Origin of the sequence: Pseudomonas sp. UBA5706 (assembly GCF_002419965.1) — a bacterium.
In the GTDB taxonomy this organism is placed as follows: domain Bacteria; phylum Pseudomonadota; class Gammaproteobacteria; order Pseudomonadales; family Pseudomonadaceae; genus Aquipseudomonas.
The window spans coordinates 1,060-57,384 of the sequence record NZ_DIHC01000030.1 but is presented as its reverse complement, the minus strand read 5'-3'; the positions used below and the strand labels follow the sequence as shown (position 1 = coordinate 57,384).

Below are 56,325 nucleotides of genomic sequence, written 5' to 3'. Positions count from 1 at the left end.
TAAGGACCGGCGTATCGATATCGCCATTAACGTACAGCAGGTGTTGAATGGCAGCTTCCGCCTGGCCCTCCGGGTCCTGATCGATCACCAGCGACAGCGACCCTTCGCGCAGCAACTCAGCGTGTTGCTGGCTGGCTTCGTGGGTGATCCAGACCGGGCTGACCCCATGCGCGGGCAGCGCCTGGCGAATCCCGGCGGAACCTGCGCCGGTGTTATAGATTGCCGTCAGGGGTGCCCCCGTCGCGCAGGCATCGCGTACGGCGCGCGCGGTCAGGACATCGTCGTCGTGGCATTGCACCGGGCCCTGGACCGTCATCCTCGGCGCACGCTCGCTCAAGACTTGCAGGAAGCCTTCGACGCGCTGCTGGTGAGCGTGATAAAGCAACGAGTTGGTGAGCAGCAGCACGCGCCCCGACGCCTGCCCCTGCCATTGACTGAGCAAGCGGCCCGCGCTGCGGCCAGCCACGCGGTTGTCGATGCCGATGTAGGTGGCACCGTCGAGCCCCGACAGCGCGCTGGTCAGTAACACCACCGGCACGCCTCGGGCGATCTGCGCCTTGAGCGCGGCGCGAATGGCAGGGCTGTCATGGGCTACCACGATCAGCCCTTGTCGCGACGTACGCGGCTGGTTGATGAACTCCAGCAGTTGCTCTGGATTCTGGTCGTTCCAGGTCTGGTGCTGCAGGACCAGGCGCGAGCGCAGCAGCCGCGCCTGATGGTCAAAGGCGAGGGTCAGGCGTCGATAGTGATCGGTGTGGCTCTCGACGATCAGCAGGTCAAAACGCAACAAACCGTGGACCGGGGAGGGCAGCAGCCGACGCAACCCCAACGCCTTGGCGGCGTTCAGCACTTTTCGTCGCTTGAGATCCGACACGCTGCCGCGTTCGTTGAGCACCCGGTCCACGGTGCTCAGGCTGACGCCCGCCAGCGCGGCGACTTCGAGCAGCCCTTTCTTTTTGTCGCTGTCCAACTTCATCTTCCGTACCGGACCGGAAGGCGTCCGGCGCGCTCGCATCAGGGAGGGGCCGACTGGTAGCATTCGCGGGGAATCTTGGGCGAACAGTCGGGAACACACACAGATAATGACGGGCAAGAAACCAGACAGCAACGGCCGAGGCAGTCGTGGCGTGACGTTAGGCGATGTTGCGAGGCTGGCGGGCGTGGCGCCGATGACCGTCTCGCGCTGCCTGAACCAGCCCGAAACCGTGCGCAGCGAAACCCGGCTCAAGGTGCAACGGGCCATCGACCAGACCGGGTACGTGCCCAACCGTCTGGCCGGCGCGCTGGCCTCCAGCCGCAGTCGTCTGGTGGCAGTGGTGCTGCCGATGGTGACCAATCCGATCTTCTCCGACACCTTCCAGGCCATCAACGAGCGTCTGACCAAAGCCGGGTACCAGGTGCTGCTCGGGGTGTCCGGTTATCAGACCGAGCACGAACAGCAGCTGCTTGAAGTCATTCTCAGCCGCCGCCCCGACGGCATCATCCTCACCGGCACCTTGCACACCCCGGCCAGCCGTCATCGTCTGCGCGCCTCGAACGTGCCGGTGGTGGAGACCTGGGACCTGAGCCGTGAGCCGATTGACATGCTGGTCGGTTTCTCTCACGAGAAAGTCGGCCGTGACGTGGCGCGGCACCTGCTGGGCAAAGGCTATCGCCGATTCGCCGTGCTGGCGGTCAACGACCCCCGAGGTTTGCGTCGGGCCGAAAGCTTCATCGGCACCTTGGCGGAGCAGGGCATCAGCGATGTTCCGCGCCAGGTATTTGAAGGCTTGCCCACGCTCGCCCACGGTCGTGCAGGCCTGACGGGGTTGATCGACCATGGCCAGATGTTGGGCGACAGTCCGCTGATGGTCGTCTGCACCTCCGACACCATCGCCCATGGTGTGCTCACCGAAGCCGCTGCCCGTGGCATTCGCGTGCCACAGGAACTGGCGGTGATCGGTTTTGGCGACATGAATTTCGCCGCACACACCTTCCCGGCGCTGTCGACCGTCCGCATCGATGGGCAGCTCATGGGCGACCGTGCCGCATCGATGCTATTGGACCGGATCACCGGCCATGACGACAGCGAGGGGGTCGAGGACATCGGCTTCACCGTGATCGAACGCGACAGCACTTCGACGCTGGTCTGAAACCTGCCATCCGATGCCGCAGGACGTCACGGTCATTCGCCTTGAGAGCGCTACCATGATGACGATTTGCAGTTGTCTGATAAGTGTCCCTTGTCCTTGAAAAAAAGCTGAGCTATATTTTTCACCATAAATGGTAGCGCTCTCATTTGCGCATCATCCGCTGCGGAAAATAACAATGTCCAAAATCACATGCGTAAGAACCCTGCGCCTGCCAGAACGCCCGAAGTTGATCTGGCTGGAAATCGAAACCGATGAAGGATTGATCGGCCTCGGCGAAACCTTTCGCGGTGCGGCCACGGTGGAGGCTGCCGTGCACGAACTGATCGCTCCCGGGCTCATCGGTCGTGATTCGCGGCAAATCGAAGCGATTTCCCTCGAGCTCACCACGCCCTACGTCGGCTACCACAGCGCCAGTGCCGAAATTCGCGCCGCCAGCGCCGTGGATATTGCGCTGTGGGACCTCAAAGGGCAGCGTCACGGCATTCCGATTCACGAAGCCCTTGGCGGTGCGTGCCGCGAGCGGATCCGGGTCTACAACACCTGTGCCGGCTACGAATTCAACACCCAGCAGGGCGCGCGTCGGGAAATCACCAGCGCCGACCGCGCCCAAGGCCCCTATGACGACCAGTTGGCCTTCAGCCGCGATGCCGGCGCCCTGGCCGTCAGCCTGGTGGAAGAGGGCTACACGGCCATGAAAATCTGGCCGTTCGACCGTTTCGCCCGGCAGGCAGGGGCCAACACCATCAGCCTGGCCGAGGTGAAACAGGGCGTCGAAGCCTTCCGCCAGATTCGCCAGGCGGTGGGCAACCGGATCGAAATCATGTGCGAATTGCACAGCCTGTGGGACAGCACCGCGGCGTTGCGCATTTGCCAGGCCCTCGAAGCGTTCGAGCCTTACTGGGTCGAAGATCCGCTGTGCAAGATGGACGACGCCCAGGCGCTGGCCGATCTGCGCACCCGCACCCGCGTGCCGATCTGTGCCAGTGAAACCCTCGGCGGCAGCGTGGCCTACCGCGACCTGCTGGCAGCCGGCGCCATGGACTACCTGATGCTTGATCTGGTGTGGTGCGGTGGCTTCACCGAGGCGCGCAAGATCGCCGCATTGGCCCAGGTCTACAACAAACCGCTTGCACCTCACGACTGCACCGGCCCGGTCGCGCTGTTCGCCGGCCTGCAGATCGGCGTGCATGCCCCGACCGCCGTGTTGCAGGAGGTGGTGCGGGCCTCGTTGTCGACCTGGTACGGCGATCTGGTCACCCATTTGCCGCAAATCGTCGAGGGTTACGCACTGGCGCCGACCCAGCCGGGGCTGGGCACCGCGTTACGCCCCGAAGTGCGCCAGCGTCGGGACGCCATCATCCGCGAGACGCGCCCGTGACCCTGCGTCTCTGGTGGGGGGGCCGCCGCTGGGGAGCTGCCTGATCGTTTCATGACTTTTGTTGTCCGCTATCGAGAACACAATGAAAAAAATAGATTCTCTGCGGCGTTTCATCGCCGAGCACCGCCGCTACGAAGTCATCGCGTTGCTGTTCATCATGATGATCATCAACCAGGGTGATCGCGCCACGCTGTCCGTCGCTGGCGCCAGCGTGTCTCAGGAGCTGGGGTTAAGCCACGCCGAAATGGGCTGGCTGTTTTCCGCGTTCGCCTGGGCCTACATGCTGCTGCAACTGCCGGGCGGCCTGGCCATTGACCGCTTCGGCAGCGTCAAGGTGCTGGGCCTGGCGATCATCGCCTGGTCGGCCTTTACCGCAATGATCGGCACCGTGGCGCTGATGCCGGTGGCCCTGGCCTTCTTTGCAGTCTTCGCCCTGCGGTTTTTGGTGGGCGCTGCCGAAGCGCCGTGTTTCCCCTCCAATAGCAAGATCGTCTCGATGTGGTTTCCCACCGCCGAGCGCGGTACGGCAACGGCGATCTTCAATGCCTCGCAGTATTTCGCGGCGGTGGTGTTCACCCCATTGCTGGCCTGGATTTCCACACGTTGGGGCTGGCCGTGGATCTTTTACGTGATGGGCGCCGCCGGGATTGTGATCGGCGTGGTGTTTTTCATCCGCATCAAGGCCCCCGTGGACCATGCCAGCCTGAGCGCCATTGAGCTACAAACCCTTCGTTTAGGTGGCGCTAATCTGCAGGAGCGTCCGGCGTGCGCTGGCGAGCGCCAGAGCTGGAGTCAAACCTGGGTCAGCGCGCGCGACTTGCTGGGCCAGCGGATGTTGCTCGGGATCTACCTGGCGCAATTCTGTATCAGCACCCTGACGTTCTTCTTCCTGACCTGGTTCCCGGTGTATCTGGTGCAGCAGCGAGGCCTGTCCATACTCAATGCCGGGCTGCTGGCGGCGGTACCGGCGATCTTCGGCTTCATTGGCGGCATCGGTGGCGGGATGGTCTCTGACTGGATGCTGCGCAAAGGCGTGTCGCTGACCCGTGCGCGCAAGGTGCCGATCTACATCGGCATGGCGCTGTCGATGAGCATGATCCTGTGCAATTACGTGCAGACCGACCTGCTGGTGGTGCTGTTCATGGCCCTGGCGTTCTTCGGCAAGGGCATGGGCGCGCTCGGCTGGGCGATCATCTCCGACGTCTCGCCCAAGCGCAGTGCCGGCATGAATGGCGCGATTTTCAATACCTTCGGCAGCGTCGCCGGCATCGTCACGCCGCTGGTGATCGGCTACATGGTGCAGTCCATGGGCTCGTTCAATGGCGCGCTGATTTACGTAGCGCTCAACGCCGCCGGGGCGTTCATCAGTTACATGTTCATCGTTGGCGAGCTTAAACGCCCGGATGACACGCCTGCCAATATGCCTACCCCTAACGTAGGTCAGCAGGCCTGCGCGGGCCATTGAGCGCCCAAGTCGCAGACGTGCTTGAGGGTTTCGCGTCAATCCGGCGCGGTTCTTCCTGCGTTTTTTTGAAATTTTTTTCTGCCTCGTCCGGTCATTTTTCCGGGTGGCATAACCCGCCTATGAGAGGTGCACTGGCTGTTGCACCGCCGTGAAAACAAAGAGAGGGAATTCGATGCTCGATAGACGTAACTTCTGCAAGGCCACCGCTTTGGCCTCTGGCGCCGCCGTTCTGGCTTCCAGCCAGCTTGCCCGTGCCGCTGCGCTGGTTCAGGCCGGACCGCCCCTGATCAAGGTCGCAAGCCTTGACTGGCTGTGCAATGCGGTTGGGCTGACCGCCGCAGGCCGGCTGTTCGTCGGTCTGCCACGCTGGCCCGGATTCGAGAAGACCCCCTCGATTGCCGAAGTGCTGCCCGACGGTTCCCTCAAGCCATTCCCCGGCGGCGAGTGGAACCAGTGGCAACCGGGCAAATCCGGCGCCAGATCGCTGGTCAAGATCAACACCATTCATATCTTCGATGACGACACCTTGTGGGCCATCGACCAGGGCGAGGATGCCGGCCCGCACGGCATCAATCCGCATCAGAAAGTCCTTCAGTTCGATACCCGCGACGGCACGCTGCTGCGCTCCATCAGCCTGCCGCCGAGCGTGCTGCCCGCCGGGGCCAATCTCAACGACCTGCGCCTGGACAGCGAACACGCTTACCTCACCGATTCGGGCCTGGGGGCGATCATCATCGTCAACCTCAAAACCGGCGTGGCCCTGCGTCGCCTGGCCGATCATCCCTCGACCAAAATGAACCCCGAACGCCGGCCGTTGGGCGAACACGCGCAGCCGCTGATGATGCCCGATGGCAGCGACCATCAAGTGCATTCCGACCCGCTGGAAATAAGCCCGGACGGTGCTTGGCTGTATTACCAGGCGCTCACCGGTCCGCTCTGGAAAGTACCGACGGCGGCTCTGCGCGATACCCAGGTGACCGAAAAGGCGCTGGGAGAGAAGGTCGAGTTCGTCTACGACACTGGCGCGCTGACCGGCACTGCCATCGACAGCGCAGGCAATTTATACCTGGGCGAGTATGACAAACCCCGCGTGACCGTGCTCTCACCTGACGGCAGCCTGCGCGTGGCGGTGGAAGATCAGCGGCTGTGGAATCCCGATGCGATGATCATTTCCAAACAGCGCGAGCTTTACATTCCGGTGCCGCAGAGTGCGCGCATGGCCTCCAACCGCGGACCGAACGGTGTGAACGGTCTGCAGCTGCCGTTCAAGGTCTACAAAATCCAGTTGCCGGCGAGCTTCGGTGGCCGCGAGACGGTTCCCGTCGTGGTCGGCCAGTCTCTGGCGTCCACGTCTTCCTGAAACCTGACGATCCCGAGCGAGGTTCGAATGCCGGACGACGCACGCCTGAACCGAAGAACACTGCTCAAGCTCGGCGCCACGGTCGGCGCCGGTTTGGCACTGCCCGCTGTCGGGGCCGCCGAGCTGGCCACGGATCAACCGCTGGCGAGCGGCCCTGCGCATCTGCTCATTCGCCATGCCACTGTGCTCAGCATGGAACTTGGCGCCGCGGTGATGAACGACACCGATGTACGGCTGCGCAACGGTCGTATCGTGGCCCTCGGCAAAGGCTTGCCGAGCGAGGGCGCAGAGGTGATCGACGCCACGGGGATGATCCTCATCCCCGGGCTGGTGGACAGCCATTGGCATCTGTGGAATAGCCTGTTGCGCAACAGCGCGCCGGCGCCAGGTGCTGAGGCTTTCTTTAAATCGCAACTGGCGGTCAGCAAACGCTTCACCCCAGAGATGTCGGCGCTGGGTGTTCGGCTCGGCCTGCTGGAAGCCATTAATGGCGGCATCACCACGGTGAACAACTGGGCGCATAATTTGCGCACTCCGGCATTCGCCCAGGCTGAATTGAGCGCGATGAGCCAGAGCGGCCTGCGAGGCCGGTTCTGGTATGGCTATGCCCAGGATCTGGACGCCACAGCGGCGATGGATGTTGCCGATATCCAGCGAGTGCACGCTCAGCTTCAATCGATGCCTGCCTCCCTTGTGGATCTGGGGATGGCGATTCGCGGGCCGGAGCGCACCCAGCCTGAGGTATGGGCGCCGGAATTCGCGTTTGCCAAAGCCAATGGCCTGCCGATTTCCACACACATTGCGGTGACGGCAAAAGCCCAGAAGGAAAAAGCCCTGCAGCAGTTGGCGGACAACGGGGTACTGGGGCCCTCCGTGCAACTGGTGCATGCCACTCATGTCGACGCACAGGACATCGCCACCATCGCTCAGTCAGGTGCCTCGGTGTGTCTCACGCCGCTGACTGAAATGCGCGTGGGCTATGGCCTGGCGCAGGTGGACGCGCTGCACCGAGCGAAAATCCCCATCACCCTGGGTATTGACACGCTGGTGCTGAGTGGCAACGCCAACCCGTTCATGGTGATGCAAACGCTGCTCAACCTGGCCGTCGGCATAAGTGGTAACGAGCAGGCCGTGACGGCCCGGGATGTGTTGTTCTGGGCCACCCAGGGCGGCGCGAATGCCATGGGTCTGGGTTCGCAGATTGGCTCGATCAGCCCCGGCAAACGTGCCGACCTGACCCTGATCGACGCTCGTGGAGTGGGGATGACGCCGGTCATCGACCCTTATGCCAGCGTGGTGCAGTCGGCGACGCCTGCGGATGTGGATACGGTGATCGTGGAGGGGCGCGTGCTCAAGCGCGGCGGCAGGTTGTTGGCCACTGACCATGCGGCTATTGCGCACGAGGTTGCCGGCCAGTTGGCTGCGCTCGGTTTGCGCTGAATGGTCTGCCACGCCAAGAGCGTGCAGCTCAGGCCCGCAAGGCTTTAGGGCTTACGCCCAGTCGCTGTTTGAAGGTGGTCGCCATGTGCGCCTGCGAAGCGAAGCCGCAGGCCTGGGCGATGTCCGCCAGCCCCTGCCGAGGGTTGCGCAGCAGGGTCCGGGCGCGGGCGATGCGGCGGTCGATCAGATAACTGTGCGGGCTTTTACCGGTGGCCTGGGCAAACGCGCGCATCAAATACCCTTCGGATAACCTCAGCAGGCTCGCCATGTCCTGCACGCTGATAGGCCCTGCCAGTTGCGCATCCATGTATTCATCAAGCAGCCGCAACCTGCGCGCGGTCAGCGAACTTCGCCCAGGGATCGACGAGGTCTGATCGTTCGCCATGCGCTCCACTAACGCCAGAGCCCAACCCTCCCAGTCATCGTCCGGCGAGGCCTTGAGCAGTGCATTACGCATGCGCCGGGCCAGGTGGATGGCTGGTAAATCAATCATGTTGTTGAACGCATGGGGGCCTGCCAGCGCGATGCCATCCTCGCGCAGCACGCGCAGGTACTCGCCACCGTTGCGGGACTGGGAGAACACGTCGCAGCCCGCAGGCACGAAGGCCAACCCGTTGGGAACGGCGTCGAACGGGCGAATCCGGTCGCTGCCGATCGCGTGCACACCGCGCTGGCTGTCGAAGGCGAAACCCACGGCCGATCGCTGCGCCACGTAGCGCGCTTCATAAGCACCGGCCGGCAGCAACTCGATCAGCCACGGGCCGGCCTCGGCTCGTCGGACCGGGTCGCTGCTGGCAGGAAATTCGGAATGATCGCTTGGGTTCATGCTGGCCATAGTACTCAGGGTTCGGAAGAAAGGTCAGGTCGGTTTTTTGAAAGCCGCCTCGCCTCACCGCCGCCTAGACTGGGCAAAAAACCGGAGGACACTATGTACAACCTGACCCGCGAACAGATCGAAGAGGCCGCACGCCATGTGTATCAAGTGATGCCAGCCACGCCACAGTATGCATGGCCGCTGCTTGCCCGGCGTCTGGACTGCACGGTTTGGGTCAAGCACGAAAACCATACGCCCACCGGCGCCTTCAAGGTTCGTGGCGGCATCACCTTCATGCGCTGGCTCAAGTGCGCCTATCCGGGCACGCAAGGCGTCATCGCGGCGACCCGCGGCAACCACGGGCAAAGTGTGGCCATGACCGCGCGGGCAGTGGGGATGCGCGCCGTGATCGTGGTGCCGGTGGGCAATTCCAGGGAGAAGAACATCGCCATGCGCGGTTTTGGCGGCGAGGTCATCGAGTTTGGCGAAGACTTCGACGAAGCCCGTGAGCAGGCGATGCGCCTGGCGAAAGTACAGGGTCTGTTTCTGGTGCCTGCCTTCCACCCGGAGCTGGTCAAGGGTGTGGCCACCTATGCGCTTGAGCTGTTCAACGCAGCGCCTGCGCTGGATACGGTGTATGTGCCCATCGGTTGCGGCTCGGGCATCTGCGCGGTGATTGCCGCGCGGGACGCGCTCGGCCTGAGCACCGATGTGGTCGGTGTGGTCTCCTCTGAAGCGGATGCGGCCAAACAGTCGGTCGAAACTGGCGAGCTGCGCGAAACGGACTCGGCCGACACGTTTGCCGATGGCCTGGCGGTGCGCAAACCGGTGCCTGAGGCTTTGCGCATCTATGCCGCGGGTGCGGCGCGCATCGTATCGGTGACAGACTCCGAGATTGCTGAGGCGATGCGGGTCTATTACACCGACACTCACAATCTGGCAGAGGGGGCAGGAGCGTCGGCCCTCGCCGCGTTGATGCAGGAACGTGAGGCGATGCGGGGCAAGCAGGTTGGCGTGATCCTGTCCGGTGGCAACGTCGATAAGGACGTGTATGTAAAGATTCTCGGCTAGGGCCGGGTAGGCGCAGGTACGCTCACGCTTGCGTTCAGGTGCCGCCCGGGCGGTACGGCCCCTGAATGCAAGATCAAGCCTGCAGGTAGACCACATGGGTGTGAGTGTATTCATACAGGCCGTGCTTGCCGTCTGCACCGCCAACACCGGATTTGCGAACGCCTGCATGAAAGCCTTGCATGGCTTCGAAGTTTTCCCGATTGATGTAGGTCTCGCCGAAATCGATCTGGCGAATGGCATGCATGGCCTTGCTCAAGTCGCGGGTGTACAGGGAGGACGTCAGCCCGTACTCGCAGTCATTGGCCAGGGCGATGGCTTCGTCCAGGTCATCGACGATCTGGATCGGCAACACCGGACCAAACACCTCCTTGCGCATGATGTCCATCTCGGCGGTGCATCCGGTCAGCACTGTCGGCTGAAAGTGAAAGCCTTGGCCGAGATCGGCGATCTGGCCGCCGGTGATCAGCGACGCGCCTTGCTCCTGGGCTTTTTTCACCTTGGCCGCGACGCTTTCCAGCCCTTGGCGGTTGATCAGCGGGCCCATCTCCACCGACGCATCGGCCAACGGATCGCCATAGCGCGTCGCTGCCATCGCGGCGCTGATCCGGTCGATGAATTGATCGGCCATCCGGCGTTCGACGTACACCCGTTCCGCGCAGTTGCACACCTGGCCGGTGTTGATGATCCGCGAGTCGCGGATGGCGTTGACTGCCAGATCCAGGTCCGCGTCGGCCAGCACGATGGCAGGCGCTTTGCCGCCCAACTCAAGGTTCAGCTTGGTGATGTTAGGCGCCGCAGCACTCATGATTCGCGCGCCGGTTTCCACGCTGCCGGTGAAACTGATCATGTCCACTTGCTGATGCGTCGTCAGTGCGGCTCCCACTCGGCCATCGCCGCTGACCACGTTGAATACGCCGGGTGGAAGATCCACTTGCGCGACTAGCCGCGCGAACTCGAAGCAGTTGTTGGGGGTTTCCTCGCTAGGCTTGATCACGATGGTGTTGCCGGTTACCAGCGCCGGAGCCATTTTCCGGGCGATCAGGAAGAACGGGAAATTCCACGGCAGAATCCCCGCGACCACGCCCAACGGTTTGCGGAACATGAAGATATTTTCGCCGGGACGGTCGCTGGTGATGATCTCGCCTTCGATGCGCCGGGCCCACTCGGCCATGTAGTCCAGATAGTCGGCGGTAAAGTTCACCTCGACCTCGGCCAGCCCATAGATCTTGCCCTGCTCCAGAGTGATGGTGCGGGCAAGGTGGGCGACGTTTTCCCGCAGCTTGCTGGCGATCTTGCGCAGGTAGCCTGCGCGGTCATTGGCCGGGCGGCGGCCCCATGCCGCTTGCGCCGAGCGTGCGGCGGCCAGGGCACGATCAACCTCGTCGGCGTTCGAAGCCGGAACCCGGGCTAGCAGGGCGCCGGTGGCCGGGTTGAGCACCTCGAAATGCTCGGCGCTCTGAACGAACTCGCCGTTGATGTAATTCTGGTAAACCGGTGCTGAGGTCATGGTCTGGCTCCTTTGCAATCAGTAAGTCTTCGATGCCGGGCGTTGTTCGGTGTCGCGATAGCGCGCCAGATTGCTCAGCGCGGCCTGGCGCATCAGGCTGATGTCGATCGCCACGGCGATGAACTGGCAGCCCCAGCGCTGATAGCGACGTGCGTCTTCTTCGGCAGGGGCCAGAATGCCGCTGACCTTGCCAGCGGCGAGGGTGGCATCGATGGCGTGGCGGATTTTTTCCTGTACCTGGGGATGGGACGGATTGCCGATGTGCCCCAGTCCGGTGGACAAATCCGCCGGACCGATGAACACCGCATCCACGCCCTCGACGGCGGCAATTTGCGCCACGTTGTCGACGCCGGTGCGTGACTCGACCTGCACGATCAGGCACAGCTCTTCATGCGCCGTATTGAGGTAGTCAGGTACAGCGTCCCAGCGGGTGGCGCGGGTCAGGCCGCCGCCGACACCGCGGATGCCATGGGGCGGATAGCGCGTGGCCTGCACCAGCGCCCGCGCCTGGTCTGCGGTCTCGACCATGGGAACCATCAGGCTCTGGGTGCCAATGTCCAGCAACTGCTTGATCAGCACCGGGTCGTGACCGACGGCGCGCACGATCGGTGCCGTGGGGTAGGGTGCGGCGGCCTGCAACTGGGCGAGAATCGACGGCACCGTGTTGGGCGCGTGCTCACCGTCGATGAGCATCCAGTCATAACCGAAGCTGGCCGTCATCTCCGCGCCATAACCGCTGGCCAAACCTGCCCAGATGCCATAGAGCGGTTGGTTTTTAGCCAGCGCGGCCTTGAACGTGTTGCGGGGCATTTTCATGGTGGGGTTCCTGTGCAATCGAAAGTAGCCAGTGTGCGCAACGCGGCGAACGCTGCGCGATCAATGCTGGTAAGGGCGATGCAGCTGACATTCCGGGTTAAGGGTCACGCCAAAGCCCGGTTGATCGAGTCTGGACAGGCGCATGCGACCATTCTCGGGCACTGGTTCGCCCAACAGCTGCGGGTGGAACATGGGCACGACCTCATCGGCCTTCGGCGCCATCATCAGAAATTCGGCGAACGGGCTGTTGGTGCGCGTGGCGACGAAGTGGTAGCTGTAGACCGATGAACCATGGGGTACGACCATCGCGCTGTGGGCGTCGGCCAGCGCCGAGATCTTGAGCAGTTCGGTGATGCCGCCGCACCAGCCGACGTCCGGCTGGATAATGTCGCAGCAGCCCATTTCCAGCAGCATGCGAAAGCCCCAGCGCGTGGCTTCATGCTCGCCGGTGGTGACCTGCATGCCAGTGGGAACGGCTTTCTTGAGCGCGGCGTAGCCCCAATAATCATCTGGCGACAATGCCTCCTCAATCCACTTGAGCCCGAACGCCTGCGCGCCGTGGGCCAGCCGGGTGGCGTAATTCAGGTCCAGGCTCATCCAGCAGTCGAGCATCAGCCAGAAATCCTTGGCCACCCGCTCGCGCATCACTGCCAGTTCTTCGAGGTTCTTGCGCAGGCCCTCTTCGCCTTCGGCGGGGCCGTGGTGCAGCGGCAGCTTGCCGCCGATGAAACCCATCTTTTGCGCCAGGTCGGGACGTGCGCCGGTGGCATAAAACTGCAGCTCATCGCGCACCGCGCCGCCGAGCAGCTGGTGCACCGGCTCTTTACGCACTTTGCCGAGCAAATCCCACAGCGCCAGGTCAATACCGGAAATGGTATTGATCACCAGGCCCTTGCGCCCGTAGTACTGGGACGCAAAGTACATCTGGTCCCAGATGCGCTCGATATCGGTAACCCTGGCGCCTTCGACGAAGCGCGCCAGGTGTTTCTCCACGATGTACGCCGCCGGCTCGCCGCCGGTGGTGACGGCAAAACCGACATTGCCTTCGCAGTCTTCAATCTCGACCACCAGCGTGCCCAGCACGTTGATGCCGAAGCTGCGACGGCTCTGGCGGTACTCGGCATATTTGCTCATGGGCGTGGCGATGTGGTCGTCGATCCAGTGGCCGTCGCCTTGATCGTGATAGTCAGCGCCACCACCGCGAAGAACGAAAGCACGCACGTGTTTGATGGTAGGAGTGGCCATGATTGATTCCTTTTGCTCAGAGCTGGAAGGTGGGTTGCGGGTGAGGCGTTGCCGCACGGGGAGGGCGAATGCCCATCACCAAGACAGCCGAGATCAGGGTCGTGATGGCCAGCAGGTAGAGGCCGGCCGCCGGGGAGTGAAAAGTCCCTTCGGCCCAGTTTTTCAGGATCGGCGCGATAAACCCGCCCAGGGCGCCAAAGGCGTTGATCAGGGCGATGGCGGCGGCTGCGGCGGAGCCCGCGAGAAAGCTGGCGGGGAAGGTCCAGAACACCGGTTGCACGGCGATGAACCCCGACGCCGCGAAGCACAGCGCCAGAATGCCCAGCAGCGCACTGGTGAATGTGACCGACGCGGCAATGCCCAGACCCGAGACCAGCAGCGTCAGGGCTGCTACTGCGCGGTGCCGGCCGGTGCGGTCGGCCAGGCTCGGGATCTTCCAGGCGGCCAGCAATGCACACAACCACGGCACGGCGCTTACCAGACCGACCGTCAGGCCGACCTTGGTCCCCAGTAACCCGGCGACCTGTGTCGGCAGATAGAACACCACCCCATACACGCTGGCCTGGATCAGCAGATAAATCAGGCACAGGTACAACACGGCAGGTTGTGACAGGACCTTGAGCAGGCTGCCGTGGGACTGCTTGTGGCTGTCCTCGGCATCAAGCACCGCTTGAAGTTGCGTACGCTGCGCGGGGGTCAGCCATTTGGCATCGGCAGGTCGGTTATCCAGATAGAAATAAGCCCAGATGCCGACAGCCGTGGCCATCAACCCTTCGACCGCAAACAGCCATTGCCAGCCGTGGGTGCCCAGCACGCCGTCCAGTTCCAGCAGCAAACCCGACAGCGGGCTGCCGCAGATAAAGGCCAGCGGCGCGCCGAAGTAGAAGAAGCCCATGGCTTTACCTCGGGCCGCGCCGGGAAACCAGTAGGTCAGGTAGAGGATCACGCCGGGGAAGAAACCGGCCTCAGCCACCCCCAGAAGGAAGCGCAATACATAGAAGCTGGTTTCGGTATGGGCGAAGACCATGGCCGCAGAGATCAGGCCCCAGGTCACCATGATCCGGCACATCCACAAGCGCGCGCCGACCTTGTGCATGATCAGATTGCTGGGGACTTCCAGCAAGGCGTAACCGGCGAAAAACACGCCAGCGCCGAAGGCGAACGCAGCGTCGCCAATGCCGGTATCGGCCTGAAACGCCTGCTTGGCAAAGCCGACGTTGGCCCGGTCCAGGAACGCCATGATGTACATCAGCAACAGGAACGGCAGCAGCCGCCAGGAAACCTTGCGCAGCAAGGACACAGGGAGAGGGTTCACGTCAGTTTCCTTTTTGGAATTATTCGACTGCGTATTTGCTGAAAAAGCGTAGGGGTTACAGGCGCCTCAACAAGAAGTGGGGACTGGGCGTCGAAAGGAACAACCGGGAGGCGTCGTAGGCGATGGCGACAGGCAAGCAGGGGAGAACGTCATGTCATGCACCTCGATGGGTGGGTTTTCTTGTGGGACAGACTCTACTGCGTGGCTTTGATGCCTGACTAATCGAATTAAGCTTATAGTTGATACCTTCAGGTTATCGATCAGGAGAGCAGCATGAGTGTCGAGCGATCCCCGCAGCAACTGTTCAGCCGTCTGCGTTACAAGCATCTGCAGATGCTGGTGGTGCTGGGCTCAAGCCTGAACATGCACCGTGCATCGTTGAGCATGAACATGTCGCAGCCGGCAGCGACCCGCATGTTGCAGGAAATCGAAGACATGTTCGGTTGCGAGCTGTTCGAGCGGCTGCCACGGGGCATGCGGCCCACGGCGCTGGGTCGCGAGCTGTTGCGCTTTGCCGAAGCCGCCCTCAGTGGTCTGGACCGTGCGGCCGCAGACCTTGCAGCACGCAAGCAAGGCGGGTACGGCTACCTTTCCATCGGCACGATCATGGGCGCCGCGCCTGACCTGGTGATGAAGGCCGTCGCCGAAATCAAGAGTCTCAACCCACAACTGCGGATTCGCATCATGGGCGACACCAGTGACCAGGTGGTTCAGCTGCTGGAGCAGGGGCGCGTGGACATCGCCGTCACCCGGCGCAACCCGGCCAATGATCGTGAGCATTATGAATTCGAGCCGCTGGGTAACGAACGCCTGATCGCCGTGGTGCACAGTGGCCACCCGTTGGCCAGACGACGCAAGCTGCAATGGCAGGAACTGGTCAGGGACTGGCCGTGGATTCTGCAACCGGAAACCAGCCCTGCGCGGATTGCGATCGAACAGGCGTTACAGCGTCTGGAACTGCCGATGCCAGCGGACATCATCGAATGCAGTTCGGTGTATTCGATGCAGCAACTGGTGCAATTGACCGACGCACTGATGGTGCTGTCCGAATCGGCAATGCGCGACTACCTGAAGATGGGCCTGGTCAAGGCGCTGCCCGTGGCACTGGATGCGCAGATGGCGCCTTTTGGTCTGCTGCGGCGCAAGGATGAACCGGTGAGCCGCGAGTTACAGCATTTCATCGACCTGCTGCGCAAGCGTGCGCGGGAGTCCTGTTGACCTGTCTTCACAGCCGCAGGCAATACCGTAAGGGTATCGTTGCTAACCCAAAATCGATTAGTCACGTATCGCAGCTGCCCCTACAGTCTGTTGCTAATAACAACAAATCTGGACGCAATCGAGCATGACTGCTGACCGTTACACCGGCCCGATCATCGATAGCCACATCCATCTCTTCGACGCGTCTCGGCCTGAGGGTATTCCTTGGCCTGAGCAGGGGCATCCACTGCACGGCGCAGCACTGCCGGACACCTACTGGCAGCTCGTTCAGTCCCACCCGATCATCGGCGCCATCGTGGTAGAAGCCAGTCCCTGGCGGCGGGATAACCACTGGCTATTGGCAACCCTGCGCCAAAGCCCACGCTTGCTGGGGTTCGTCGGCAACCTTTCTCCGCTCGACGCAGCGTTTCATCAGGATCTGGGCGTGCTGGAAACCGAGCCGCTGTTTTTGGGCTTGCGCTATGGCAACCTCTGGCAGCGCGACTTGCTGGACGACCAGAGCCGGCCCGGTTTCATCGATGCGATGCGGCGGCTGGCGGCATCCGGTCGCACGCTGGACAGCGCCAATCCCGATCCGCGCCTGATCAAGGGGCTACTGCGCCTGACCGATGCCGTGCCGACTCTGCGAATCGTCGTTGACCACCTGCCCAACGCGGCTGTGCCCGAGGGGCAACTGGCTGAATTTCAGCGTGACGTATTCGCCTTGGCCGAGCGACCGAATGTCTACGCAAAGCTTGCGGAAATACCCCAGCACACTGCCGGCAAACTGGTGACTGACCCAGAGTTCTACCGTCATCGGCTGGCTTATCTGTGGGAAGCGTTTGGCGAGCATCGCTGCTTTTTCGGCAGTGACTGGCCCAACAGCGATTCAATCGCTGACTTCGACAGTACCTTGCAGTTGGTCAGGCAAAGCGTGGCCGACAAGCCGGTATCGGTGCAGGAGAAGTTCTTCCTGCACAACGTCGGTAACGCCTATTCGCTGCCCGCTTTCCCGGAGCCAAACTGATGCCTGTCCGTGCCTTTCGAATGTCGCTCAATCCCGGCCAGGCCGAGGCCTACCGCAGCCGCCACGAGCAGATATGGCCCGACCTGGTCGCCGCGTTGCGTGCCGCCGGGGTGCTGGATTACCGAATATTCCTCGACCCCGAATCGCTTGCACTGTTTGCCGTGCTGACCCATGAAGACGAGCACCTGCTGGATCAGCTGCCGCGCCTGGCGGTAATGCAACGTTGGTGGCAGCACATGCAGTCGATCATGCCCAGCCACCCTGACGCCTCACCCATCGCGATCGATCTTCAACCGATGTTCAGCCTCAATCGGGACTGAGCCTGGCACTTGGTTTTCGGCGACGCCCATAACAATAAAAGGACATACAGCGTGGAAGTCATTCTGCTCGGCGTATTGCTGCATTTCATTGGAGGCGCGTCTTCCGGCAGTTTCTACATTCCGTACAAGAAAGTGCGCGGCTGGCATTGGGAAAGTTACTGGATCACAGGCGGCCTGGTTTCCTGGTTGATCGTGCCGCTGATCGCTGCGCAACTGACCGTGCCGGGATTCGTCGACATCCTGCGCCAAGCCGACATGAGCACATTGTTCTGGACTTACCTGTTCGGCGTTTTGTGGGGCATCGGGGGGCTGACGTTCGGCCTGACCATGCGCTATCTGGGCCTGTCTCTGGGCATGTCGCTGGTCATGGGGCTGACCTCGGCGCTGGGCGCTTTGATGCCGGCTCTGTATCGCGACCTGTTCACCGACGCCACGGCGGGCACCTTGAGCCAGATGATGACCCGTTCGAGTGGCAACTGGGTCCTTTGGGGCGTTGCGGTTTCGCTGGTGGGCATCGCCTTGTGCGGGCGCGCCGGGGTGCTCAAGGAGCGGGAGGTCTCGGCAGAAACCAAGTTCGCCAGCGTCAGTGAGTTTTCCCTGAGCAAGGGCGCGCTGGTAGCAGTGATTTCAGGCGTGCTCAGCGCCTGTTTCAGCTATGGCATTTCAGCGGGCCGTCCCTTGGCCCAAGCCGCTGTCGCCCATGGTGCCAACAGCCTGTTTCAGAACAACGTGACCTTCATGGTGATCATGTGGGGCGGGTTGTCCACCAATGCCCTCTGGTGCCTGTGGCTGAACCTGCGCAATCGCAGCTTTGGCGACTACACCAATACGCAAATGCCGCTGCTGCGCAATTACCTGCTGGTGGCCAGCGCTGGAACGCTTTGGTTCCTGCAGTTCTTCTTCTATGGCATGGGCGAGACCCGACTGCACAACGACGCCAGTTCCTGGGTCCTGCACATGTCTTTCATCATCATTGTGTCCAATTGCTGGGGTTTGTATTTCCGCGAATGGCAGGGCACCAGTGCGTCCAACAAGGGCGTGCTGGTGGCGGGCATCGCAGTGATTCTCGGCGCCATTGGCATGGTCGGTTATGGCAACTATCTAAGCTGAATCCGCGGCCGATTCCTGGCTTCGTTCATTAAGGAGTTTTTATGTTATTGGCAGGCAAAACCGTCATTATCACCGGCGCCTCTCGTGGTATAGGTCGCGCGGCGGCCAGGGAATGCGCACGACAAGGGGGGCGGGTGGTCATCGGCCACAGTGGTAGCGCCCAAGGCCGCGAAGCGGCACACGGCCTGATCGAGGAAATCGCAGCCTTCGACGGCCAAGCCATCGAAGTGGGCAGCGACGCCGCCGATCCGGATACCGGCGAGTGTCTGGTCGCTGCGGCTGTCAAGGCCTTCGGCACTGTCGATGTGTTCGTCAACAATGCCGGTATCTGTCCGTTTCACTCATTCCTCGACATGCCCCGCGAGGTTTATCTGAAGACCGTCAACACCAACCTGAATGGCGCCTACTTCGCGGTGCAGGCGGCGGCCAACCAGATGAAGAACCAAGGCAAGGGCGGTGCGATCATCGCCGTCAGTTCGATCAGTGCGCTAGTGGGCGGCGGCATGCAGACCCACTACACCCCCACCAAGGCCGGGCTGCACTCGCTGATGCAGTCCTGCGCCATTGCATTGGGGCCGTACGGTATTCGCTGCAATTCGGTGCTGCCGGGCACGATCGCCACCGACATCAACAAGCAAGACCTGGCCGACGAGGAGAAACTGGCCTACATGATCTCGCGCATGCCGTTGGGCCGCTTGGGTGAGCCGGAAGATGTCGCCGGGCCGATCGTGTTCCTGGCCTCGGATATGGCCAGGTACGTAACCGGTGCATCGTTGCTGGTTGATGGTGGCCTGTTCGTCAATCTGCAGTAGCACCTGTTGGATGGGGGATTGGATGGGGCTGACCGCAGGCTCGATCTCGGCACCTAATGTCGCAGCTGCCGCCAGGCCAGCGTTTGAAGAGCACTTCTGACAGGATCTGCTCCAGCCGGCCGCCCTTGATCCAGAGCGGTTACGGCATCCACACAGGGTTTGCGCTGAATCACGCCGCCTAGCGCATGCGGCGTATCGTCAACCGCGGTTGCGCGACACGATGCTGAGGAATCGTGCAGGCTGTGTAGCGCCGTAGTAGGCGTGGGGAATCGAGCCGTCGAAATAGACACTGTCGCCCTGACTCATCTGCAGCGGCGCATAGTCCTGCATGAAAAACACGATGCTGCCTTCCAGCACTAGCAAAAACTCTTCTCCCTGATGCCCTTCGAGCGCGCGCAACCCGGTGTCCGGCACTGCGTCGACGATGGTCGGCTCCATGCTCTTGGTGGCTAGCTCCGCGCCCAACCATTCGTACACGCCGCGCGCCGTGCTGTGCATCACGCCTGCACCCGCGCGGTTAACCACCCTGCAACCCTTTGCAAATCGCTGCTCTTCAGTGCCAAGCATGTCGGCCCACCGGATTTCCAACGCTTCACACAGGCGTGCCAGCACCGCGTAAGTGGGCGAAATCAATCCGTTCTCGATTCTCGAAATGGTCGAAATCGAAACCTTGGATTTCTCGGCCAGGCGGGTCAATGACCATTTCAGGCGTTTGCGCTGCATCGCGATCATCGGCCCCGGCTCATGAATCGGTTCGGAGGATGTCGGCGTAACCTCCGACGGTGCTGCTTCCAACGGTTGAGCGTTCGTGGGGGGCGCCGCTTTGGCGCGTGGGTGATCGCTCATGAAAAAACGTCCTATTGCGGAGTTAGAGGGGAAGAGGGCGGCCGGCAGGGATTTTGCATTCTTTTGCACATTATCTCAATAAAGAAAAATATTTGCATTTATGCAAAATCGGTTATAGATTTCATCTCGCCAACACAAAACCAATCAGCTTCACCGCCTCATTGTTCAGCCTGCCCGCTGTTGTTCGACGTTCGCGCTCGTCATCGGACAACGTAACCAGTCCATCACTTCTCCCTGGTAGGTGACACATGACCTCAGATTCGATTCTCTTGCAACGTGGCCTTTCCCGTCGTGCACTGCTCAAGGCATCAGGCTACGGTGCTGTCGCCTGTGTGGCTGCAGGCATGCTCGGCCGCGTGCCAGGCACTTTTGCGGCCGGAGCGCCGATCAAGACTATTCGTTCCGGTTACCTGACAGCCGCGTGCATGGGCGACATGCCGCTGGGCGCCGTACGCGACGGGCAGCCGGTGGGTACCGATCTGGAAATGCTCAAGCTGATCGCTGATCGACTCGAGCTCAAGCTGGACATCTTGCCCATGGGCTTTCCGGCCGTGATCGAGGCGGTGCGCTCCGGTCGTGCGGACTGGTTCGGCGGCAATTTCGCCTGGAATCCGATGCGTTCGAAAATCCTGCTGCTGACCGATCCGGTGTTCTACACCGGGGCCTACATCATCATGCGCGACACCGAGCCGTTCGCTGCCAGCATCAGCGCCGATGACCTCAAGGGCCGCACGCTGGGCAGCAATACCGGCTATTCGGTGGTCCCGGACATGAAGAAGATCCCCGGCGTAAAGGAGGTCAAGCTCTACGACAACTCCGACGCCTGTATCCGCGACGTGGTTGCCGGGCGCCTGGATTTCGCAGTGCTGGACGCGCCAACCATCGATTACATGATCCTGCAGAATCCCGGCATGAAGCTCAAACAGATCCCGATTGCCTTCGATGAGCGCTACCCCAACCTGACCGGCAAGTTTCAAGCGATCTGGGGTATCTACCCGCAAAACAAGGACTTGTTCGACGCGGTCAATCAGGGCGTACGCTGGCTCAAGTCCACTGGCCAGATCGCCCCCATCCTCGCCAGGTATGGCATCAGGAACCCGGACTACCTGGTACCGACCCCGGTCGATCCGCGTCTTGACGTCGACCGCGATGCCCAGGGCAATCTAATCGGCCCATTCGCGCATCCGTCACGCGATTTCAGCCAGGCGTACAGCTGATCCGTCGCTGTCTTCGATAGTCGCAAAAGGGCTTCGCTATGTCTTACACAGTCCCTCCCGCCTTCGCGGGGCAGCCGCTTGTGCGCATTCAGGCGCTGCACAAATCGTTCGGCCGGATCGAGGTGCTCAAGGGTATCGATCTCAACGTTCTGCCCGGCCAGAAAGTATCGCTGATCGGCCCAAGTGGCTCAGGCAAGACCACCTTGCTGCGCTGTATTAATTATCTGGAGCAACCCACCAGCGGTGACGTCTATATCGAAAATCAGCTGATGGGGCAGCGCCAGGTGGGCTTGCGGCGGGTGCCATTGCGTGACGTGGAGTTGGCGCGAATGCGTGGCGCCATTGGCATGGTGTTTCAGCGTTTCAACCTTTTCGCGCACCTCACCGTGCTGCAGAACATTACGCTCGGCCCGCTGAAGGTACAGGGGCGCCAGGCTGCTGAAGTGACGGATCAGGCCCGCGCGTTACTGGCCAAGGTTGGCTTGCACGGCAAGGAGCGGGCGTATCCGGACCAGCTTTCCGGTGGCCAGCAGCAGCGCGTGGCGATTGCCCGGGCGTTGGCGATGGAGCCCAAATTGATATTGTTCGATGAAGCCACCTCGGCGCTGGACCCGGAATTGGTAGGCGAAGTACTCGGGGTGATGCATCAACTGGCGGAAGAGGGCATGACCATGATCATCGTCACCCATGAGATGCGGTTTGCCGAGCAGGTCAGCGATCAGGTGGTGTTCATGGCGGACGGGCGTATTGTCGAGCAGGGCACGCCGGTGCAGGTGTTCCGCGAAAGCCAGGTCGAGCGCACGCGTGCTTTCCTGCGCGCTGTGCAGGAGCGCTGATTCATGGCGTTTATGAGCGAATGGGAACACGCCGCAAGCTTGTTTCCGTACTTCCTCAAGGTGCTTGGGCTGGGCGCGTTGAGCACCGTTGGCCTGACCGCCGCCTCGTTCGTGGTGGCCATGCTATTAGGGTTCGCCCTGGCATTGATGCGCCTGTCACGACATCTGTGGCTGCGGTCCCTGGCCAGCGTGTACCTGGAGCTGTTTCGGAACGTGCCGATCCTGACCCAGCTGTTCATCCTGTACTTCGGCCTGACGCGTCTGGGTTTGACGCTGCCGGCCACTGTCGCGGCGATCATCGGTTTCGGCCTCAATGGCGCGGCGATTCTCTGCGAAATCTTTCGCTCCAGCATCAACAACGTGGACCGAGGGCAGGGTGAAGCGGCTTGGGCCATCGGCATGACCCGACGCATGGCAATGCGCATCATCATCCTGCCTCAGTCCGTCAAGTTGGCCTTGCCTGGCCTGTCCAACTTTGCGATCAGCCTGTTGAAGGACACGTCGCTGGCCTCGGCTGCTGCGGTTCCGGAACTGGCCTTCAAAGCACGCATGCTGGTCAGCGAAACCTACCAGACCAACCTGATTTACCTGATGGTCGCGGTCATCTATCTGGGGCTGAGCCTGGTGCTGGCACGTGTGGGCAATCGTGCCAAATTCCGGCTGCGCAGAGGGCATTGAGATGACCTATTACGAGCTCTGGCAAGCCTGCCGCGAAGAACTGCTCAGTGCCGCCTGGTCGACGCTGCAACTGGCACTTGGTGCGCTGATCATCGGTTTGATCGTCGGGATGCTGGTGGCGCTGCTGCGCATGAGCCCAAAACGCCAGTTCAGCCGACTGGCAACGGCGTACGTCGAGCTGTTTCGCGGCACCCCGGCGCTGGTGCAACTGTTCATCCTCTACTTCGGCCTGACCACCGTAGGCATCGAATTCAGCTCCTTCCAGGCAGCGATGATCGGGCTGGGCCTCAATGCATCGGCCTACCTCAGCGAGGTCTATCGAGCGGGCATCGAAGCAGTGCCCAAAGGCCAGTTCGAGGCCGCGCAGACCATCGGCATGTCGCACTACAAGACATTGCGCTGGGTGGTCCTGCCACAAGCAATTCGCGTGGTCCTGGCACCGATCGGTAACGTCGCGATTTCACTGCTCAAGGACACCTCGGTTGCTTCACTGATTGCCACGCCCGATCTGATGCTGCGCGCTCAAGACCTGAGCTCGGTGTACTTCATGCCGCTGGAAACCTATTTGATCGTAGGGGCCCTGTATTTCGTGCTGTGTTTCCCACTGTCGCTCGCGGTGCGGATGCTGGAGCGCAAAACCTTAAGATGATCCGCCCACCCCAACCAAATGCATAACCCCAAGCCAATCCTCAACCTAAGCAGGAGTCAATATGCGTAACGTGATCAAAACCGGTCTGCCCGATGGATCCTCACCCGTGGAATGGGCCACTGTCGGCGGCAAGACCCTTTACACCGCGAGCATCCCGATCTACGCCGATGGCAGCATTGAAACCGGCGACATCGCCGCCCAAACCAGGCTGACACTGCAGAACCTCAAGCAGACCATCGAAGCGGCCGGCGGCAGCATGGACGATTACACCCAGCTGCAAGTTATCCTCACCGACAAGCAATACTTCGAAGGCATGAACGCGGTGTATCGCGAATTCTTCAGCGTACCGTTCCCTAACCGCGCAACGATCATCGCCGACCTGATGGTGCCGGGCGCGAAGATCGAAATCATCGCCAACGCCTACCTGGAACAATAAAACCATGACCGCCACGATCATCATCGGCGCCGGGGTCATTGGCGCCACGACTGCATGTTTTCTCGCTCGGGAAGGGTTGTCGGTCACCGTTCTGGACAGTCAGCCGGCGCCGGGCATGGAAACCAGTTTTGCCAATGGTGGTCTGCTGGCGGCCAACAGCGCGTTGCCCTGGTCGTCCCCAGGGACCCCGCTGCAGCTGCTCAAATGGCTGGGGCGCGAGGATGCGCCCATGCTGTTACGCCCTTCGGCAATCCCTTCACTGGGCAGCTGGGGGCTGAAGTTTCTCGCCAACTGTCGCGACAGCAAATACCGCGACACGGCCAATACCCTGACCCGTTTCGGTCAACGCAGCCTGCGCTTGATGGACACATTGCTGGCGCGTGATGCCATGCAGTTTGACCTGGGCCGCGGCGGCTTTCTGGAGATTTTCAAGGGCCCGGGCGCCCGGTCCAGCGCCGAGGCCTTTGCCACGCTGCTTGAGCGCATGGGCGCTACCGTCAGGCGGCTCGACCGGCTGGCTTGTGTCGCACTCGAACCTTCGCTGATGCCCATCGAATCGAGCATCGAAATCGGGCTATGGTTGGAAAATGACTGCTGGGGCGACGCGCATAAATTCACCCGGGAAATCGCCCGGGTGGCCACAGCAGAGGGTGTGCATTTCCAGCATGACACCCAGGTCACCGGGCTTGAGGTCAAGGCCGGAAAGATCATCGGCGTGCGGCTTGCCGGAGGTCGACTCGATGCCGAACGGGTTATTGTCTGCGGCGGCGCTGCATCACCCATGCTGCTCGCGCCTTGGGGCGTAAAGTTGCCTCTGGCACCGGTCAAAGGCTATTCCCTGACGTTGAACCGCGACGAGGCAGGTGTCGCGCCGACCCGACCTATCGTCGATGACCACGAGCATATCTGCGTGACGCCGCTGGGCGACCGCTTGCGGGTGGCAGGTACCGTCGAGTTTGCCGGTAACGACCGCACATTGCGCGAATCCAGGGTCAACAACCTCAAGCAGGCGTTGAGCAACCTGTATCCGCAGATCCGTATGCCGGTCGAGGTTAATGCCTGGTGCGGCCTGCGGCCGATGACCGTCGATGGCTTGCCATACATCGACGCCGCGCCGGTCGAGAACCTGTTCATCAATACCGGTCATGGCGCGTTGGGCTGGACGCTGGCGTGTGCCAGCGCTGAGCGCATTGCCCGGTTGGTCACAGGCCGCTATGCGCCGAATGTCGGGGCGTTCAAGTTGCAGCGACGGGTGATGTGATGGCGTCTTCGGCGATGTGGTCGCGACAGTGTCGAATTCGCGAATGATGCCATATGGGCAAAGTTGCCCCTTGGGCATCGGCGACACGCCCATAGGGTCGGGCCACCAGCGCGATGCGCGCCAGGCGCTGAATTCGGGGCACCCAATCAAAACGCCCCGGCAGCGTCCTTCTCGACCTGTTCCTTGACCGGCACCAGATCCGCCGTAGCGGCGAGCGGCGTATTAAACGGAAAGCGCCGCTGACGGCGGTCATCTGAAACACCGGGCGGCGATCAAACAGGTTCATGACGCTTTCTTCAGGGCCTAGGTTTGAAGGCTCAAAACCCCGCCCGGCGAGCCTTCAGGCCATGCGGTCCGTTCATGTCACTTAGGCCATGGTTCTGTTCCGAACCCCGCTGCCGAACGCGCAGTACGGCCTTGCCGTGCACATGCTGATTGGCGAGGTAGGCCAGCGCCTTGGCCGCCTCGCGCAGTTCGAAGGTCTGGTCGATCATCACGGTGACCCGACCGTCCGCGACGTACTTGGCAATCGTGCTCAGCTCAGCTCCATCGGGACGGGCGGTGAAACGCATGCCTGTCTTACCCTGAGCCTGTGGATGGGTCAGCATGAAGACGTTGGTGCAACCGGCGGGACAGACGGCTATCCGCGTGACGTCGGCCCCGCTGTATGCGAGACCATGCCGATAGCCCGGGTGAAAGTCAGCCTTTGGACGTCGACGGATCCGCGCTGCGCGGGTAGGTGCGCTCTTCCTGGATAGTGCCGTCTTCCTTATGAATCTTTACCGAAGCGGTCTTTGCATCCAGAAATTCGCTGGCCAGCTTGATGATCTCGGCCTTGGTTTCGGCGGTTTTCGAAGCGCGCTCTGCGCCTTGTTTGGTCAGCGCCCAACCCTTGTCGGTCTTGGTGATGTGGTAGTTGTCCATGGTGTGCCTCCTGATGAGTGAAAGGGTGCATCGGTGCAGGGTGAATGTGCCATATTACGCGCCGCTCCAGTTATTGAAGGCCGACGCGGCGGCGCATCTCGGCGGTGATGGTTTGCCGCGTCTTCGGCAGGTCCGCCCACGGATCGCTCGGCAGCTGATCCAGGCGCTGGCCAAGGTTACGGATGTTCCAGCTATTGGCGCCTTCGATCTGTAGCAATTCCTCACGAAAGATCGGTACGGACACCGGCAGGCCTTCCCGCGTGCGTACCGAATACGCGCTGATGGTGGTGGCGCCCAGCCCATTGCGCAGGTAGTCGATAAAAATGCGTCCGACGCGATTCTTGGGCCCGGAGACCGCTGAAAAGCGATCGGGCAAAAGCTTGGCGATGTGTTTGACGATGGCGTGGCTAAAGTCCTTTACCGCATCCCAATCGGCTTTTGGCGTAAGCGGCACGACCAGGTGGATGCCCTTACCGCCACTGGTTTTGAGAAAGGTCGTCAAACCCAGTTCGTCCAGCACAGCCAAGGTCAGCTGTGTGGCCTCCACCATGCTTTTCCATGGCAGTGCGGGGTCGGGGTCCAGATCGAGGACAAAGCGGTCGGGACGCTCCAGGTCCTTGGCGACCGCATTCCAGGTGTGAAGCTCCATGGCGCTCATCTGCACCGCCCCAATCAACGCTTCGATGTTGTTGATCAGCATCACCGGATGGCCGGTGTATTCCTTGCCCATGGTTTCGATGCCGGGAATTGCCAGGCGATCGGCGTTTTTCTGGAAGAACAACTCGCCGCCGATGCCTTCCGGCGCCCGCACCAGCGCCACAGGTCGGTCCGCCAGTTGCGGCAGTAACCAGTCGGAAATCGCGATGTAGTAATCGGCCAGATCGCGCTTGGTCGCGCCGCTCGTTGGGTCGATAACCCGTTCCGGATGGGTGAGGCGGATCTTTCCGGTGGTCGCAACAGGTTCTGTTTTTTCCTGTCGGGATGCAGCCTTGGTGGGCGGCGGGGCCTTCACACGGGCTGCCCGAGTGCTTTTGCGTGGGGCGGTCTCGTCGGCAACGGGAGGCGCAGCAGGGCGCTCCTCGGTGATCGATGTCGCCGGTTTATCCGTGCGCAAGCCCTGGAAAACCGCATGCCTGACAGAGCCTTCCTGAGTGATTTCGGCAAATGCCACTTCGGCCAGCAGCTTGGGTTCGAGCCAGTGCACGCCCTTTGCCTCGAAGCCTGTGGGTGGGTTGACCACTGCCGGCGTTTTGCTTTCCAGCGGCTGAAGCTGGGCGTAAATCGTGTTCAACGTCTCTTCGTTGAACCCCGTCCCGACCTTGCCTGCGTACTTCAACTCACCACTGTCGGCGTCGTGCAGCCCCAACAGCAACGCGCCGAACTTGCTGCGCGCCCCCTTAGGGTCGCTGTAGCCGACCACCACGAATTCCTGCCGACGCTTGCACTTGAGTTTGATCCAGTCATCGCTGCGCCTGGAAACGTAGGGACTGCCAACCCGCTTGCCGATCAGGCCCTCCATGTTCATCTGACAGGCGCTGTTGAGCAGCGCGTCTGGCGTCTCGCCAAAGTCCTCGGAGAACCTCAGAAGCGCGTCCTCATTGCTTTCCAGTACTTTAGCCAACGCCGCTCGGCGTTCTTCAAGCGGCACTTCACGTAGATCCATCCCGTTCAGGAAGGGCAGGTCGAACAGGTAGTAAACGATGTTGCTACTGCGCTCGGACTCGAAGGCGTTTTGCAGCGCCTGAAAATCCGGCACGCCATCCTCGTTGGCGACCACCATTTCCCCGTCCAGCCAGGCAGACTCCAGCCCCAGTTTGGCGATGGCCTGCGCCTGTTGCGCGAGTTTATGGGTCCAATCGTGGCCATTGCGGGTAAAGAGCTGCACCTTGCCCTCAGCGACGCGGGCCATGACGCGATAACCGTCGAACTTGATTTCGTAGCGCCAGTCACCCTCGGGCGCGGACTCGACCAGCGTCGCCAGTTCGGGTTTGAGAGTCTCGGGCAGACCCGCCTGCTGCGCCTGCGTCAACGTACTGCTTGCAGCCTGCTTCTTGTTGGGCGCAGGGCTTTTCTTCACCGGCTTCGGGTCAGCTTTGGCCGGTAGTTTTCTGGTCTTGGATTTGCTGGCTTTGGCAGGTTTCTGTGGATCGCTGATACGGATCCACGTCGGCGCATGATCGCTGGGGTGGGATTCGCCCCTCACCCAGGCATCCACGCCGGCGTCTTGAAGGTGCGGGGCGAGGGCGGGATTGAGCAGCAAGTGGTCGATTCGCAGCCCTGAATTCTTTTCCCAGTGCTGGCGGAAATAATCCCAATACGTGTAAATCCGCTCTTCCGGGTACAGGTGTCGCAGGGAGTCGAGCCAGCCTTGCGACAGCAGCCGCTCATAGCAGTCGCGGCTTTCCGGTTGCAGCAAGGCATCTTTCAACCATGAGCGCGGGTTATAGATGTCTTCATCGGTCGGCACCACATTGAAGTCACCGGCAAGCACCACCGGATGATCGCTGTCCTGCAGGGTTGCGGCATGCTCGATCAGGTGCTCGAACCACCGAAGCTTGTAGTCGAACTTCGGCCCTGGTTGTGGATTGCCATTGGGTAGATACAGGCATGCCACCACCACTCCGTGGGCAGCTGCTTCTATATAGCGCGCCTGGGTGTCCTGCTCTTCGCCAGGCAAGCCCTTACGGATCAGCAAAGGCTCGGCGTCGCGCGCAAGGATGGCCACGCCGTTCCACGACGTCTGGCCTAGATGCAACGAGCCATAACCCGCCGCTTCCAGGTCACTGGCCGGGAATGCCTTGTCCGGGGCCTTGAGTTCCTGCAAACAGACGATGTCAGGCTGCTCACGTTCCAGCCATTGCAGCACATTGGGGAGCCTGGCACCGATGCCGTTGACGTTATATGTCGCGATCTTCAGGGTTTTCATCCCGGGGCCTTCGTTTTGCCGCAAGCGTGTTCATCAGAGGCGCAGGCGCGCAAACAGTTCGCTGTTTGTCATCTGGATTCACCGTTGGCGAAATTCATAGAACCACGCCGTCCGGTCGCCCTCGAACCATCAGGCCTCGACTGATTCGCGGCCATTGGAGGCGCATATGAACAGTGAATTTCCATCGGAAAACATCATTCCCGGTCTACCGCTTGAGCCTGGACGACCCAACATCATGCCGGCCGAAGAGGGGTTGAAGCCGTCCAAGGATGGGGAGGGGCCTTTCGCCGGTGACGACGCAGCGCTTGAAGAAGAGGACATGCTCGATGTTGAGGTCAACGACTCGGTGAGCGAAGAAAACCCGCCCCATAATTGAGCAGCACGCGGGAAACCGCCGTCGGCGCTCGGCAATTCATTTGCATTCGGTTTACGTGAATTGACGCGTCTGCGTCATTTCTATCCACGTGAGTGCATGAGCGCCGCTTATATCAGGAGCCCTTGATGAGTCTGATCACCGAGCAACTTCCAGAACGCCGCCGTTTCCTGCGCATCACCGGTTCGGCCGTGGCCGCCGCCAGCTTACTGGGCTGGGCTTCGCAAGCCAGTGCCGCGCAGCCCGCTGGCGCCTCCATTGGCCAAACACCTCATAAGCCTGCTGCTAACCTTCCGGCAGCGGTCAAACTCCCCGCGATGCAGGAGGACAAGACGGAAAAGTCCGAGATGCCGGTGCAACTGGGCAAGGACGCAAGGCTGGGTCTGGCCATTGTCGGGCTGGGGCGCCTGAGCCTTGAAGAGATCATGCCGGCGCTGGCCAGTTCCAAACGTTGCCGGGTCACTGCGTTGGTCAGCGGCGACCGCGACAAGGCCCAACGTGTCGCGGCGATGTACGACATTCCCGAGTCGTCGATCTACAGCTACGAAACGTTCGATCAGTTGCGCGATAACCCTGATGTCAACGCGGTGTACATCGTCTTGCCTAACGCGCTGCACCGAGAGTTTACGGTGCGCGCGGCGCGGGCAGGCAAGCACGTGCTGTGCGAAAAACCCATGGCCACCTCGGTCGCCGATTGCCAGGCCATGATCGACGCGTGCAAGGCGGCCGACCGCTTATTGATGATCGCCTACCGCATTCAATACGAACCGCTTAATCGGCAAGTGAAGGATTGGGCACGCGACGGGAAAACCCTGGGCACGATCAAGCTGATCGACATGGCCAATTGTCAGAACCAGTCCAAGGAAAACGTACACCAGTGGCGCCACGTGAAAGCCCTGGCCGGTGGCGGTGCACTTCCCGATATCGGCCTGTACTGCCTGAACACAGCGCGCTTTTTACTGGGCGAAGAACCGGTGGAGGTGTCGGCCAGTCAATACAGCAGCGAGGGCGACCCGCGCTTCAAGGAAGTCGAGGAGGCCATCCTCTGGCAGATGCGCTTCCCCAGTGGCGTGCGGGTGCAATGCTCATCGAGTTACGCCACGTTCACCTCCAAGCGTTACCGCGTATTGGGTGATAGCGGGTGGGCCGACATGGACCCGGCATTTTCCTACGAAGGCCTGCAGCTCAAGCGCAGCCGCATCGCCAGCGACACCGACGAATTCATCGCGCCAGGCGTCGAGCAGATTTCGACCAAGGTCAAGAACCAATTCGCCCTGGAAATGGACCATTTCGCTGAATGTATCGTGAGTGGCAAACAGCCGTGGACGCCCGGGGAAGAGGGGCTTCAGGACCAACGCATCATGGAAGCGATTTACGAGTCCGCCCGTATCGGCAAACCGGTACAGCTGGAGCACTTCAAGGGGCCGGACGCTTTTCGGGGCACGCCGCCTGCCAAATCATGAAACACAACGTCTGCAACTCACAGAGGTAACACGTTATGAAAACAGTACTTCGCATGGTGATCGGCCTCAGCTGTGTAATAGCCCTGCACGGGTGTTTCAACAATGACCAGAATCAGGACAAAGGCAAAGACCAGTCCAAACCGTCGCTGCAAATGCAACAGAAGGACGATAAGCAGTAAGCGTGTGCTGCGCATGCAAAATGACCGCTTCAACTGACGGGAATCAGTGAGCGGTCATCGCTTGAATCGGCTGCACAGCAATCTACGGCTTGTCAATCAACTGTTTGATGGTGCCAGTCGGAATACTGACCAGCGCTAGCTTGCCGTTGATTTCGACCCACTGCTCATTCTTGCCTGGCGCGCTCAACTGACGCGACTTCCAGTCCTTTACGGCCAGGCTCGGACGCTGGTATTCATCCGGAACGTTGTCGCCTTTTTTCAGCTCCGTAATCCCGGCGCCGGGCCTGTCAAGCGTCACGCTGGTTTGCTCGGAAGCGTGGCTCACGCCGCTCGTGATACATAAGGCAAGGAGTGTAAGGCGCAGCACTGCTTTAGTTGCGCCTTGCAACGCCGGCCAGACCGGGACAGATCCCGGACTTGGCCAGAGGGCTGGAGTGCGCCGACTCATGAACCACTGCCGGAGCCGGAAGCGCCGCTGCCTGAGCTGGAGCCTGCACCCGACGGCGACTTATTGCCCGAACTCGAATTGCCGCCACTCCCGGCTTCGCCGCCGGAGCCCGGCAGCGCGGTGCCGTTGGTATTGGCGCCATTCTCCCCGCTGGGTTTGGAACTGCCGCTGGAAGGGCTGCCAGGAGCAGGGGCAGAAGGACCTTGCATGGTTGTGCCGGTGGAGCCGGCGCTGGAACCGTTGGTCGCTGCCATCGAAGTACCGGACAGCGCGCAGGTCAGAGCGGCCAGTGCCAGCGTATAACTCAGTTTCTTATTCATGGGGTAGAGCCTCTTCGTCAATAAACGAGATACAAGGGCTGGCGAATTTGCCAATCGTTGTAGGGTTCTGACTCATCACACCTATGGAAAAGTTTTAAAAAATTGAGGGCGGGCGATGAACGGTTATGACCCGTTCGCTCGCGCACCGTGACTGGCCAATGCCGCCTGGGTTCTGATGGGTTGCTCACACTGGGCGTGGCAACCGGCGAAGGATCCATAGGCATTCAGTTGCAGCTCAACACCCTGATGTGTGTCGCGTGCACATCGTCCACTGGCTGGAAACCGCAGCGTTGATAAAGCGCCGCCCCCTCTGGCGTATCGGTGGAGAGGCGTACGGCCCGGAATTTTTCGACGGCCTGTTCCAGCAACCGACTCACCAAGGTCTTCCCGACGCCTTGGGCTCTCTCTGCGTCAGCCACGTAAAGCCGGCGCAGTCGCCCCATGCCGTGGTCAAGCCAAGGGTCCCGCGACAGGCCTCCTATGGCCACCAACCGATCATCTCTATAGACCGCCATCAGGTACTCGCCAGGCTTGTCGAAACGGTTTAATCCAGATTCCCAATCGGCAATCAACCGCGTAACAAACCTGAAGCCCTGCGCAACGGCCTCGTGTTCCAACCGTTGAATCTGAGCGGGCAGTGCCATGATCTGTTGAATGTCCAGCCTGTTCATTTTCAACCTCGATGCGGTGGCAGGGTGGTCTGTGCAAGGGATGCCGGACTGCTCACTTCCCGACATCACAAGCGTCATTCCCGATTATGAAAGGTTTGCCCGTGGCCGACAGACGCCAAAACCGGCTTGCCTGCCAGCGTTTCAAAGGTAATGCCGTTCGCCGGGTATGAACAGAAGACTGCATTATTGGCTGTTCAGCAGGCCGTCCTGGCGTATGCACTGAGTGCTGACACGTAGCGAAAAATCCTGCGGATGTTGCTTGAGTCACCGCGAAGCTCACTGCTTGCACTCGGCGAGAAGCCTCCTCAGGCCCTTCCAAATCCCCAGGACTGGCCGCCAGGGCAAGCGCTCCACTGGAGTTCAGCTCCTGCGCCGTGCCGTAACCCCAGGTCACACCTATTGCCGGTATGCCGTTCTTGCTGGCCGCGAGCATGTCGTCGCGTTTATCGCCGATCATGAAAGCCGGTGATGCGGGTCGGCTGAGCGACTTGAGTAACAGCCTCAGCGGATCACCTAAGGCTTCGAACGATTCCGGGGGCAGAGTCGAGCAACGTCCCGTCCATGTCGAAGATGAGTGTGGCGGGTCCGTTCACGGCAGCTGTCATCAGTGAGTTGCCTCAACCGTTTCAATCGTCGATGCCGACCTTCTCAGGCTGTACAGCATCAGCGCGCCGCCCACCAAAACGATGATGGCCGAGACGCTCAGCGCAAGGCGATTGGCATTGAACTCGCTGGGTAGCCACGGGGCTGCTTCGCCGTTTGACAACGCCGCAGTAACGCCTGCGGTTGCCAGCACGGAGGCGATCGACAGCACCGGGTTGGACAGTGAGGAGATGCGTCCCATGTACCCCGCAGGCACATGCATTTGCAGCACTGGGCCTTGGGCCACGGCGTAGGTAGCCAAGCACATGCCTGACAGGTACAGGGTCAGCATGGGTACGTAATAGCCGCTGGAGAGGGCGAAGGCCAGGTTCGCCAGCCCCAACAGGAAAAGCGCGCCGCAGGTCAGGGTTTCCGCTCGCAGCCTTCTCGACAGCCAGGTACTGAGCAGCGTGGCTGATAGCCCGCCAAGGGGAAAGGCTGCCATCAGCACGCCGTACGCGGAGGGTTCGAGGGCCAGCGTCTGCATGCCGAACAGCGGCAGGACCGGATTATTGATGCCCAGCGAAATGCCATACAGCGCGGTGCCAAGCATCATTAGGCGGATGGTGCGATGGCTCCACGCCAGGCGCACTCCGGACGCCAGCGCTTGCCAATAGGGTTCACTGGGCACACTGGGCTCGATACGGGCGGCCAGCCCGGTGGTGCGCAGTACGCAGAAAGCCGAGCCAGCAAGCCCCAGGGTTACCAGAACAAACGCCGACATGGCGCCGACCCAGGCGAACAGCAAAGGGCCGAGGGCAGAGCTGAGAATACCCACGCCGCTCAGCGAGAACATCGCCTTGGCGCAGGCTTCGATTCGCCGCTCCTCGGGGATAGCGATCTGCATGATGCAGGCCCGGGCCGGATTGAAGAACTGCGCAGCCGTGGCGTTGATGAGCAGCAAGAGGCTGACGCCGCAAAGCATTTGCCAAGGCGTCAGGTTCGCCCATTCATAAGCAGCCATGAACAGCAATGACGCGAAAATACGCACTGCGTCGGCGATCACCATCACCCGCACGGGGCGAGCGCTGTCAATCCAGGCGCCGGCCAGCGGGGCGATGAAAATGCGCGGCAGTGTGGCGGCGGCGACGGTCAGGCCGATGGCCTGGGGCAACTGCGGATCGCCCGCGAGCAGGTCGCTGACCAGCCAGACCGTCACCACCGCGTTCACCAGAAACTCGCCGAAGGACGACAGCGCTTGCCCTAGCCACAGCAGTAGAAAATTGCGGTTGATGAAAAACGTTCGCAGCATGACTGTCTTCATGGCAGTGGTCCGGCTAAGCGCGCGCGGCTGTGCTGGGCGGGCGATTAATCGCTCAGCGACTGGCCGCAACGATCAGCATCATCGGGCGATGCACTTCATCGGCCAGCGCTGGGCGGTCTGCCAGGTCTTGCGGCGACGGTCCCCATTCGTTGACGTGATCCAGCGTGAAACCGCTTTCGATCAGCAGGTTCAGCAGAGTGCCGAGGGTGCGATGTTGCTTGATCACGCCTTCGCTGAGCCAGTCGGTGCTGCGCGGGCCTTCGATCTGGTAATGGTCGACGGGCCAGGACTTATGGCCTTGCTCATCTATGACCCAGTCTGGCCGCAGGGAGGCCATGAAGATCGGGTGCTCGATGGAGAACACCAGTTTGCCGCCGGGCGTGAGTGCGTCGTGGAGGGTGCGAAATAACCGGCTCAGGTCGGCGATGTAGTGAGACGCCAGGGAGCTGTAGGCCAAGGTAAAACTCGCGCTTGGGAGTTGCAGCAGTTCCAGGTCAGCCAACTGGTAGGTGATGCGTGGGTCCTGACCCTCGGCGACGGCGCGTGCGAGCATCTTTTCCGAGACATCGAGCCCTGACACGCTCTGCGCTCCGTGCTCGACAGCCCAGCGCGCGAACCAGCCATAGCCGCAGCCAAGGTCGACAATTTTTTGCCCCGTCAAGTCGGGCAGCAACCCGCGAAGCGTCGGCCATTCCGGTGCACCGGCCAATCCTTCAACCGAGCGCGAGAGCTGGCTGTAGCCTTCGAAAAAATCGGGGTTGTCGTAGATATTCTGTGCCACGTGTTCTATCCCTCGAATAACAAATCTTGACCGTCGCGATGAATGACAAACAGGGCCATCGCAGCCCTGTCATCGGATGGCGATGTCGACCCTTAGTAACGAAATTCCACACCCACGTAGGCGCCAATACCATCGCCCGGATACAGCGCGGCGGTGTCCTGACCCTTGGCATCATAAAGCGGTTGCACCGCCGTGACGTATTTCTTGTTCGCCAGGTTCTTCAGGTCCAGCGACACCTTCCAGTCCTTTTTCGGGGTTTCGTAACCCACGTTCGCACCGAAAATCGTGTAGGAGGGCGCGTAGAAGGTGTTGGCATAATCCACCGCAGTACGCGATGCGGATTGCACGTTGACCCCGGTGTAGAAACCTTGTGGATGCTGGTACTGCACTTCGCCCTGATAGACGTGTTTCGGGATGCCGGGCAGTTGGTTGTCGCCGAAGGTTGGGTCATGGCGGTAGTAAAAATCGCTGTAAGTGTAAACCTGACGCCAGGTCACTTTTTCACCCGAATCGCTTTCCCACAGTTGCGTATTTAACCCGGCCTCGATGCCCTGGTGGATGGTCGGCGTGGCGTTGAACGCACCGGTGACGGCAGCGGCCGTGGCAGTCGGGGCGATGAATTGCACGTTGAGCAGCTCATCGCGGACCCAGGAACGGTACAACGCCAGGCTGCCGTCAAAAATCCCTGACGCGCCTTTCACGCCGATCTCCACCGTGTTGGCTTTCTGCTCGATCAGCGGGCGCACGAAAGGTTGGGTTGGACCCGAACCCGAGTACTCCCACGAGGCCGGCGGATCGATCGAGCGGCTGACGTTGGCGAACACCTGCAAGTGCGGGGTGAACTCGTAACGCAGGCCGATACGTGGCGCCAGACTCCAGTTGTCGTAGGTTTCGCTCGATGGGAAGGCCGACGTGTTGGCCTGCAAGGCTTGCTTGACATTGACATCGCGGCGCACGTCGATCGCCGATACACCGCTGGTCAACCACAGGCCGTTGACCAGCTCCAGATCATTGCCCAGCGAGAACACGTGGTCGAACGAGGAGCCGTAGTCGACGAACTTGCGCGTCTGCTTGTTGGCATACGTTGAGTTCACTTCACCCTTCAAATGCTCGGTGGAGGTGAACGCCAGGTTGGTGCGGCTTTCGTGGCCGAACAACTGATCCGTACGGTCGTAGCCGAGCACCACACTCAAGTCGTGCCAGTCCCAGTAGCTCGGGTTGCTGGGGCTGTTCGGACTGTTGTTGTGGGCATATTGGTAGTAGACCAGGCCGAAGGAGAATTTCGAGTCATCATCAAAGGTATAGGTGGTCTTGCTGCCCGCCCAGACGCTGCTGGGGCGCCGACTGCCGGCGCCACTGCTGGCGGCTGTAGCGCTGGCATCGCGGGTATGGTGCTTGACCGCGTCGAGCGTGGTGGCGCTGGGATCGTTATGGTATTCATCGCGGTATCGCAACATCAGCTCGGTTTCCAGTTTGGGACTGAACCGGTAGCCGAAGTTGGCGACCACGCCCTGACTCTTGGACAGGCTGTAATCGCGATAGCCGTCGCTGCGGTAGTTGTCGGCATTGAGGTAGTAATCAAAATCACCCTCGACCCCGCCGACGCTGACGCTCTGTTTGTTGTAGCCGTAGCTGCCGGTCTCCGCCCGCACACGCAGGCCCGCAGCGGTGTAACCGGTCTGGTTGACGAAGTTGATCGCGCCGCCCAGGCTCAGCGCGCCGTACTGGAAGGCGTTGGCCCCGCGCAGGATCTCGGTGTAGTTCACGCCCGAGCCATTGAGGAATTCGTAGGGCGTACCGCCGGGGCCGGTGATCGGCAGTCCATTGAACAGGAATTTGATCCCTTCACGAAAGTAACCGGGCGAGGTGTTGGCCCCGGAGCCACGGATGGAAATCTTCGCCGCGTCGTTGCCGCCGGTGGACTGCACGAACACGCCTGGCTGATAGGCCAGGGTGTCCTGCAGGGTCGCCGTGCGGCCCTTGGCGACCTGCTCGCTGTCAACCACGCTGGTGCCACCGGGTACTTCACTGAGCTGACTTTTCGCGGCTTCAACCGGGGTGACTTTTTCAGCCTGAACGGTGACGGTATTGAGCCGCGGCGTAGTGCTTTGTGCCGAATCCGTTGACCCCGCTTCATCGGCCCGTACCGTGCCACTGCAAAGCAGCGCCGAACCCAGACCGACCGTCGTTAGCCAGGTTGCCCGGCGGATCGCCTGCGGCAACGTGTGTAAGTCTCCCCGAAAACTTGAATGCATCAAATGTATTCCTTTTGAATAGATAAATAAGTGCAGCTTTCTATTCGTATAGTCATGCCTGACTCGCTCTGAGCAGTTTCTGTGCCAACCGTTTTTCGACTGAATATCGGGTATTGCCGAGCAAGTTCGCCGCGTAAGTGCTTGGCGTCATACTCTGATCTGAATGTATGTTTGTTTTTCAACACTTGCTTAGTTTTGGATTCAGCGTGCGGATTTAGTGATAACTGTCCAAATACCAACAGTGCGCAAACAGTCTGTGGGTGCACGAGCAAGTTGTAAGTTAAATCCGGATATAACCCTATAACGATTCGTCGTGATGGCGAATGGCTTAGGGCTTGGCACGAAGGTTATGTCCGTCCGACTGGTGAGCCTGGGGCCTTCCGATCACCGCGGGAGTCGCAGGTAAGTCCACTCCCGTAGACCTGACTTTAATTCGGCTTGCCCTTTGCAAGGGCAGTTCAAGCGTTCATGGCATGTTCACTGCATATCCCTCAATAACGTTTGAGCGTCATGGCGCTCACTCAAGTTCTACTAAGGAAACTTCTTTGGCCAGCCTGTCCAGCGTTACTCTCGCTCTTTCCCGATATATGGCGATCCGTGCGTGCTCAGCTGCCACTGCACTCGAACGGCGTGCCGCGCGGCCCGATGGCACTGTAAGTAATGGCGTGATTTCCTACTCCGCGTCGGACTTTCATGAGATGCCCCCGGACCCTGGAGGCGGGACTTTGCAGGTTTCAACCGCGTCGGATGCCGGCAGCTTCGATATTCATGCGCTGCTCCACGGCAACATTCAGTGGATGGGCAGAATCCTGTTCAACTGCCTGGTCTACCAGGACGAAAAGGCCATTATCAGCCCTTGGCTGGCCAGGTCCCGGGATATCTCCGAGGACGGCAAAACCTGCACCTTTCTCCTGCGCGATGACGTGACCTTCAGCGACGGCGAAGCATTCAACGCTGCTGCCTCGCAGGCCAATCTTGAACACATGCGCGATCCGTCCACCAGGTCGCCGCTGGCAGCCTCATCAACTGCATCAACCGCTGGATCGACCCGAACTCGGCACAAGCATGACCGCCGATGGACGTGCACCGATCACGAATAAGGAAAGCCCAATGAACACTGCCATTTCCCATGATGTGAAAACCGATGACCTGCAACGCCGCTTCGCGGACGCCTTCGCCCGTATCGCCGAGACTGCCGTCGCGCGCGAGCAGACGCGAGAACTGGCGTTCGAGGCGGTGCAGTGGTTGCGCGACGCCGGTTTTGGTGCGCTGCGCGTGCCGGTGTCTCGGGGCGGCCTGGGGGCGAGCCTGCCGCAACTTTTCGAGTTGCTGATCAAACTGGGCGCAGCGGATTCCAATCTGCCGCAGATCGTGCGTGCGCATTTCGGTTTCGTCGAAGGCCGCCTGTCCAGCCGCGATGAAGAATCACAGGATTACTGGCTGGCCAAGGTTGTCGAAGGCCAGCTGTGGGGCGCGGCGATGGCCGAGCGTACCGACACCACGCGCAACTCGGTGACGTTGAGTGCTATTGAGTCGGGCAACACGGCCGCGGGCTGGCTATTGAACGGCGAGAAGTATTACTGCACCGGCACGCTCTACGCGGACTGGATCGCAGCGGTGGCGCTGGATGGCGATGATTTCATCAGCGTCGCCGTGCCCACCGATGCCCATGGCGTGACCGTGGAGGATGACTGGGACGGTTTCGGCCAGCGTCTGACCGGCAGCGGCACGACGCGCTTCGAAGACGTTGAGGTGCCCGATCGGCACATCCTGCGCCGTTTCAAGAAAGACGAGTTGCGCGCCGAGTCCTATCTCTCGGCCTTCTATCAGCTGTTCCATCTGGCGACCCTTGCCGGTATCGCCGATGCCGTGTTGCGTGACGCCACCGATTTCGTCAAGGGCCGCACCCGCGCATTCGGCGTGCCGGGGCAGTCCAGCCCCAAGGACGATCCGCTGGTGCAGCGCGTCATTGGCCGGTTATCCAGCCTGGCGTATTCGGCGCGCACTCAGGTGCTGGCAGTGGCCCAGGTCCTTCAAGACGTCCACGAGGCGGAGCAGGGCGGCTACGCCCTCGAACAGCATTACACCGAGGCAGAAATCCGCACTTATCAGGCCCAGCAGATCGTGCTCGAACAGGTGCTGGAGGCGACCACGCTGCTGTTCGAAGTGGGCGGCGCCTCGGCCACCAGTCAAGCCCGCCGCTTCGACCGTCACTGGCGTAATGCAAGGACCCTGGCTTCCCATAACCCGGCGATTTACCGCGAGCGCGCGCTGGGCAACTTCTACCTCAATGGCATCACCCCCAACGCCGCCTGGCGGTCCCTGCAAGCGGCCGACGCCGAGCAGCAGACCAGCGGCGCACGTGACGAAGCGAGTGCAGTATGAGCGGCTCTATCAGCCGCCGAAACAGCCGCGACGGACAGATGAGTATCGGCATGAACATCCTCGGCTTCGGCGCCCACTCAGGGGCTTGGCGCAGCGCCGAGGTGCCTGCCAATGCCTATCTGGATGTCGAGTATTACCGCAACATCGCGCGTATTTCCGAGCGCGGTTGCCTGGACGCCATCTTCCTGGCCGACGGCCCGGCGCTGGCCGGCGATGTCTCCCGGCAACCGGCAGGGCGCCTGGAGCCGACCGTCCTGCTGACCGCAGTGGCGTTGGCAACCCAACGCATCGGTGTCATCGCCACCGCGTCGAGCACCTACAACGACCCGTTCAACATCGCCCGGCGTTTCGCATCGCTGGACCACATCAGCGGCGGGCGCGCGGCCTGGAACGTGGTCACCAACGCGGGGGATGCCGCCGCGCAGAACTTCGGCCTGGCCGGTGCGCCTTTGCACGTTGATCGCTATGCCCGCGCCGATGAGTTCATCGACGTTGCCGTCAAATTGTGGGATAGCTGGGAGGACGACGCGATCATCGGCGACGTGCGCAGCGGCCGTTTTGCCGACCCGCGGAAAGTCCACACCATCGACTTCGTCGGCCGGCATTTCTCGGTCAAGGGTCCGCTCAACGTGCCGCGCTCACCACAGGGTCGCCCGGTGCTGGTTCAGGCCGGATCGTCCGAGGGCGGCAAGGCGCTGGGCTCACGTTACGCCGACGCCATATTCACCACCCAGACAACGCTCGAAGACGGCCAACTGTTCTATCAGGAAATGAAAGCGCGCGCCGCAGGCTGGGGGCGCAACCCCGAATACCTGAAGATCATGCCGGGACTGTCCACGGTCATTGGCAGCACTGAAGCCGAAGCCCACGCGCGCTTCGACGCGCTCAATGCCTGGAACGGTGAGGACGGCTTGCTGGAACAGGTGGCCGGCCGCATCGGTATACCGGCCAATGAACTTGACCCCGACGCGCCCCTGCCGTGGGAGCGCATTGGCGAGGTGGTCGATTTCGAGCGCGGCTCACAAGGGTTTCTTGAGGCGCAACTGAATCTGGCGCGCCGGGAAAACCTCAGCATTCGTCAATTGTCTCGAAGGATTCTGGTAGGCCACAGGCTGCTGGTCGGCACGCCGGAGCGGGTCGCCGATACCTTGACCCATTGGTTTCTGGCCCACGCTGCCGACGGCTTCAACATCATGCCGGACATGTTTCCGTCCGGGGTGCAGATCTTCGTCGACGAAGTCGTGCCGCTGCTGCAAAAGCGCGGCGTGTTCCGGCACGAATACTCTGGCAGCACCTTGCGCGAGCACCTGGGCCTGCCGTTCCCGGCCAATCAATACGCGCAGCGGGGCTGACCCGTCGCGACCGTCATCGTCATTACAAAGGATCAATCATGCGTTACCGCACATTGGGCAACAGCGATATCGAGGTCAGCGTTCTGGGGCTAGGTACCATGACCTGGGGCCATCAGAACAGTGAGGCCGATGCGCACCAGCAGATCGATCTGGCGCTGGCCGAGGGCATCAACCTGATCGATACGGCCGAGATGTACCCGACGCCGACCAAAGCCGAGACGTGGCGCACCACCGAGCGTTATATCGGTAGCTGGCTGGCCAACAGCGGCCGGCGGGACGAGGTGGTGCTGGCGAGCAAGATTGCCGGCCCTGCGCGCGATCCCAACGGTCAGGCGCACATTCGCGACGGTCTCAGTCGCCATGACCGTCGCAACATCGTCGAAGCGCTGGAGGGCAGTCTGTCGCGCCTGAAGACCGATTATCTGGATCTGTACCAGCTGCACTGGCCGGACCGCACAACCAATATTTTCGGCCAGCGCGAGTATCCCTATCAGGATGATGCGCAGAGTGTCGCCATCGAGGAAACGCTGGCGGTGCTCGCCGATCAGGTCAAGGCTGGCAAGGTGCGGCACATCGGTGTATCCAATGAAACGCCGTGGGGCGTTGCCGAATTTCTGAAACACAGCGAGCGCCTCGGCCTGCCACGTATCGTAACCATTCAGAATCCCTACAGCCTGCTCAACCGCCTGTATGAAGGCGGGCTTTCCGAATTCAGTCATCGCGAAGGGGTTGGACTGCTGGCCTATTCACCGCTGGCCTTCGGTGCGCTGACCGGCAAATACCTCAACGGTGCGCGTCCTGAAGGCTCACGGCTGTCGGCGGTTTACCGTACCTTCAACCGTTACGACAGTGCGTCGGCGCAGGAAGCAATCAGCGGCTACGTGCAGATCGCACAGCAGCACGGCCTCACGCCGGCGCAACTGGCCCTGGCGCACATCATCGACAAACCGTTCGTGGCCAGCGCACTGACCGGGCAGACCACCCTGGTCCAACTGCGTGAAAACCTCGGCGCGCTGGATGTAGAGCTGACTGAGGAGATCAAGGCGCAGGTTCAGGCGGTGCATCAAAGCGTGCCGAATCCGGCGCCATGAGGTCAGTCCACTGGTTGGCGCTGGCGATCCGGCAAGTGCCAACGCCTGAGCAGACGGTGAGGCCTGTGGAGTGCACTCATTAGCGATGCGTGTTCACAGACTCCAGAGATTTGTTGGCTGACATGGCCCCACCCGAGCCGACCGGATTCTACCTGCAAGTCGCTCTCTGAAGCCCCAACCGACAAAGGAGTGTTTACCGTGCCCAAACAGCTGCACGTCAACCTGTTCGAAATGAATTGCGTCAGCCACATCGTCCACGGCCTGTGGGTACACCCGGAGAACAACCGGCATCGCTTCAACGATCTGGATTACTGGACCGAGCTTGCCCAGTTACTGGAATACGGCACCTTCGACGGGGTGTTTCTCGCCGATGTCATCGGTACCTATGACCAGTTTCGCGACGGGCCCCAGACAGCCTTGCGCGAGGGCATGCAGATCCCCAGCAATGACCCGCTGCTGGTCATTCCGGCGATGGCGGCGGTCACCAAAAACCTGGGTTTCGGCGCGACGTTTTCCACGACCTACGAGCCGCCCTTCGCCTTTGCCCGACGCATGAGCACCCTCGATCATCTGACCAAGGGCCGGGTGGGCTGGAACATCGTTACCTCGTATTTACCCAACGCGGCGCGCAACTTCGGGCATGACACCGAAGTCGTTCACGACCAACGCTATGAGATCGCCGATGAATATCTGGACGTGCTGTACAAGCTATGGGAAGGCTCGTGGGACGACGATGCAGTGATTCAGGACCGTGATCGGCGAATCTACACCGATCCGGCCAAGGTGCGTTATATCGATCACGTTGGCGAGCATTTCAAGGTTGCCGGTCCGCATCTGTGCCAGCCATCGCGGCAACGTACACCGGTGCTGTTTCAGGCCACCGGTTCGCCCGCCGGCATCGAATTCGCCGGACGCCACGCCGAGGTGGTCTTTACCGGAGGCATGGACACTGCGGCGGTGCGGACCAATATTCAGGCCATGCGGCACAAAGCGATTGCTCATGAACGCGACCCGGCGGGGTTGAAATTCATCGTCATGGCCGGGGTGATCGTTGGTCGCACGGATGACGAGGTCAGCAGCAAGCTCGACAGCTATCGCAGGTTGATGAGCGTCGAGGCGTCACTGGCTCATGCGCAGATGGCAGTGGATCTCACGGCATACCCGCCAGAGGTGCTGATTAGCGATTTGATCGAACGTCAGGTCAAGGGCTGGCAGAGCCTGATGCGCTTCAAACCCCAGGCGTCGGTGGGATCGGTACTGGCGCAGCTAGAGGGTTTCAATCGCGAGCGTTTCTTCGTCGCGGGCACCCCGGGCGTGGTAGCCGATGAGATCGAGCGCTGGCTGGATGTGGACGGCATCGACGGCATCAACCTGCGGCAGTATCTGTCGTTCGAAACTGCGCGGGATTTCATTGAGCTGGTGATTCCCGAACTTCGTCGACGCGGGCGCTTCCGAGAGTCCTATAACGACGGCGAAACCCTGCGCGAGCGACTGTTCGGAGCGGGCCGGTCGCGGTTGCCGAGCGATCATTACGGCGCTCGCTACCGTGACCCGGCTGTGCTGCGCACACCGGCCAAGCCGCTGAGGTTCCCGGCATGACCCAGCCCCCATTTGAGCCAGGCGATATCAGGATCAGACCTGCCCAGGTCGAGGACGCAGGGCAACTGGCCGACATTCATTTAAGGACGTGGCAGGCGGCCTATCGGGATCTGTTGTCTGCGCACTATCTTTGCGGCTTGAGCGCAACGGTGGAGCGGCGGGCCGCTGGCATCGGCGAGGCCATTGTCATGCGCAAGATGTCGGTTTACGTCGCCGAGCAGAGAGGGCTGTTGATAGCCTGGGCTTCGTTTGGCAGCAGTCGCGATGCCGATGCCGTGCCCTCCACCGGCGAGCTGCGTGCGATCAACCTGCTGCCCCAGGTCTGGTCGCAGGGCATTGGTCGACGGTTGTGGCACAAGGTTCGGCAGCAGTTGCTCGATGACGGTTTTAGCCAGGCGACGGTGTGGGTGATCCAGGGCAATCAGCGGGCGCTGGGGTTTTATCAATCCGCTGGATTCGCGCAGGAGCCGGAAACGGCCATGACGGTCGTTGAAAACGGTGAGCCATTGCCGCTGGTGCGTTACCGGATAAGGCTCTGACCCGCAGGTGCCACCGCTGTCGCACAGCTCCAGAAGCTCCATCTGTTGGCTACCCAACAGCGACCACACAGATTGTCGCTCTGATCGCCTCGCATAACGCCGGCACCCGCGTATTTACTGGCCGAAAAACCCGGCATGGCTTGTGCACTAACCCTGTTCCCGGACAAAAGGCAGCAGGACCCATGCGAGAGCGCGCCCCTTATTTGCGACTTCCCTGCACACGATCCCGGTCGTTGCTCAGGCACACCCCCATCTTCGGCATCGCTGCGCTGTGCGGCGTGTTGATTGGCTGCGGACAGGGCACGTCGACCGTTGCCCGCAGCGACAAACCGGTCAGCGGCGGCACACTGGTGTACGCCACTGACCGCGAGCCCACGTGTCTGGACCCTCACGTCGCCGGTGACATGCCCCAGGTGTTCATCGGGCAACAGTACCTCGACTCACTGGTGTCGATGGACGCCGACGGGCATATCGGTCCGTGGCTCGCCAAAAGCTGGGAGGTGTCAGCGGACGGATTGACCTACACCTTCCACCTGCGCAACGACGTGCACTTCACCGACGGCACGCCGTTCAATGCGGCGGCGGTCAAGGCCAACCTCGACCACATGGTCAACCCGAAAACCCAGTCGAGCACGGCAGGCGGCTATATCCGTCAGTACCGCAGTACCGATGTGATTGATAACGACACCGCCGTGGTGCACCTGGCCACACCCTATGCAGCGTTTCTCGAAGTGCTGGCCCAAGGGTTTCTCGGGATCGAGTCGCCAACGGCGCTGCAACGTTCACGCGACGTCAACTGTGAAAGCCCGGTAGGCAGCGGACCGTTCAAGGTCGTGCGCTGGGACCGGCAGAGCCAGGTCGAGCTGGTGCGCAATCCCGATTACAACTGGGCGCCGCCCACCGCCAAACACCAGGGGCCAGCATGGCTGGACCGCGTGGTCTGGAAATTCATTCAGGAACCCTCGGTGCGTTTCGCCTCACTGCAGGCCGGAGAGGTCGATGTGATCGAGGCGCTGCCGCCGGAATCCCATGAAGCTGCGCGACGCAATCCTGACCTGAAACTGATCATCGCCCAGCGTCCGGGTAACCCCACCAATGGCACCCTGAACATTACCCGCGAGCCTTTCAACGACCTGAAAGTCCGGGAAGCCTTCGTTCGCAGTGCCGATATCGAAGGGGCGTTGAAGAGCGTGTATTTCAACGAGTTTCCCCGCGCCGGTGGCCCCTTGAGCCCTGCCACGCGCTTCTACAGCCCGGACTTCCAGCACGCCCAGGATTACGACCCGGCCAAGGCCGCGCAGTTGCTGGATCAGGCGGGCTGGACCCAGCGCGATAGCGAAGGCTACCGGATCAGGAATGGCAGACGCCTGCAAGTGCATGTGGTGATGGGCAACCGCACGCCACCTTCGGAATACACCCTCTGGGAGCAGGTTCAGGCCACCACCCGCCAGGCCGGTTTCGAGGTGATCATCGACCAGATGAGCGACGTACAGGCCACCAAGCGTCAGGCTGATTGGGACTACGACATCCGTTTGGGCTACTGGAACACCAACACCGCTGACGTGCTGCGGATCATCTTCGGCAGTGAATTCATTCGTCCAGCGGGCGTAGGCGGTTACCACCAGAACACCGCAGGTTTCAGCGACCCAAAATTCGACGGGATTATTCAACAAGCCCTGACCACACAAGATGCCGAGCAGCGTCGCGCGCTGTACTACCAAGCCCAGCAAATCGCCTCCAGTCAATACCTGGAACTTACGACCTATCCACAGAGCACGCGCCTGGGCATCTACAAGACTACGCAGGGCGTGCGTCTGGAGCCTTCTCTGGCAGTGACTTACCTCTATGACGCATGGGTGAACAAATGACGAGTGCAGCGTTGAGCAATGAGCCGGGTAAACCACGTCGTGAACGCTTGCACCGACTGGGGCGCCGCGCCTTATGGCGGCTGGCGGGAGGGATACTGGTGCTGTGGGCGGTCGCTACCCTGACGTTCTTCGCGCTGCGGCTGATGCCCGGCGATCCGGTGCAGGCGATTCTTGGTGGGCCGAGCGGCAACCCGACGCCTGAAACCATCGCCGAAGCCAGGCGTGAATACGGTCTGGACAAACCACTGGCGGTGCAATACGCGCTGTACCTGGGGCGTCTGGTGCACGGTGATCTGGGCGTGTCCTATTCCCAGCACTTACCGGTGACCCGCGTACTCGCCGAACAATCCTGGCCCACCCTGGAACTGACGTTTTCGTCGCTGGCCTTGGCCTGGTTGCTGGTTCTGGCGCTCACGGTGTTGACGGCCGGGCGCCGTCGCTGGGTCGGTCGCCTGGCATCGCTGGCGGAAACCCTGTGCGCTGCGCTGCCGCATTTCTGGCTAGGGATTGTGTTGCTGGCGGTGTTTGCCTTCGGCCTGCGGCTGTTTCCTCCGGCGGGCAGCGATGGCTGGCGCACGCTGGTGCTGCCGTCGTTTGCCCTGGCGATTCCACTGGCAGGTTTCATCGCCCAGGTCACTCGCGAATCACTGGACCTGACCCTTGACCAGCCGTTCGTACTCACCGCCAGAACCCGTGGTCTTAGCGACTTTAAGGTGCGTTTCAAACATGCGCTGCGTCACGCGGTATTGCCTGGAATCTCGTTGTCGGGTTGGGCCATCGGCGCGCTGATCAGCGGCGCGGTGGTGATCGAAGTGATCTTTTCCCGCAAGGGACTGGGCCGTCAGCTGTATCAGGCGGTACAGACCCAGGACCTGCCGTTGACCATCGGCATCAGCCTGGTGGTGGCTGGAGGTTATGTCCTGGCCAATATCCTCGTCGACCTGCTGTACCAGTGGGTCGACCCTCGTCAACAGGGGAATGCGTGATGAATGATTTAACCCTTGAGGCGCCGTTGCCCGCGATCCGGCTGCAAAAGACCTCGCGCGCATTGCGGCCGGGGCCCTTGCTGGCCGTGTCCTTTTTGCTGCTGGTCATCATCGCGGCGCTGGTGCCGCAACTGTTCGCCCACAGCGACCCACTGGCGATTGTTCCGCGCGATGCCTTTCATCCGCCGAGCTGGGCGCATTGGTTCGGCACCGATCAATCTGGCCGCGACATCTTCTCCCGGGTCATCTACGGCACCCGACAATCGCTGTTCATCGGCCTGGCAGCGACGGCGATTGCCATGAGCATCGCCATTGTGCTCGGCGTGCTCAGTGGTTTGGGCGGGGCTCGAATCGACCGTGGCATTGGTTGGTTACTCGAAGTGCTGTTTGCCTTCCCGAGCCTGGTCCTGGCGCTGCTGTTCGTGGCGATCTTTGGCAGCGGCATAGGCCCCTTGATCATCGCCACGGGGCTTGGCGGTGCACCGGGCTATGCACGGATGGTGCGCGGCCAGGTGCTGGCCGTGCGCAACTCGGGCTATATCGAGTCGGCCAAAGCATTAGGCCATCCGCCGCTGCGCATCATCACCCGCCAGTTGCTGCCCAACGCCATGCGCCCGCTGATCGTGACCCTGACCATGGGTGTTGGCCAGGCGATCGTCTGGGCATCGGCTCTTAGCTTCCTCGGGTTGGGCGCGCGTCCTCCGGCACCGGAATGGGGAACCATGCTGTCCATGGGCCGTGACTTCATCGCCAACGCCTGGTGGCTGACGTTCTTTCCGGGCCTGTTCATCGTCCTGACCACGCTGTCGACCACCGTCGCCGGGCGCTATTTGCAACAACGCCTTGAGGGTCGCCTGTCATGAGCGAAGAGAAACGTTTGATCGTCGAGGGCTTGTCCATCGAGTTCGCCGGGCAGTCAGTGGTGCGCAATCTTTCGTTCACCCTGGAGCCGGGCAAAACCCTGGCACTGGTCGGCGAATCGGGATCAGGCAAGAGCGTGACCGCACGCAGCCTGATTGGCCTGGCAGGCGAGGGCGCACAGGTCACGGCACGTCGCCTGAGTTATGCCGGGCGGGATTTGTTGAGCCTGTCCGAGCGCGGCTGGCGCGACCTGCGCGGCAAGGACATCGGCTTCGTGCTGCAGGACGCGCTGGTGTCGCTTGATCCGCTGCGTCCGGTCGGCAAGGAAATCCTCGAAGTGCTGCAAACCCACCGCTGGGGCGACCGCAGCCGCCGTGGCGAACGCGTCATCGAACTGCTGGAAACCGTCGGGGTTCCCGAACCCCGGTTACGTGCCAGGCAGCGACCGGATCAGTTGTCCGGCGGCCTGCGGCAACGGGCCTTGATCGCCAGCGCCCTGGCCTTGAACCCGGGCTTGGTGATCGCCGACGAGCCAACGACTGCGCTCGATGCCACGGTTCAGGCGCAGATTCTCGACGTCTTGCAGCAGATCAAGGCTCGAGGCGATTCACTGCTGATCATCAGCCATGACCTTGCCGTGGTCGCGCAACTGGCGGACGAGGTGCTGGTGCTGCGGCATGGCGAAGTCGTCGAGCAGGGACCGATGGAGCAGGTCTTGCGCACCCCCCGGCATGCCTATACCCGTTCGTTGCTCGACGCGGTGCCCGCCGAACATGCGCGGGGCACGCGGCTGTCCCCGGAACACGGCTGCGCTCCCGCGCAGCCGCGAGCCGGTGCCGACTCCCCGGTATTGCTGAGCGCCGATGGCCTGGGCAAACGCTATGTCGGGCCTGACCAGCAAGTCCGTCAGGTGGTCGATGGGGTCAGCTTCGAGCTTCGCGCGGGTCGCACGCTCGGCATCGTCGGTGAGTCAGGCTCCGGCAAGACCACCGTGGCGCGGATTGCGCTGGGCTTGCTTGAACCTGACGCCGGTCACGTGCAGTTTCTGCACCTGCCGTGGGCGGCAGCCGCAAGTCACCGGGTCGAGGAGAAGAGTCGTCGGCTGCATCGTCGTGACATCAGCGTGATTTACCAGGACCCGCTCAGCTCGTTCGATCCGCGCTGGAGCGTCGGGCAGATTCTCGCCGATGCGCTGGACGTTGCCGGTATTGCTTTCGAGCAGCAACGCCCGCGCATCGCGCAATTGCTGCATCAGGTGCGCCTTCCCGCCGAACTGTCCAGCCGTCGCCCCTTGCAGCTGTCCGGTGGTCAGCGTCAGCGTGTGGCAATTGCCCGCGCCATTGCCAGTAATCCTAAAGTCATCATTTGCGATGAGCCGGTGTCGGCCCTCGACGTTTCGGTGCAGGCCCAGGTACTGGATCTGCTGGCGGACCTGCAGGCCTCGCTGGGGCTGGCGTATCTGTTCATCTCCCACGACCTCGGGGTGATCCGGCACGTCAGCGACGAGGTGCTGGTGATGCGCCACGGCAAGGTCGTTGAATACGCGCCGGTGCAAACCCTCTTCGAAAACCCGCAGCACGAGTACACCCGACGTTTGCTGGGCGCGGTCCCGCGTCTGCCCGGTGCAGGAAGCAAGCTGGTGGTGCCGCCTTTGGGGCCGGAAAGCGCCGTCCTGCTTTTTGACGAGTCCCGGTTATGGAAAATCGCCATTTGAGTTGGCATTCAGAACAAGGAACTGCCATGAGTACGTTGTCTGCTGTCGTCACACCTGAAGTTGTCACTGTCGAAGAACTCAACGCCCGTCTAGACGGATTGCTCCCGGCCATTGCTGCCGGTGCGGCGCAGCGTGAGCGCGATCGGCAATTGCCCTATGACGCCGTGGCGCGGATCGCCAGCGCCGGGCTCTTCACCACGCGTATCCCCAGTCGTTTCGGCGGTGCTGGTGGTTCGGTCAAGGACGTGATCGGGCTGCTGATCCGCATTGCCTCGGCCGACTCCAACGTGGCCCAGGCGCTGCGTCCCGGTTTCGGCTTCATCGAGGGGCTGCTCGCCTCGCGCGCGGAGGACGCCGAAGCCGAACGCGAGCGCTGGTTCACGCGTTATCTGCAGGGGGCGGTGGTGGGCAATGCCGGTTGGGAAATCGGCGGGGCCAATGGCTCGATCAGCGCCCGTATCGTGCGTGATGGCGAGCATTACCGGGCGACCGGGAGCAAGTACTACAGCACCGGTTCGCTGTATGCCGATTGGGTGAGTGCAGTCGCGCTGGACGAGAACGATCAGCCGGTCTCGTTCATCCTGCCCCGCGACCGTAACGGCCTGGAACTGCTGGACGACTTCGACGCCATGGGCCAACGCCTGACGGCCAGCGGCACGACACACCTGCATGATGTTTTGGTGCTCGCCAATGAGATCCGCACCCGCACCGTGGAAGAAGGCAAGCGCACGATCGTCACACCGTTCCTGCAAGTGTTCCTCGCTGCGGTCAACGCCGGGATTGCCCGCAACGCGCTCAATGACGCGGTGGCTTTCGCCAACCAGTTCGCGCGACCGATCAAGCACAGCACGGCTGCACGTTCGGTGGACGACCCGTACGTGGAGTTGAGTGTTGGCGACATCTCGGCCCGCGCCTTTACGGCCGAAGCCGTGGTGCTGCATGCAGCTGGATCGATCGACCGCGCGTGGGCAGGCGAACTGGATCCGGTGGCGGTGGACCAGGCCGCTGTCGACGTGGCTCAGGCGCAATACATTGCCGCTGAATCTGCACTGAAAGCGGCTGAGCTGGTGTTCGATGTGGGCGGGGCGTCCACTACCGGGCGCGCACATAACCTGGACCGTCACTGGCGCAACGCCCGAACCGTGTCCAACCACAACCCTCGCCAATGGAAAGCCGCAGCCGTCGGCGCCTGGCAGCTCAAAGGCACGCCGCCGCCGACGTCCGGGTTGTTTTGAAGCGTAATCGCACCCGCCGCTCCAGCGAGCTTCGGATAGAAGAAAAATTGCGGCAAGGCCGAGATCTGCTCTTGATTCTGGCCGCAGGTCTTAGGCGTTCAGCTTGCTGACGATCTGCAGCTTGGCAGCAGTCATTCAGGAGGCACCGTTGGGTCAGGCACACCGAATTGCCAGGGTTTGCTGCCAGTGCCCGGCAGATCGCGAGCAAGCTGCGCTCCTACGCCCTGCGGGCAGAGGCAGATCGCGAGCAAGCCGCCCTAGCAAGGCCGGTTTCTCGGCGCAAGACGAATCCTTACGTCCCATCAGCCGCAGCAACTGGAAACTGGAAGAAATCCGTCATCGCTGCAATCTCTAACACAGCAGAACCGAAACACCGTCCAGAACGGGCATTCGCTTTGCACACCCTTTGCCTGAAAGCTGCGCGGCCACAGGCGTCATTCAGGAACGTTATCTGTCATGAGTTCATCCTTTGCTCCTCGCGATCGCCGATTGCGCAGCTGGAATGTCCAGCAGTTGCCGTCGACACCGGCTGCTTTCGTACGGTTTTTCATCGGCAACTTCAAGGTCTGGTACCTGGCCATCCTGCTGCTGCAGATCGCCGCCGTGATTTGCACCATTCTCATTCCCTGGGGGCTGGGACAGATCACGCGTACCGTCAGTAATGGTCTGGACGCGCAGAATGCCTTCGCAGTGTTGCTATGGCCGCTGACCCTGTTCGCCGGGTTGCTTGTCTGTGAGGTGTTGTTCACTCGGGCGGCAGCGGGCTGTCATATCCACGTGCTGCCGCTGCAAAGGCGCACTGTGACCCACGCGGTGTACGCCTACCTGCAACAACATTCTCACCGCTTCATCAGCAACGAATTCGCCGGAGCGCTGGCCCATCGGGTGTCCGAAGTGGCACTGGGCGTGAACCAGACCCTGAGCATTCTGTTGTTCGATCTCATTCCGTTGCTGGTCACCCTGAGCCTGGCCACGGTGTTGCTGTGGACCGCAGCACCGCTGATGGCGGTTTTTATGGCGGGCTGGTCAGCCGTGTTCATCGGGGTGTGCTACCTGCTGGCGCGACGCAGCCATCCACTGGCCCAGCAATACTCGGCAGCGCGCAGCACCAGCTCGGGCAAGGTAGTGGATGCGGTGTCCAACCTGGCCAACATTCGCTTATTCGCGCGGCATGCCTTCGAACATAGCTATCTGGGCAAGTTTCTGGATAAGGAGGTGGCCGCCGCCTATCGCTCACTGGGCTATATGGAGAAGATCCGCTGGTTCCAGACCGGCTGTGGGGTGGTGCTCAAACTGGGTCTGTTGCTGCTGGCCCTGCAACTGTGGCGCACGCAACGCATAGACATTGCCGCGTTCGTCATGTCCACCAGCCTGTCATTGCTGATCATCAGCGACGTCGGCAACCTCTCGCGGCGCTTCCTCGAATTCTTTGAAGCTACCGGCAATATCTCCAATGGAGTACGCACCCTGATTCGCCCCCATGAAGTCATCGACAACCCCGGTGCCAAGGCGCTGCTGGTCAAGCGTGGGGACATCGAGTTTCGCGATGTGGGCTTCAGTTACGGCAGCGACCAGGCGATTTTCAAGCACCTGAACATCGTCATTCCGGCGGGCCAGAAAGTCGGACTGGTGGGGTCTTCGGGCTCGGGGAAATCGACGCTGCTGAGCTTGCTGCTGCGCCTATATGACGTACAGAAAGGCCAGGTGCTGATCGATGGCGTGGATGTACGTGAGGTTACCCAGCAGTCGCTGCATCAACAGATCGGCCTGATTCCGCAGGAGCCGGGTCTGTTCCACCGCAGCATCCGCGAAAACATCCACTATGGTCGACTGGATGCGTCGATGGATGAAGTGGCCGAAGCCATTCACCGGGCGGGGGCCAGCGAGTTCATCGACAACATGGAACACGGTTATGAGTCGCTGGTGGGCGAACGCGGGGTCAAGCTGTCGGGCGGCCAACGCCAGCGCATTGCGATTGCTCGCGTGCTGTTGAAGAACGCGCCGATTCTGGTGATGGACGAGGCCACGTCGAGTCTGGACTCGATCACCGAGCGCTTCATTCAGGACAAGCTGGACGAGATCATGGAGGACAAGACTGTGCTGGTCGTCGCGCACAGGCTGTCGACGGTCGCACACCTGGGCCGCATTCTGGTGTTCGACAACGGCCGCGTGGTCGAGGATGGCAATCACCAGCAACTGCTGCACCTTTGCGGGCAATATGCGCAACTGTGGAATCATCAGTTCAGCAATGAGTTGGGCGAAACGGTCTGATCGGCAAGGCTGACACGCGGCGTGAAAGCGCCGTCGCGTGTCAGCGTGTCGATTGAGCGTTCAGATCGACAGGTGCAGGACGCGCCCGTCGGGGGAGGCTTTGGCCGGGCGGCGCTTGTTGACCTTCAACTCGCCCAGGTTGATCAGCAGCGTGCGGGTGACGTTACGGCTCAGGCCCAACAATTGGGCGGTGTGCACCTGATTGTGATGGCAGAACTTGTACGCCGCACTCAACAGCGAGCGCTCAACGTGCTCGTGCAGGTTATCCACCTGCTCTTCGAACAGTTGATGCAGCGCCTGATCCAGCAAATCCAGCGCTGATTTGTCGCTGCGCGGGGGGGCGTCCTGGCGCTCGATGCGCAGGTTGGACAGGCGCAGGTCTTCACTCTGGATCACCCCGTCACGGCAGATCAGCAGGGTGTGGTGGATGACGTTTTCCAGCTCACGAATATTGCCTGGCCAGCTGTAGGTCTCCAGTTTTTGCCTGGCTTCGGCGCTCAAGGTGATTTCCCCGTAACTCAGGCGCTTGCTGTAGCTGGCAATGAAGTAATGCACCAGCGCAATGATGTCGCCCGGCCTTTCGCGCAAAGGACTGAGTTCAAGATTGACCACGTTCAGGCGGTAGAACAGGTCTTCACGAAAGTGCCCGGCATTAATGGCGCGTTCAAGCTGCACGTTGGTCGCGGCCAGTAGCCGGACGTTGATCGCAATGCTCTTGCGCGAGCCGAGCCTGACCACTTCGCGCTCCTGCAGTACGCGCAGCAACTTGACCTGGATCGACATCGGCAGGTCACCGATCTCGTCAAGAAACAGGGTGCCGCCGTTGGCTTCCTCGAACCAGCCGGCCTTGGCGCTGAGGGCGCCGGTGAACGCACCTTTTTCGTGGCCGAACAATTCCGCCTCCACCAGAGATTCGGAGAAGGCGCCGCAGTTCACCGCCACGAAGGGTTGGGTTTTACGCGTGCTGAGGTTGTGGATATGGCGCGCCACCAGTTCCTTGCCGGTGCCGGTTTCACCAATGATGAGCACGCTCGCCTCGCTGGGCGCGACCTGCTGTAGATGCTTGAGCAAGGCTTTGGATTTGGGGTCTTCGAATACCTGCGCGGTGGCGCGAATCGAGGTGGCCAAGGCGGGCGAGGGCGGTAATGTCAACAGTTGCATGATGATCCCTATGAGTAAAAAGTCGGGATGGGCGGGGTGCCGTTGAGCGCCCAGTCACCCAGTTCATGAAGTTTGTAGTCCAGCGGGTCGTGCAGGCTCTGGGTGCGCAGGTTGCGCCAGTGCCTGTCGAGGGCTACCGCCGCGTGAGTGGCACGAGCGCCGGTGACCTCGAAGACCTTGCTACACAGCTCCAGGCCGTGGCGGCTGGCGGCGACTTTGGCGGTGGCGATGGCGATGGCTGTCTCGGCGCGCTCTTCGCGGGTCAGTGTCGAGCCCTTGGCCCAAGCCTCGTCCAACACCCGGCCCGCGCGCGCGACCAGCAGCCGGGTGCTTTCCAGAGCGACCCAAAAGTCGCCGTAGTGACTAAGCACATAAGGGTCTTCTGCTGTGTTAGAGGCATTGGAGCGGAACCAGGGCCGGGTTTCCTCGCGGGTATATTTGCGCGCTTCTCCGAAGGCACCCTCGGCGATGCCCAGGAAGATATTGGCAAAGTGCAGCTGGGCGATCAGCGGCCGCAGGCAGGCAAACGGCGTGCTGAGCGGGCCGGGATCGAGCAGCAGGTCGGATTCCTCGACGCGCACGCGCTTGAAGGTCACGCTGCCGCTGTCGGTCTGGCGCTGACCCATGTTGTCCCAGTCGTTGTGCAGGGTGATGCCGGTACGCCCGCTGGGAATAGCGGCGATCAGCAGCTTGCCGCCCGCCGATTCGTCCACGGCCGAGGCGATGAGCATTTGTGAGTCGTTGGCCCCGGAGCAGAAACTTTTCTGCCCGGAAAACTCGCGCCAGCCGTCGCGGCCCTTGACCACGGTTCGGGTGTCGAGCGGGTTGAGGGTGTTGCCCCAGAACCAGTTGTTGCTCGCAGTCAGTTGGAACCAGATCTGCCATTGCGTGGGCTTGGCGAACAAGCGGACGGTCGCCAGCATCAGGTGATGAAACCCGAAGACGTGGGCAATCGAGCTATCGACCCGGGCGAATTCGCGCACCACTTCGAAGGTCTCGGACCAGTTGGCACCCAGCCCGCCGAACTGGCGGGGAATGCTCAGGGAAAGCAGACTGCTGTTGCGCAGTCTGTCGCGCTCGGCCTTTGGCGTGCCGCCGCGGGCATCGCGGTCGACTGCCGTGCGGGCGAATTCGGTCGCCAGCTCACGGGCGATGTCCAGAGGTGCCTTCCGGGCGTTGAGTAAGGTGACTGTCAAAGGGTTACCTCTTCCTTGTGTTTTTGAATTCGGTGGTCTCACGGGCGTCATCATTGGCGAGTCGTGCTGCTGCAGGTGATCAGGCGTTCATTGCTTTCCGGGCCTGGCCTCAAATCCTGTAGCGATCCGACTTGCCAGCGCTGCCGATTTGAGAGTGCCTGCCGCAGGCAAGCGTGCTCCTGCGACGCGTGTGGCAGGCATCCACTATTTAGCCGTTATCACCGACAACTTGGTAATTCCGGCCTTCTCGATCGACGCCATGGCCCGGGCCACTTCGCCATAATTCACGCCGTTGTCGGCCTGCAATTGCACGCGCACGTCGGCGTTCTTTTCCTTGGCCGAGCGCAGGTTGGTCTCCAGCAGGTCCGGCTGGATCTCATCCTTGTTGATGAACAGCTTGCCCTTGTCATCGATGCTCACCACCAGCGGGTCCTTCTGTTCCACCGGCGCGACCGATTCGGTTTTGGGCAGGTTGATCGGGATCGAGTTGGTCAGCAGCGGCGCCGTGACGATGAACACCACCAGCAGCACCAGCATCACGTCCACCAAAGGCGTGACGTTGATCTCGCTCAGCACTTCATCGCTGTCTTGTGTGGAAAAAGCCATCTCAGGACGCCTCCTTCACTTTCTGGCCGGCCACCGTGGCGCCGGATTTATTCAGCACCGGATGCGAAAGAACGCGGAACGAGTGCTTTTGCGCCAGGCTGTAGAAGTCATGGGCGAAGTCGTCCAGGTCCGCAGCCGTCAGCTTCAGGCGACGCAGGTAGTAGTTGTAAACCAGCACCGCAGGCACTGCGACAGCAATACCGACGCCGGTGGCGACCAACGCCGCACCGATGGGGCCGGCCACCGTTTCCAGACTCGCCGAGCCCGCCGCGCTGATGCCCTT

53 protein-coding genes (1 of these 53 only partly in view) are annotated in these 56,325 nt (G+C 61.4%); 32 read left to right on the top strand and 21 right to left on the bottom strand.

Features of this window, described 5'->3' with window-relative positions:
* Positions 1-976 carry the 5' portion of a LacI family DNA-binding transcriptional regulator gene (locus tag B3I26_RS14080; RefSeq protein ID WP_296258408.1) on the bottom strand. 47 nt of this gene lie to the left of the window's left edge, so 976 of the gene's 1,023 nt are visible here — the first part of the coding sequence; the start codon lies at positions 974-976; its stop codon lies off the left edge, out of view.
* A gap of 106 nt (positions 977-1,082) precedes the next feature.
* Here B3I26_RS14080 and B3I26_RS14075 point away from each other — a divergent pair, with 106 nt between their 5' ends.
* The 5 genes from B3I26_RS14075 to B3I26_RS14055 all read left to right on the top strand — a co-directional run bounded on the left by B3I26_RS14075 (position 1,083) and on the right by B3I26_RS14055 (position 7,775).
* Complete coding sequence (locus B3I26_RS14075; protein ID WP_296258406.1) at positions 1,083-2,132, top strand: LacI family DNA-binding transcriptional regulator; 1,050 nt, start codon at positions 1,083-1,085, stop codon at positions 2,130-2,132.
* Positions 2,133-2,307: 175 nt separating this feature from the next.
* Positions 2,308-3,510: a mandelate racemase/muconate lactonizing enzyme family protein gene (locus tag B3I26_RS14070; RefSeq protein WP_296258404.1), complete on the top strand. Its 1,203-nt coding sequence runs from the start codon at positions 2,308-2,310 to the stop codon at positions 3,508-3,510.
* A gap of 82 nt (positions 3,511-3,592) precedes the next feature.
* Positions 3,593-4,975, top strand: a complete 1,383-nt coding sequence (locus B3I26_RS14065) for an MFS transporter (RefSeq protein ID WP_296258403.1) — start codon at positions 3,593-3,595, stop codon at positions 4,973-4,975.
* Between the two features lie 172 nt (positions 4,976-5,147).
* Positions 5,148-6,335 carry an L-dopachrome tautomerase-related protein gene (locus tag B3I26_RS14060; RefSeq protein WP_296258402.1) on the top strand — a complete coding sequence of 396 codons (1,188 nt, stop codon included), beginning with the start codon at positions 5,148-5,150 and terminating at the stop codon, positions 6,333-6,335.
* Between the two features lie 27 nt (positions 6,336-6,362).
* Positions 6,363-7,775, top strand: coding sequence for an amidohydrolase family protein (locus tag B3I26_RS14055; RefSeq protein WP_296258401.1), 1,413 nt, complete (start codon positions 6,363-6,365; stop codon positions 7,773-7,775).
* A 28-nt stretch (positions 7,776-7,803) separates the two neighbouring features.
* Here the strand turns inward: B3I26_RS14055 and B3I26_RS14050 are convergent, their stop codons facing one another.
* Positions 7,804-8,610 carry a helix-turn-helix transcriptional regulator gene (locus B3I26_RS14050; protein ID WP_409522084.1) on the bottom strand — a complete coding sequence of 269 codons (807 nt, stop codon included), beginning with the start codon at positions 8,608-8,610 and terminating at the stop codon, positions 7,804-7,806.
* Positions 8,611-8,703: 93 nt separating this feature from the next.
* Between B3I26_RS14050 and B3I26_RS14045 the strand changes: the two genes are divergently transcribed.
* Positions 8,704-9,660, top strand: a complete 957-nt coding sequence (locus B3I26_RS14045; protein ID WP_296258398.1) for a threonine dehydratase — start codon at positions 8,704-8,706, stop codon at positions 9,658-9,660.
* A 73-nt stretch (positions 9,661-9,733) separates the two neighbouring features.
* Here B3I26_RS14045 and aldA read toward each other — a convergent pair whose 3' ends face one another.
* Genes aldA through B3I26_RS14025 form a run of 4 tightly spaced genes read right to left on the bottom strand, consistent with a single transcriptional unit; the run spans position 9,734 to position 14,543 of the window.
* Positions 9,734-11,167, bottom strand: a complete 1,434-nt coding sequence (aldA, locus tag B3I26_RS14040) for an aldehyde dehydrogenase (protein WP_296258397.1) — start codon at positions 11,165-11,167, stop codon at positions 9,734-9,736.
* Positions 11,168-11,185: 18 nt separating this feature from the next.
* Positions 11,186-11,983, bottom strand: a complete 798-nt coding sequence (locus B3I26_RS14035; protein WP_296258396.1) for an HpcH/HpaI aldolase family protein — start codon at positions 11,981-11,983, stop codon at positions 11,186-11,188.
* 60 nt (positions 11,984-12,043) lie between these two features.
* Positions 12,044-13,228, bottom strand: a complete 1,185-nt coding sequence (rhmD, locus tag B3I26_RS14030) for an L-rhamnonate dehydratase (RefSeq protein WP_296258395.1) — start codon at positions 13,226-13,228, stop codon at positions 12,044-12,046.
* A gap of 16 nt (positions 13,229-13,244) precedes the next feature.
* Positions 13,245-14,543, bottom strand: coding sequence for an MFS transporter (locus tag B3I26_RS14025; protein WP_296258394.1), 1,299 nt, complete (start codon positions 14,541-14,543; stop codon positions 13,245-13,247).
* Between the two features lie 273 nt (positions 14,544-14,816).
* On the opposite strand from B3I26_RS14025, the gene B3I26_RS14020 reads away from it, so the two are divergent.
* The 5 genes from B3I26_RS14020 to B3I26_RS14000 all read left to right on the top strand — a co-directional run bounded on the left by B3I26_RS14020 (position 14,817) and on the right by B3I26_RS14000 (position 19,009).
* Entirely contained in the window at positions 14,817-15,761 is a 945-nt protein-coding gene (locus tag B3I26_RS14020) for a LysR family transcriptional regulator (protein ID WP_296258393.1), read from the top strand.
* Between the two features lie 124 nt (positions 15,762-15,885).
* The gene (locus B3I26_RS14015; protein ID WP_296258392.1) at positions 15,886-16,767 is read left to right on the top strand and encodes an amidohydrolase family protein; all 882 of its coding nucleotides are present in this window, start codon (positions 15,886-15,888) and stop codon (positions 16,765-16,767) included.
* Complete coding sequence (locus B3I26_RS14010; protein ID WP_296258390.1) at positions 16,767-17,087, top strand: L-rhamnose mutarotase; 321 nt, start codon at positions 16,767-16,769, stop codon at positions 17,085-17,087. The genes B3I26_RS14015 and B3I26_RS14010 overlap by 1 nt, the downstream gene beginning before the upstream one ends.
* A 51-nt stretch (positions 17,088-17,138) precedes the next feature.
* On the top strand, positions 17,139-18,197 hold the full coding sequence (rhaT, locus tag B3I26_RS14005; protein ID WP_296258389.1) for an L-rhamnose/proton symporter RhaT: 1,059 nt from the start codon (positions 17,139-17,141) through the stop codon (positions 18,195-18,197).
* Between the two features lie 41 nt (positions 18,198-18,238).
* Positions 18,239-19,009, top strand: a complete 771-nt coding sequence (locus B3I26_RS14000) for an SDR family NAD(P)-dependent oxidoreductase (RefSeq protein ID WP_296258387.1) — start codon at positions 18,239-18,241, stop codon at positions 19,007-19,009.
* 198 nt (positions 19,010-19,207) lie between these two features.
* On the opposite strand, the gene B3I26_RS13995 is transcribed toward B3I26_RS14000, so the two are convergent.
* On the bottom strand, positions 19,208-19,855 hold the full coding sequence (locus B3I26_RS13995; RefSeq protein WP_296258386.1) for a helix-turn-helix domain-containing protein: 648 nt from the start codon (positions 19,853-19,855) through the stop codon (positions 19,208-19,210).
* Between the two features lie 248 nt (positions 19,856-20,103).
* Here B3I26_RS13995 and B3I26_RS13990 point away from each other — a divergent pair, with 248 nt between their 5' ends.
* The 6 genes from B3I26_RS13990 to B3I26_RS13965 all read left to right on the top strand — a co-directional run bounded on the left by B3I26_RS13990 (position 20,104) and on the right by B3I26_RS13965 (position 24,932).
* Positions 20,104-21,072, top strand: coding sequence for a transporter substrate-binding domain-containing protein (locus tag B3I26_RS13990; RefSeq protein ID WP_296258384.1), 969 nt, complete (start codon positions 20,104-20,106; stop codon positions 21,070-21,072).
* Positions 21,073-21,110: 38 nt separating this feature from the next.
* Positions 21,111-21,908, top strand: a complete 798-nt coding sequence (locus B3I26_RS13985; protein ID WP_296258382.1) for an amino acid ABC transporter ATP-binding protein — start codon at positions 21,111-21,113, stop codon at positions 21,906-21,908.
* A gap of 3 nt (positions 21,909-21,911) precedes the next feature.
* Complete coding sequence (locus B3I26_RS13980) at positions 21,912-22,586, top strand: amino acid ABC transporter permease (protein WP_296258381.1); 675 nt, start codon at positions 21,912-21,914, stop codon at positions 22,584-22,586.
* A gap of 1 nt (position 22,587) precedes the next feature.
* The gene (locus B3I26_RS13975; protein ID WP_296258380.1) at positions 22,588-23,235 is read left to right on the top strand and encodes an amino acid ABC transporter permease; all 648 of its coding nucleotides are present in this window, start codon (positions 22,588-22,590) and stop codon (positions 23,233-23,235) included.
* A 61-nt stretch (positions 23,236-23,296) separates the two neighbouring features.
* Complete coding sequence (locus tag B3I26_RS13970; protein WP_296258379.1) at positions 23,297-23,671, top strand: RidA family protein; 375 nt, start codon at positions 23,297-23,299, stop codon at positions 23,669-23,671.
* A 4-nt stretch (positions 23,672-23,675) separates the two neighbouring features.
* On the top strand, positions 23,676-24,932 hold the full coding sequence (locus tag B3I26_RS13965) for an FAD-dependent oxidoreductase (RefSeq protein WP_296258378.1): 1,257 nt from the start codon (positions 23,676-23,678) through the stop codon (positions 24,930-24,932).
* A gap of 317 nt (positions 24,933-25,249) precedes the next feature.
* Here the strand turns inward: B3I26_RS13965 and B3I26_RS13960 are convergent, their stop codons facing one another.
* From B3I26_RS13960 to ligD, 3 genes are all read right to left on the bottom strand, one after another.
* Positions 25,250-25,540: a zinc-binding dehydrogenase gene (locus B3I26_RS13960; protein ID WP_296258377.1), complete on the bottom strand. Its 291-nt coding sequence runs from the start codon at positions 25,538-25,540 to the stop codon at positions 25,250-25,252.
* A 91-nt stretch (positions 25,541-25,631) separates the two neighbouring features.
* Positions 25,632-25,856, bottom strand: coding sequence for a DUF2188 domain-containing protein (locus B3I26_RS13955; RefSeq protein WP_296258374.1), 225 nt, complete (start codon positions 25,854-25,856; stop codon positions 25,632-25,634).
* A gap of 70 nt (positions 25,857-25,926) precedes the next feature.
* On the bottom strand, positions 25,927-28,782 hold the full coding sequence (gene ligD, locus B3I26_RS13950; protein ID WP_296258373.1) for a DNA ligase D: 2,856 nt from the start codon (positions 28,780-28,782) through the stop codon (positions 25,927-25,929).
* Positions 28,783-28,948: 166 nt separating this feature from the next.
* Between ligD and B3I26_RS13945 the strand changes: the two genes are divergently transcribed.
* The 3 genes from B3I26_RS13945 to B3I26_RS13935 all read left to right on the top strand — a co-directional run bounded on the left by B3I26_RS13945 (position 28,949) and on the right by B3I26_RS13935 (position 30,797).
* A complete protein-coding gene (locus B3I26_RS13945) occupies positions 28,949-29,158 on the top strand; it encodes a hypothetical protein (protein ID WP_296258372.1) in 210 nt (69 codons plus the stop codon).
* A gap of 125 nt (positions 29,159-29,283) precedes the next feature.
* Positions 29,284-30,618: a Gfo/Idh/MocA family protein gene (locus B3I26_RS13940; protein ID WP_296258371.1), complete on the top strand. Its 1,335-nt coding sequence runs from the start codon at positions 29,284-29,286 to the stop codon at positions 30,616-30,618.
* 35 nt (positions 30,619-30,653) lie between these two features.
* Positions 30,654-30,797 carry a hypothetical protein gene (locus tag B3I26_RS13935; protein ID WP_296258369.1) on the top strand — a complete coding sequence of 48 codons (144 nt, stop codon included), beginning with the start codon at positions 30,654-30,656 and terminating at the stop codon, positions 30,795-30,797.
* An 82-nt stretch (positions 30,798-30,879) separates the two neighbouring features.
* On the opposite strand, the gene B3I26_RS13930 is transcribed toward B3I26_RS13935, so the two are convergent.
* The 7 genes from B3I26_RS13930 to B3I26_RS13900 all read right to left on the bottom strand — a co-directional run bounded on the left by B3I26_RS13930 (position 30,880) and on the right by B3I26_RS13900 (position 37,178).
* On the bottom strand, positions 30,880-31,122 hold the full coding sequence (locus B3I26_RS13930) for an RcnB family protein (protein WP_296258368.1): 243 nt from the start codon (positions 31,120-31,122) through the stop codon (positions 30,880-30,882).
* Between the two features lie 119 nt (positions 31,123-31,241).
* Entirely contained in the window at positions 31,242-31,565 is a 324-nt protein-coding gene (locus tag B3I26_RS13925; protein ID WP_296258367.1) for a hypothetical protein, read from the bottom strand.
* Positions 31,566-31,789: 224 nt separating this feature from the next.
* Positions 31,790-32,236, bottom strand: a complete 447-nt coding sequence (locus tag B3I26_RS13920) for a GNAT family N-acetyltransferase (RefSeq protein ID WP_296258366.1) — start codon at positions 32,234-32,236, stop codon at positions 31,790-31,792.
* Between the two features lie 52 nt (positions 32,237-32,288).
* Positions 32,289-32,735, bottom strand: coding sequence for an HAD hydrolase-like protein (locus tag B3I26_RS13915; RefSeq protein ID WP_296258420.1), 447 nt, complete (start codon positions 32,733-32,735; stop codon positions 32,289-32,291).
* Positions 32,736-32,840: 105 nt separating this feature from the next.
* Entirely contained in the window at positions 32,841-34,142 is a 1,302-nt protein-coding gene (locus B3I26_RS13910) for an MFS transporter (RefSeq protein ID WP_296258364.1), read from the bottom strand.
* A gap of 52 nt (positions 34,143-34,194) precedes the next feature.
* Entirely contained in the window at positions 34,195-34,923 is a 729-nt protein-coding gene (locus tag B3I26_RS13905) for a class I SAM-dependent methyltransferase (protein ID WP_296258362.1), read from the bottom strand.
* A gap of 92 nt (positions 34,924-35,015) precedes the next feature.
* Positions 35,016-37,178 carry a TonB-dependent receptor family protein gene (locus B3I26_RS13900; RefSeq protein ID WP_296258361.1) on the bottom strand — a complete coding sequence of 721 codons (2,163 nt, stop codon included), beginning with the start codon at positions 37,176-37,178 and terminating at the stop codon, positions 35,016-35,018.
* A 725-nt stretch (positions 37,179-37,903) separates the two neighbouring features.
* Between B3I26_RS13900 and B3I26_RS13895 the strand changes: the two genes are divergently transcribed.
* The 12 genes from B3I26_RS13895 to B3I26_RS13840 all read left to right on the top strand — a co-directional run bounded on the left by B3I26_RS13895 (position 37,904) and on the right by B3I26_RS13840 (position 53,079).
* Complete coding sequence (locus B3I26_RS13895; RefSeq protein WP_296258359.1) at positions 37,904-38,278, top strand: ABC transporter substrate-binding protein; 375 nt, start codon at positions 37,904-37,906, stop codon at positions 38,276-38,278.
* Between the two features lie 10 nt (positions 38,279-38,288).
* Positions 38,289-39,563, top strand: a complete 1,275-nt coding sequence (locus B3I26_RS13890) for an acyl-CoA dehydrogenase family protein (protein WP_296258358.1) — start codon at positions 38,289-38,291, stop codon at positions 39,561-39,563.
* The gene (locus tag B3I26_RS13885; protein WP_296258357.1) at positions 39,560-40,915 is read left to right on the top strand and encodes an LLM class flavin-dependent oxidoreductase; all 1,356 of its coding nucleotides are present in this window, start codon (positions 39,560-39,562) and stop codon (positions 40,913-40,915) included. Before B3I26_RS13890 ends, B3I26_RS13885 begins: the two co-directional genes overlap by 4 nt.
* A gap of 38 nt (positions 40,916-40,953) precedes the next feature.
* A complete protein-coding gene (locus tag B3I26_RS13880) occupies positions 40,954-42,006 on the top strand; it encodes an NADP(H)-dependent aldo-keto reductase (RefSeq protein WP_296258356.1) in 1,053 nt (350 codons plus the stop codon).
* A 198-nt stretch (positions 42,007-42,204) separates the two neighbouring features.
* Complete coding sequence (locus B3I26_RS13875) at positions 42,205-43,605, top strand: LLM class flavin-dependent oxidoreductase (protein ID WP_296258355.1); 1,401 nt, start codon at positions 42,205-42,207, stop codon at positions 43,603-43,605.
* Positions 43,602-44,144: a GNAT family N-acetyltransferase gene (locus B3I26_RS13870; protein WP_296258354.1), complete on the top strand. Its 543-nt coding sequence runs from the start codon at positions 43,602-43,604 to the stop codon at positions 44,142-44,144. Before B3I26_RS13875 ends, B3I26_RS13870 begins: the two co-directional genes overlap by 4 nt.
* A 182-nt stretch (positions 44,145-44,326) precedes the next feature.
* Entirely contained in the window at positions 44,327-46,012 is a 1,686-nt protein-coding gene (locus tag B3I26_RS13865; RefSeq protein ID WP_296258353.1) for an ABC transporter substrate-binding protein, read from the top strand.
* Entirely contained in the window at positions 46,009-46,998 is a 990-nt protein-coding gene (locus tag B3I26_RS13860) for an ABC transporter permease (RefSeq protein ID WP_296258352.1), read from the top strand. The genes B3I26_RS13865 and B3I26_RS13860 overlap by 4 nt, the downstream gene beginning before the upstream one ends.
* On the top strand, positions 46,998-47,861 hold the full coding sequence (locus B3I26_RS13855) for an ABC transporter permease (RefSeq protein WP_296258350.1): 864 nt from the start codon (positions 46,998-47,000) through the stop codon (positions 47,859-47,861). The genes B3I26_RS13860 and B3I26_RS13855 overlap by 1 nt, the downstream gene beginning before the upstream one ends.
* On the top strand, positions 47,858-49,573 hold the full coding sequence (locus B3I26_RS13850) for a dipeptide ABC transporter ATP-binding protein (protein WP_296258349.1): 1,716 nt from the start codon (positions 47,858-47,860) through the stop codon (positions 49,571-49,573). Before B3I26_RS13855 ends, B3I26_RS13850 begins: the two co-directional genes overlap by 4 nt.
* Positions 49,574-49,599: 26 nt before the next feature.
* Positions 49,600-50,808, top strand: a complete 1,209-nt coding sequence (locus B3I26_RS13845) for an acyl-CoA dehydrogenase family protein (protein ID WP_296258348.1) — start codon at positions 49,600-49,602, stop codon at positions 50,806-50,808.
* A 456-nt stretch (positions 50,809-51,264) separates the two neighbouring features.
* A complete protein-coding gene (locus B3I26_RS13840; RefSeq protein WP_296258347.1) occupies positions 51,265-53,079 on the top strand; it encodes an ABC transporter ATP-binding protein in 1,815 nt (604 codons plus the stop codon).
* A gap of 60 nt (positions 53,080-53,139) precedes the next feature.
* Here B3I26_RS13840 and B3I26_RS13835 read toward each other — a convergent pair whose 3' ends face one another.
* The 4 genes from B3I26_RS13835 to B3I26_RS13820 all read right to left on the bottom strand — a co-directional run.
* Positions 53,140-54,240, bottom strand: a complete 1,101-nt coding sequence (locus B3I26_RS13835) for a sigma-54 interaction domain-containing protein (protein ID WP_296258346.1) — start codon at positions 54,238-54,240, stop codon at positions 53,140-53,142.
* Between the two features lie 8 nt (positions 54,241-54,248).
* Complete coding sequence (locus tag B3I26_RS13830) at positions 54,249-55,436, bottom strand: acyl-CoA dehydrogenase family protein (RefSeq protein WP_296258345.1); 1,188 nt, start codon at positions 55,434-55,436, stop codon at positions 54,249-54,251.
* 204 nt (positions 55,437-55,640) lie between these two features.
* Positions 55,641-56,042, bottom strand: a complete 402-nt coding sequence (locus B3I26_RS13825) for an ExbD/TolR family protein (RefSeq protein WP_296258343.1) — start codon at positions 56,040-56,042, stop codon at positions 55,641-55,643.
* Between the two features lies 1 nt (position 56,043).
* The coding region (locus B3I26_RS13820; protein ID WP_296258342.1) for a MotA/TolQ/ExbB proton channel family protein at positions 56,044-56,325 on the bottom strand (282 nt) is incomplete at its 5' end.

What these genes read in the sequence shown, in the direction of transcription:
- B3I26_RS14075 (WP_296258406.1), top strand. Translation starts at nt 1,083, where the DNA reads ATGACGGGCAAGAAACCAGACAGCAACGGCCGAGGCAGTCGTGGCGTG.
- B3I26_RS14070 (WP_296258404.1), top strand. Translation starts at nt 2,308, where the DNA reads ATGTCCAAAATCACATGCGTAAGAACCCTGCGCCTGCCAGAACGCCCG.
- B3I26_RS14065 (WP_296258403.1), top strand. Translation starts at nt 3,593, where the DNA reads ATGAAAAAAATAGATTCTCTGCGGCGTTTCATCGCCGAGCACCGCCGC.
- B3I26_RS14060 (WP_296258402.1), top strand. Translation starts at nt 5,148, where the DNA reads ATGCTCGATAGACGTAACTTCTGCAAGGCCACCGCTTTGGCCTCTGGC.
- B3I26_RS14055 (WP_296258401.1), top strand. Translation starts at nt 6,363, where the DNA reads ATGCCGGACGACGCACGCCTGAACCGAAGAACACTGCTCAAGCTCGGC.
- B3I26_RS14050 (WP_409522084.1), bottom strand. Translation starts at nt 8,610, where the DNA reads ATGGCCAGCATGAACCCAAGCGATCATTCCGAATTTCCTGCCAGCAGC.
- B3I26_RS14045 (WP_296258398.1), top strand. Translation starts at nt 8,704, where the DNA reads ATGTACAACCTGACCCGCGAACAGATCGAAGAGGCCGCACGCCATGTG.
- aldA (WP_296258397.1), bottom strand. Translation starts at nt 11,167, where the DNA reads ATGACCTCAGCACCGGTTTACCAGAATTACATCAACGGCGAGTTCGTT.
- B3I26_RS14035 (WP_296258396.1), bottom strand. Translation starts at nt 11,983, where the DNA reads ATGAAAATGCCCCGCAACACGTTCAAGGCCGCGCTGGCTAAAAACCAA.
- rhmD (WP_296258395.1), bottom strand. Translation starts at nt 13,228, where the DNA reads ATGGCCACTCCTACCATCAAACACGTGCGTGCTTTCGTTCTTCGCGGT.
- B3I26_RS14020 (WP_296258393.1), top strand. Translation starts at nt 14,817, where the DNA reads ATGAGTGTCGAGCGATCCCCGCAGCAACTGTTCAGCCGTCTGCGTTAC.
- B3I26_RS14015 (WP_296258392.1), top strand. Translation starts at nt 15,886, where the DNA reads ATGACTGCTGACCGTTACACCGGCCCGATCATCGATAGCCACATCCAT.
- B3I26_RS14010 (WP_296258390.1), top strand. Translation starts at nt 16,767, where the DNA reads ATGCCTGTCCGTGCCTTTCGAATGTCGCTCAATCCCGGCCAGGCCGAG.
- B3I26_RS14000 (WP_296258387.1), top strand. Translation starts at nt 18,239, where the DNA reads ATGTTATTGGCAGGCAAAACCGTCATTATCACCGGCGCCTCTCGTGGT.
- B3I26_RS13995 (WP_296258386.1), bottom strand. Translation starts at nt 19,855, where the DNA reads ATGAGCGATCACCCACGCGCCAAAGCGGCGCCCCCCACGAACGCTCAA.
- B3I26_RS13990 (WP_296258384.1), top strand. Translation starts at nt 20,104, where the DNA reads ATGACCTCAGATTCGATTCTCTTGCAACGTGGCCTTTCCCGTCGTGCA.
- B3I26_RS13985 (WP_296258382.1), top strand. Translation starts at nt 21,111, where the DNA reads ATGTCTTACACAGTCCCTCCCGCCTTCGCGGGGCAGCCGCTTGTGCGC.
- B3I26_RS13980 (WP_296258381.1), top strand. Translation starts at nt 21,912, where the DNA reads ATGGCGTTTATGAGCGAATGGGAACACGCCGCAAGCTTGTTTCCGTAC.
- B3I26_RS13975 (WP_296258380.1), top strand. Translation starts at nt 22,588, where the DNA reads ATGACCTATTACGAGCTCTGGCAAGCCTGCCGCGAAGAACTGCTCAGT.
- B3I26_RS13970 (WP_296258379.1), top strand. Translation starts at nt 23,297, where the DNA reads ATGCGTAACGTGATCAAAACCGGTCTGCCCGATGGATCCTCACCCGTG.
- B3I26_RS13965 (WP_296258378.1), top strand. Translation starts at nt 23,676, where the DNA reads ATGACCGCCACGATCATCATCGGCGCCGGGGTCATTGGCGCCACGACT.
- B3I26_RS13960 (WP_296258377.1), bottom strand. Translation starts at nt 25,540, where the DNA reads ATGCTGACCCATCCACAGGCTCAGGGTAAGACAGGCATGCGTTTCACC.
- B3I26_RS13955 (WP_296258374.1), bottom strand. Translation starts at nt 25,856, where the DNA reads ATGGACAACTACCACATCACCAAGACCGACAAGGGTTGGGCGCTGACC.
- ligD (WP_296258373.1), bottom strand. Translation starts at nt 28,782, where the DNA reads ATGAAAACCCTGAAGATCGCGACATATAACGTCAACGGCATCGGTGCC.
- B3I26_RS13945 (WP_296258372.1), top strand. Translation starts at nt 28,949, where the DNA reads ATGAACAGTGAATTTCCATCGGAAAACATCATTCCCGGTCTACCGCTT.
- B3I26_RS13940 (WP_296258371.1), top strand. Translation starts at nt 29,284, where the DNA reads ATGAGTCTGATCACCGAGCAACTTCCAGAACGCCGCCGTTTCCTGCGC.
- B3I26_RS13935 (WP_296258369.1), top strand. Translation starts at nt 30,654, where the DNA reads ATGAAAACAGTACTTCGCATGGTGATCGGCCTCAGCTGTGTAATAGCC.
- B3I26_RS13925 (WP_296258367.1), bottom strand. Translation starts at nt 31,565, where the DNA reads ATGAATAAGAAACTGAGTTATACGCTGGCACTGGCCGCTCTGACCTGC.
- B3I26_RS13920 (WP_296258366.1), bottom strand. Translation starts at nt 32,236, where the DNA reads ATGAACAGGCTGGACATTCAACAGATCATGGCACTGCCCGCTCAGATT.
- B3I26_RS13910 (WP_296258364.1), bottom strand. Translation starts at nt 34,142, where the DNA reads ATGAAGACAGTCATGCTGCGAACGTTTTTCATCAACCGCAATTTTCTA.
- B3I26_RS13900 (WP_296258361.1), bottom strand. Translation starts at nt 37,178, where the DNA reads ATGCATTCAAGTTTTCGGGGAGACTTACACACGTTGCCGCAGGCGATC.
- B3I26_RS13890 (WP_296258358.1), top strand. Translation starts at nt 38,289, where the DNA reads ATGAACACTGCCATTTCCCATGATGTGAAAACCGATGACCTGCAACGC.
- B3I26_RS13885 (WP_296258357.1), top strand. Translation starts at nt 39,560, where the DNA reads ATGAGCGGCTCTATCAGCCGCCGAAACAGCCGCGACGGACAGATGAGT.
- B3I26_RS13880 (WP_296258356.1), top strand. Translation starts at nt 40,954, where the DNA reads ATGCGTTACCGCACATTGGGCAACAGCGATATCGAGGTCAGCGTTCTG.
- B3I26_RS13870 (WP_296258354.1), top strand. Translation starts at nt 43,602, where the DNA reads ATGACCCAGCCCCCATTTGAGCCAGGCGATATCAGGATCAGACCTGCC.
- B3I26_RS13865 (WP_296258353.1), top strand. Translation starts at nt 44,327, where the DNA reads ATGCGAGAGCGCGCCCCTTATTTGCGACTTCCCTGCACACGATCCCGG.
- B3I26_RS13860 (WP_296258352.1), top strand. Translation starts at nt 46,009, where the DNA reads ATGACGAGTGCAGCGTTGAGCAATGAGCCGGGTAAACCACGTCGTGAA.
- B3I26_RS13855 (WP_296258350.1), top strand. Translation starts at nt 46,998, where the DNA reads ATGAATGATTTAACCCTTGAGGCGCCGTTGCCCGCGATCCGGCTGCAA.
- B3I26_RS13850 (WP_296258349.1), top strand. Translation starts at nt 47,858, where the DNA reads ATGAGCGAAGAGAAACGTTTGATCGTCGAGGGCTTGTCCATCGAGTTC.
- B3I26_RS13845 (WP_296258348.1), top strand. Translation starts at nt 49,600, where the DNA reads ATGAGTACGTTGTCTGCTGTCGTCACACCTGAAGTTGTCACTGTCGAA.
- B3I26_RS13840 (WP_296258347.1), top strand. Translation starts at nt 51,265, where the DNA reads ATGAGTTCATCCTTTGCTCCTCGCGATCGCCGATTGCGCAGCTGGAAT.
- B3I26_RS13835 (WP_296258346.1), bottom strand. Translation starts at nt 54,240, where the DNA reads ATGCAACTGTTGACATTACCGCCCTCGCCCGCCTTGGCCACCTCGATT.
- B3I26_RS13825 (WP_296258343.1), bottom strand. Translation starts at nt 56,042, where the DNA reads ATGGCTTTTTCCACACAAGACAGCGATGAAGTGCTGAGCGAGATCAAC.